Genomic DNA, 57,671 nt, shown 5'->3' with positions numbered 1-57,671 from the left:
TTAAAAATAAAGTGATGGGTTTTGTTGCTACGGGAGGAAACTACCAGCATTATCTTGTGGTTGAAAATCAGTTAAAACCAATTGCAGGTTATTTAAATGCCTATGTTCCTCCAAGCTTCATATTCGCCCATAATGAGCACTTTAATTCGCATAATGGAATTATTAATCCTGATTTATTAAGAAGCATCGAGGTTCTTTCAGAACAAATGATTCATATGCAAGATAAATTAATCTACTCTAATAGAAAGTAGTTGATCAAGATGGGGGTGTTATCATCAGTTAAACTTCCAATTGACCAATTAAAAGATGGTGGATTAACCACTATGAGGTTCATAACTTGGATTTTGATCAGGACTTATATTGGAAAAATATCGAGGTGAAAGTTTGTTTCTACTTAAGAAAGGAAATCGCTTTTTCAAGTATTTCATATTTAGTTTCCCAAATCAAAAAAGATATTGAATTAGTAAAAAAACGTTTTAATTTATATGTTTTAAAATAAGTGAACATGAGGATTTTAGAAAACGCTATCATTTATGTTGGCGTTTTCTAGTATGTTATTAATTTAATAGAAATAGAGTTATTTAATATTTCGGAAAATTATAAAATTGTTATTGAAACCTCCTTTGAAGCTTGTTATAATAAAATCAAACAAACGGTTGATTTTATTATTAGGACATTAAACAACTAAACCTATTTGATCGTTTGACTATATAAAATATCAAAAGGAGTGGAGATAGTAGATGAAAACAGGTCTATTTTATGTAAACGAATGTCATGATGGGAACTATGAAAGGGCTTATTCGGAAATGTTGGAACAAATCCAGTATTCAGAAGAGATTGGCTTTGAAAGTGTATGGCTGGGTGAGCACCATTTTAATGAATATGGAAGTATGCCTTCTCCACAGGTTGCAGCGGCTGCAATCTCACAGATTACGAAAAAAATGGATATTGGTATTGGGATCAGCATTCTAAACTTTGATAATCCAGTGCGAATTGCTGAAGATTATGCAATGGTTGATATTTTAAGTAATGGTCGCTTAAAGTTTGGCGGAGGACGTGGATATCAGCCGCATGAGGCAAAAGGTCTTGGCGTAAGCATGGAAAAAACAAGGGAAAAGTATTGGGAGTATGTTGAGATCATTCAAGGTTTATGGGCGAATGATAGCTTTAGTTATAACGGAGAATTCTATCAAATTGAAAACTTGAGGCTTACTCCAAAACCTCTTCAAAAAAGAATTCCATTCTATCATGCATGTATTAGCCCTGCGTCTTTTGACTTAATGGTAGAAAAAGAGGTTCAAGAGTTTATGGTAACACCAACACTAATGGTGATGGATGATGTTCTAGCTTCTACGAAACGGACGAGGGAACGTTTGATCCAAAAGGGAATTAACCCATCCATCCATCTAAACCTGCAAATGAACATTGCAGATAATACTGATCAAGCCATTAAAAATGTAGAAAAAGAAATGGATGTGTATTTTAACCGAGTATTGGATATTATCCCAGGTGCAAAAGGTCAACAAGCTCCGGAAACATATGAACGATTTGCAGAAGTAGCTAAAGAAATGGAAGGACCGATAAATATTGCTGGCTTAAATCAATCAGGTATTGCTTTATTAGCAGACGCAAAAGAAGCAGTGAATCGTTTAGAGGTAGCGGAAGAAGCTGGGATTAACAGCCTATCTTGTTGGTTCCGTATGGGTGGGATGGAGCACCGTAAAGTAATGAAAGCTATGAAACGTTATGCTGATGAGGTTTTACCTTATTTCAAGGCCGTTCAACGGAGACAAAAGGTAAGTCTATAAAAATCTAAATCAATCACTTGGGGGGCGTTTACGATGCCATATATTGAGGTGGAAAAAGGGGTACAGTATTACTATGAAGACGTGGGACAAGGGAAACCAATTGTTTTTGTTCACGGTTGGGGCATGAATCGCCAGGTTTGGGAAAGACAGGTTGTTGATTTTAGTGACACATTCAGGGTCATCACGATTGATTGCCGTGGCTGCGGAAAATCAGATAAACCTACTCATGGCTATGAAATCTCTAAACTAGCAGATGATTTGAACCAAGTGGTTCAAAATTTAGGTTTAGAGGATACAACCCTTGTTGGCTGGTCGGCTGGCGGATCAATTGTGATGGATTATGTGACTCGTTTTGGCGGGGGAGCGGTTACAAAAGCTGTTTCCGTTGGAGGAGCAGTACCGAGATATACCTCTACAGAAGGTTTTGATTTTGGTGTTCCACAAGAGAATGTGACACAAACTCTAGCAGCAATGCGAGCGAACCGACCAGCTTTAGTCCGTGCCATTGCTGATGGTTGTTTTCATCAGGATGTTGGGCAACCGATGAAAGATTGGTTTTTTAATAACTTCATGGAGCAATCTTGGTTTACGGAAAGGACAATGGAGGACTTAGGTAAAATTGATTTAAGGGATAAGTTAAGTGACATTTCAATTCCAGTTGCTTTCTTCCATGGTCTTCATGATGGAGTTGTACCGCTTTCATTATCTGAGTATTGCGTGAAAGAGGTTCAAGGAGCGAAACTGGTTGTATTTGAAAATAGTTCTCATGCTCCATTCATTGAAGAAATTGACCGTTTCAATGAGGAACTAATGTCATTTATCCAATCTTAAAATCAATTCAGTTCCAAGAGTATAAAAGATGCAGGTATGGAGCAGATGGAATTGTTATTAAAAAAGACCTTTCTTTGATATAAATGGTATACCTTTTACTGCTCCCATGGTCTATTTCTTAAAATGTAATGTTGTTAAAAGAAAAGGAGTGTCCAAAATATGTACGATTTCAGTCCAACAGAAGAGCAAAAAGAGTTGTTAGCTAGAGCAAAGAGAATAATGGAAGAAGATGTTTATCCTGCTGAAAAGCATATTGTTCCAGGAGTAGGTCTTCCAGATGAAATATTGAAGCCGATTCAACAAAAAGTTAAGGATCAAAATTTATGGGCAGCTCATTTACCATTAAAAGTGGGCGGGTTAGGATTAGGAAATGTATTTTTAGGTTTATTAAATGAACTATTGGGCTCTAGTCCAATTGGTCCTAGAGTGTTTGGCACAGCTGCCCCTGACACTGGGAATACTGAAATTCTGATGAAGGCAGGAACACCAGAGCAAATCGCACGTTTTCTGCAGCCTGTTATAAATGATGATATTCGGTCTTGCTTTGCGATGACAGAGCCTGATGTTTCAGGTGCAGATCCTACCGGTTTACAAACAAGAGCAGTAAGAGACGGAGACGAGTGGGTAATCAATGGAAAGAAGTGGTTTATCAGTAATGCTGCTCTTTCATCCTTTGCGATTGTTATGGCTGTTACCGATCCAGATGCCCCTCCGCACGAACGGGCAACGATGTTTCTCGTTGAAAAAGGAACCCCAGGCTTTGATCTTATCAGAGATATTGGCGTAATGGGGGACTACAGTGAAGGTGGACATTGGGAAATCCACTTTAACAATTGTCGGATTCCTGCTGAAAACATATTAGGCAAGGTAGGGGAAGGTTTTAAACTTGCTCAAATGAGATTAGGACCTGGTCGTATTACACATGCGATGCGCTGGTTAGGGGTGATGAATCGCAGCTTCGACTTAATGCTTGATTATGCCATAAAGAGAAAAACTCGTGGGCAAGCATTAGCAGAGTTCCAGACCATTCAAAATTTCATTGCTGATTCAGCAGCTGAAATCTCTGCATCACGTCTTATGACGCTTCATGCTGCTTGGAAAATGGATCAAGGGGAAGATGCGAGAAAAGAAATTGCACTTATTAAGTTCTATGGAGCCAAAATCCTAAATGATGTGATTAGTAGAGCCATTCAAGTCCATGGTTCATTAGGTTACTCAAAGGATACACCATTAGAAGCGTTTTACCGTGAGGCAAGAGCCGCACATATTTATGATGGTCCAGATGAGGTTCATCGAATGGTGGTAGCCAAACGCTTTTTAAAAGAACACAAGAATAAATTGAACAAAGAATTGACAGAAGTGCTTTAAAAATAGATTCCTTTCCGCTGTTAAAATTTAGGGGGTGAAACCATGGGGAAAGTATTAGATGTTACGGACAAGGTAGTATTAATCACTGGAGGAAGCCGCGGGATTGGAGCAGAAATGGCGCGGGAGTTTGCTGCAGCAGGCGCTGACCTAGTGCTCGCGAGCAGGAATAGGGAAAGTTGCGAGATGGTTGCCAATGAAATTCGTGAATTGGGAAGAAGAGTCTTAACGGTTTCATGTGATGTATCGAAACGATCAGATATTCAAAACCTATTTAAAGTGACATTGGAAGAGTTCGGCAGGCTTGATGTCCTTGTCAATAATGCGGGTGCAAATGTTACGAAATACGCAGTAGAGTTTACAGAGGAAGATTGGGATTTTATTTATGACGTAAACATTAAAGGATTATTTTTCTGTTGTCAGGAAGCAGCAAAAATCATGATTCAACAAAATTCGGGGAAGATCATTAATATATCTTCCGTTGGTGGTGCGAAACCGTACAAGCGGATTGCTCCCTATACAGCTTCGAAAGCAGCTGTTATTCATTTAACGAAATCATTGGCTGCAGAATGGGCACGTTACAATATCCGGGTTAATTCCATTGCTCCAGGACTAATTGGTACAGAAATCAATGCAGTGGAAAGAGAAAATGAGGAATGGCTTGAAGGAGCAGTGAAGGCAATCCCATTAAGGCGTCTAGGGGAACCAAAAGACATCTCTCAAATTGCCTTGTTTCTCCTAACAGATGCAGCTGATTATATAACAGGACAAACATTTTATATCGATGGCGGCACACTTGCAGAGTAACAGTAATAGGCAATAATAGATTATGCTGACAATTTATAAAACAGAAAGGAGGTAATGTAGAATGATTTCACCACTTCAATCGATTAGAGTTCTTGATCTTTCTCGCCTGCTGCCAGGTCCATATTGTACAATGTTTTTGGCGGATTTTGGAGCTGAAGTGATTAAAATTGAGGAACCGAATTTAGGGGATTATGCTAGATTGGGAGAGCCAAAACTCGACACAGACAGTGCAATCTTCTCTTCGCTAAATCGAAATAAAAAGAGTATAACCATTGACTTGAAATCAGAAAAAGGAAAAGAGATTTTTTTAGAATTAGTAAAAACAGCTGATGTATTAGTTGAATCCTTTCGACCAGGAGTGATGGAACGACTTGGTTTAGGGTATGAGACGTTAAAGGCTCTTAATCCAAAGTTAATTTATTGTGCCATTACTGGCTATGGCCAAACAGGACCATATGCAAAATTACCAGGTCATGATCTAAATTATATAAGCTACGCTGGTTTACTAGACTTGCAGGGGGAGCGTAATCGAAAACCTGTTGCACCATCCGTTCAGATAGCCGATATTGGCGGAGGATCTTTAATGGCGGTAACAGGGATTCTTTTAGCCATTCAAGCTAGAAATATAAATGGGAATGGACAGTTTGTCGATATTTCCATGTTAGATGGTGCTGTGTCTTGGTTACAAACCACATTACCAAATTATCTAACTGATAACCAACTTCCGACCAGGGGAGAGTTGCCTTTATCAGGTGAAAAAGCATGCTATGAAGTTTATGAAACACAAGATCACCGGTATATAGCCGTTGGTGCTTTAGAATACAAGTTTTGGAAAGAGTTTTGTAAAGCAATTAAGAGGGATGATCTAATTGATTCTTTAGACGCACCACAAAACATACAGGATGAACTTAAAATTGAAATCGGGAACATTATTAAGAAGAAGACTTTAGATGAGTGGACCGAAATATTTAACCATTATGAGGCGTGTGTATCTCCGGTTTTAACTTTTCAGGACATGGTCAATCATCCTCAAATAATAAACCGTGAAATGATACAAGAAATTCCAGGTATGATCGGAAAACAGATCGGAATTCCTATTAAGCTTTCGGATACCCCTGGTTCAATCTATAAAAATGCTCCTAAATTAGGTGAAAACAATCAGGAAATTCTTGAAGAGCTTGGGATTAGGGAGAAGAAAGAAAAGGGTAAAATTGAAGAAGTTATCTAAAAAACTTTCACTTTCATCGATTGTGTTTTTAAAAGAAAAAAAACTCTTGAAAACAACAAAAAAATATTCAGAATATTCTTGCCTAAGTAATGTAAACCAGCTATAATATGAATCAAATGGTTGTTTGTTTTATATTATAGCTTGTATTTAATATTAATAGCTCACAGTATTACGTTAACGAAAAACACCAACATGATACTAGATTTCATCCTCACAATATTCATTTTATGTATTAAGTTGTAAGCGCTTAATAACAAAGTTGATAAGACCTCATAATACCGTTTCACCTCAGCTGCTAAACTTCTAAGAGTAATAATTTGATTTAAATCAATTATCTTAAGTTGAGCAAAAACAGCCTTACCAAGCAAAATGCGAAAATCCTTCTATATTGTTTTCACAAAGTTAAGTTGCGTTCTTTTAAGGACTTAATTAATAAAATTGTTGGTTACTTGAAGGGAGTGATGGATCAAGACTAGCAGAAAAAAATTTTTTAGAGTGTAGTTTTAAAACAAACGTTTGATTTTGTTGGTTGAGTTTCAAACAAACGTTTGTATGTTAAATGGTAGTTCAAAAAATTTATATAAAAACAAAATGAAGGAGTGTTTACAGTATGGGTATTAAAATGGGTCTTTTCTATGTTAACGAGTGTCATGATGGAAACTATGAGCGTGCATATGGGGAAATGCTAGAGCAAATTCAGTACGGAGAAGAACTTGGTTTTGAAAGTGTTTGGTTAGCAGAACACCATTTTAGTGCCTATGGCAGTATGCCTTCTCCTCAGGTTGCAGCCGCAGCTATTTCACAAATTACAGAAAAAATGGATATTGGAATTGGTATTAGTATACTTAACTTTGATAATCCTGTTCGTATCGCTGAAGACTATGCAATGGTTGATGTCTTAAGTAAAGGCCGTTTAAAGTTTGGAGCTGGACGTGGCTACCAGCCGATGGAAGCAAAAGGTCTTGGAATTAGTTTAGAAAAAACAAGGGAACGCTATTGGGAGTATGTAGACATTATCCAAGGTTTATGGAACAATGATACGTTCAGCTATAATGGTGAATTCTATTCCTTTGAAAACCTTATGTTAACTCCAAAACCGGTTCAAAAACGAATTCCATTCTATCATGCATGTATAAGTCCAGAATCTTTTGATTTAATGGTTGAAAAGAATGCGCAAGAGTTTATGGTAACTCCAACTCTTATGGTTTTAGATGACGTATTAGAATATACAAGACGTACAAGGGATCGTTTGCTTGCAAAAGGAATTGATCCAAAGATTCATATGAACTTGCAAATGAATATTGCTGATGACACAGCTCAAGCAATTAAGAATGTTGAACAATCCATGATCACTTATTTTGATAAAGTACTTGAATTAATTCCAGGAGCAAAAGGTACACAAGCTCCTGCAACGTATGAGCGCTTCGCAGAAGTGGCAAAAGAGTTTGATGGCCCGCTAAATATTGGTGCTCTAAACACAGGTGGTGTTGTGATACTAGATAGCCCTCAAGGAGCTGTGAACCGTCTTGAACCTGTAGAAGATGCAGGAATTGACAGCATGTCTTGTTGGTTCCGCATGGGTGATTTAGAACACCGCCAGGTTATGAAAGCAATGAAGCGTTTCGCAGATGAAGTAATGCCTTACTTTAAGTCTCCTGCAAGAAGAGTAAACGTATAAGCAACCCGTATGTTTCGTATACTTATTGTTTAATTGTAGGAATTTAATGCCGTGTAAAGAAGCAATTTTTCGTTTAAAAAGGAGAGGGTCCAATTGGGAAAAATTGAAGAACAAAACAAAGAAGTAGTCACTAATTTTATGAAAACATTCTCGACTGGGAATATTGATGCCTTTATGGAATATATGTCCGATAAAGCCACTTGGTGGGTTGCCGGTACAATTGAAGGTATTTCTGGAGAAAAGGATATGAAGGAATTCAGAGCAATGAATTCTGGAATTGCAGAAGGAACAAAAACTGGTGCTATTACATTAACTCCTCTTGCAATCACAGCGGAGGGAAATCGAGTAGCGGTAGAAACAGAATCATATGCTGAGCTAAACAACGGACGTGTCTATAACAATATCTATCACTTCCTATTTGTAGTGGAAAACGGGAAGATTGAGAAAGTAAAAGAATACTTAGATACTGAGCATACACGAAAAGTATTCCTTGATTAAGGATAATCGTCCTTTCTAACATAGTCAAAGATACTAGTTTAATAGCACAAACTAGACAGGGTGAATGAACAGACATTTACCCTGTCTTCATTGAGTCTTACTCATTTGCATAAAATGTTTTTTTCAATCTTTTACACAAGGGGGTAAAAGTCTTGAGCTCTTTAAGTGGAAAAGTAGCCATTGTCGGTGCGGCAGATACTGAGGTCGGAATTGTCCCTCATATGAGTGCTACACAGCTTTGTGTGGACGCAGGTCTGCGTGCAATAAAAGACGCTGGGATTGGCAAGGATCAGATTGATGGGTTAATCACCTGTAATTCTTTTGCTGAACCTTTCATGTATCATGCTGAGGCCATCGCAGAATACATGCAGATTTTCCCACGTGTTAGTTTAAGTGTAAACACAGGGGGCGGAACAACTTTTTCTGTTATTCATCATGCCGCTTCTGCGATTTTATCAGGAATGTGTGATACGGTTTTGATCACGATGGCAGACAGTTTGAAAAGCGGATTAACCCGTGAACAAGCAATGTCCATGCAAGTCTCTGCAGGTCATGGTCAATTTGAATTACCGTATGGACCATCAGTTCCATCATTATATGCCCTTATTGCCAAAGCGCATATGAATCAATACGGAACAACAGAGGAACAGTTTGCAGAAATCGCCGTTGCCTGCCGTAAACACGCCAGTCTGAATCCCACTGCCCAGATGAGAGAATTAATTACCATCGAGGATGTGGTGAATTCAAGAATGATTGCAGACCCACTGCATCTTTTAGATTGCTCATTAATATCTGATGGAGGTTCGGCGGTTATTCTCACTTCTGCGGAACGAGCTAAGGAATTCCCTAATCAGCCTGTTTACCTATTAGGGATTGGAGAAGGTCATAGTCATGAACATATTAGTCAGGCACGCAGCCTTACCACTTCCGCAGCGGTTGAATCCGGACAACGTGCCTATGAAATGGCAGGCTTAGGTCCAAACGATATGGATTTTGCCCAGTTATATGATTGTTTTACCCCAACTGTCCTGATTGAAATCGAAGACCTCGGGTTTTGTGAAAAAGGAGAAGGCGGAGCCTTTGTTGAAAATGGGGAGATTCAACTAGGCGGAAAATTACCGATAAACACTCATGGCGGATTGTTGTCTCATTGTCATCCTGGTAATCCTGGTTCCATGTTTGCCCTCACGGAAGCCGTTCTTCAACTTCGTCATCAGGCTGGTGATCGTCAAGTTCCGGGGGCACAGTTGGGTCTTGTCCATGGCCAGGGCGGCATAATGTCAAGCCATACTACAATGATTCTAGGAAGAGAGCAAATTTAAGGTTCAATTGTTATTGCTGGAAAAGATATTGTAATTAATGTGAGGTCGATACTTATGAAAGATCATTCTGGAAAATTATTTCCCCGTCCAACCGTTGAAACCACTCCTTATTGGGAAGGCTGCCGGAACCATGAATTGCTAATCCAGCAATGTCAGGATTGTGGGCATCACCAATTTTATCCGCGAATAATGTGTACGGATTGCTCTAGTGCTCATGTTGAATGGGTGCCTGCAACTGGGAGGGGAAAGGTAAAAACCTTTACGATTTTGCACCGAGCGATAACAAAGGCCTATTTAGCGGAAGTACCGTATGTGATCGCCTTAATTGAACTTGAAGAAGGACCAACGATGATGAGCAATGTCGTACAGTGCGATCCTGAAAGTGTTGAAATCGGTATGGCAGTCGAAGTCGTTTTTGAGGATTGGTCTGAGCAAATTTCAGTTCCCAAATTCAGACCATTTTAATATTTTAAAATTTTTTTGGAGGATAGTAGGTATGTATGAGGGGATCCAAACTTTTGGCCAAATAGTTGAATATCGTGCAATGGAAATGCCGGGCTCCAGGTTTGTTCGTTTTCAAAATGCTGACCTAAGCTATCATCAGTTCCATAAAGATGGAAACAAGTTTGCTAATGTCATTCAATTGCTTGGAATGACAAAGGGTCAAACTTGTGCGGTAATGCTTCCGAATAGTCCAGAATTTCTAGCTGCCTGGCTTGGTCTTGCCAGAATAGGTGTGATCGAAGTTCCGATTAATGTCGCGTACCGAGGGGATTTATTAACCTACATTCTTAATAAAGCAGAATGCCAAGCCATAGTCATTTCTTCTAAATGGGTTGAACGAATAGGAGAAATCTCAAAAGACCTGAAACATTTACGTCATGTTATTGTCGTAGGGGAGAATGAACAGTTTCTACCTAAGCCGATTTTGTTCCATTCCTATGAAAATCTAATGGAACATGCAAGCGATGATCCGGTAGAAGTGGATATAAAACCGAATGATCCAGCTTTGATTCTTTTTACTTCTGGTACCACTGGTCCATCAAAAGGCGCGATCTTAAGCCATCGAGCAAACTTTGCCCTCGCATCTACGTGTTGTGACCTGATGAATTATGGTCCAGACAATCGTATATTTACCGTGTTCCCACTTTTTCACGTGAACGCTCGTTATGCGACGATTTTGCCTGCGTTACTGGCCGGAAGTGATGTTGTGATGCACGAAAAATTTTCTGCCTCAAAGTTTTGGGAGATTTGTCGGGAGGAGCAAATTACAACGTTTACTTATATGGGTTCACTTCTGACGATGCTAATGAAGCAGCCTGAACTACCGAATGATGGTGACAATCCAGTACAGATGATTCAAGGAGCACCAGCCCCATTAGAGATTTATGAAGAATTTGAGAGACGTTTTAAGTTGAAAATCACCGAAGCCTATGGATCGACGGAGGTGGGGTTAGCGATGGTCAATCGTGCTAATTCATTCCGAAAAGGATCCTGTGGCAAGGCTGTTCCAATTTATGAAGTGGAAATACATGATGAAAACGATCAACCTTGCCCTGTAGGGGAAGTGGGGGAAATTGTTGTAAGGCCTAAGGAACCAGGCGTTTTATTTTCAGGATACTATGGGATGCCTGAAGCAACCGTTGAAACGTGGCGAAATCTTTGGTTTCACACTGGAGACCGTGGGAAAATGGATGAAGATGGCTACTATTATTTTGTAGACAGAAAAAAGGACGTCATTCGTCGAAGAGGAGAGAATATATCTTCCTACGAAATCGAGCGAGTTATCAATACACACCCAAAAGTACAGGAAGCCGCACTCGTTGGTGTTCCTTCTGAGCTTTCGGAAGAAGAGGTAATGGCTGTTGTAATTTTACGTGAGGGTGAAGAGCTAGAGCCAGAAGAGCTATTAGATTTCTGTCAGCCGCGAATGGCTCATTTTGCTGTTCCTCGATATATCAGGTTTGTGAAGGAGTTTCCAAGAACTCCATCGCAGCGAATTGAAAAATATAAACTCCGTGCAGAAGGGATTACTTCAGATACATGTGATCGTGAAAAAATAGGCTATAAAGTTCTTCGTTAAGGTTTATTTCAGATACAGAAGGGAAGGAACAAATATGTACAAAGGGACCGAAACATTTGGGAAAATCGTTGAGCACCGTGCCGCAATAAAACCATATGATCGGTTTGTTCGCTTTGATGATCAAGATCTTACCTACGACCAACTTAATCGAGGCGGAAATAAAGTGGCGAATATGATTGCGTCACTTGGATTATCTAAGAAGCAAACCTGCGCTGTTATGCTCCCGAATAGTCCTGAGTTTTTAGCAACGTGGCTAGGTCTGTCACGTCTTGGTGTCATCGAAGTTCCGATAAACACAGCATTCAGAGGAGATCTGCTTACATACATTCTCAATAAAGCAGAATGTAAAGCAATCGTTATTTCTTCACAATGGGTGGAGCGAATCAATCAAATTTCCCATGAACTTACTCATCTTCAGCATGTTATCATAGTTGGAGATGATTACGAGGCAATCGATCTTCAATTAGATTATCATTCGTATAGAGGTCTTTTCGCTTCAGCAAATGATGTACCAGTTGATGTAAAAGTAGAACCTAAGGACACAGCGCTTATTCTGTTCACCTCTGGAACAACAGGTCCGTCAAAAGGGGTAATCCTCTCCCATACAGCGACTTTTAGTGTGGCGAAAACAGCCTGTGAACTTATGAAGTATGAACCGGAGGATCGATTGTTTACTGCCTTCCCATTGTTTCATGTGAACGCTCGCTACACCTCAGTTTTGGTAGCGCTATTAGTAGGCTGTGATGTTGTGATGCATAGTCGATTTTCGGCATCAAGGTTCTGGGATATCATGAGAAGGGAACAAGTAACCGCCTTCAATTTTATGGGCTCTCTCTTAACAATGCTGATGAAGCAGCCTGAACGTTCGAATGATGCTGATAACCTGGTGAAAAAAGCATTTGGTGCCCCAACACCGGTGGAAATTTATGAGGATTTTCAAAATCGATTTCAGTTGAAAATATCTGAAGTGTATGGTTCAACGGAATTAGGAACAGCTCTTTACAACCCAGCGGATTCCTTTAAAAAAGGTTCCTGCGGCTTTCCTGTTCCTGTTTATGAAGTTGAAATTCATGATGAAAATGACAATCCATGTCCTCCTGGAGTGGCTGGTGAAATTGTCGTTCGTCCAAAGAAACCTGGTATTCTTTTTACAGGATATTACGGCATGCCTGAGGCAACCGTGGAAGCTTGGAGAAATCTTTGGTTTCATACGGGCGATACCGGTAAAATGGACGAAGACGGGTATTTCTATTTTCTCGACCGAAAGAAAGATGTTGTTCGCAGAAGAGGGGAGAATATATCGTCTTATGAAGTGGAACGTGTCATCAATGATCATCCAAAGGTTTTCGAATCTGCGGTCATCGGCGTGCCTTCTGAACTTTCTGAAGAAGAGGTGATGGCAGTCGTGATTATGCAAGAAGGTGTGGAGCTAAAACCCGAGGAGTTACTGGATTTCTGTCAAGATCGCATGGCACACTTTGCGGTTCCACGCTTTATTCGTTTTGTTAAGGAACTACCGAAAAACACCTCTCAACGAGTGGAAAAATACAAGCTTCGCCAAGAGGGAATTACAGAAGATTCTTGGGATCGTGAATGTGTTGGGTATGAAGTAAGGAGATAAATAGGTAAAATATCCCCTTTTTGAATATTTAGAATTTTTAGAATTGACTTGTGATAATTTCACACTTATAATGTGGTCAAGTACGTAGAATGTAATATATTAACTGAGGGAGGGTTCATCTTTGAATACTAATGTGAAGAACTTAGAAAGAACTGTAATTTGTAAAAAAGATGAGATGCAGCCGGGAGATCGGAAGGTTATTCAGGTTAGGAGATTGTCCATTCTAGTTGTTCGAAAAGAAGATGAGTTTTATGCAGTTCGAAATGCTTGTCCTCACCAAGGCGCAGAATTTGAAAAAGGAGTTTTAAGAGGTGCTGCAAGACCAACAACGGAGTTTAAAGAAATTTTTTATGAAAAACCAGGTGGATTTATCTATTGTCCATGGCACCACTGGAGTTTTGATGTCGAAACAGGGTGCTCAATGCATGACCCAGAAAACACAAAAATTAAAACGTTCGATGTTAAAATAGAAGATGGCGAGGTTGTTGTTTACGCTTAATTTTTTTTGATTTGATAAAATCAAACAACCATTTATTTTATTTTTATAAATAAAACAACCATTCGTTTGAATGAGTGATAAAAATGAGTTTTGAAAGTGCCTAAGTTGAAAGGGGATAAAAAAATGAGTAAAACTCTTGAAAAAAGTAAAATACAATCAGCCGTTAATAGTAAAGTCATTCCTGTTATTGATTGTGATGTTCATCCAAATCCTAAAAGCTATGAAGATCTTAATCCTTATTTAAGTGATTATTGGAGAGATTTCTTAACTGATTGTAAATGGAAAGGTGTATTCCCAGGGATTCCAATTATGGCGATTGTTGCAAATGCTGGTCATCGCATGGATAGTATTCCTCCTGAAGGGGGCCTAGGGTGTTCTTCACTTGATTTCTTTAGAGAACAAGTCGCTGATAAATACAATTATGCAAACGCTATTCTCTTCCCAGACTCAAGCTTTATGTTAGCCGCTTCAGCACAGCATGAAATGGCAACAGCTGTTGCGAGCGCTTATAACGACTGGCAAATTGATACTTGGTTAGCAAAAGATCCTAGTCTTCGCGGTTCTGTTATTATTGCCCCTCAAGATCCGGAAGCTGCTGCGCGTGAAATCGATCGTGTTGGAAGTCATCCGCAAATGGCTCAAGTTGGATTTTCGATTCATTCACCATATGGGGGATGGGGAGATAAACGCTATCATCCAATTTGGGAAGCAGCAATTCGAAATGGACTTGTTTGTACATTTCACGTATCGGTTCCAGGAGGATTATTTAGGCAGGGACCAGTTATAGGAAACTATTATCCTGAGGCGCAAACAAATAATGGATTAACCTACCAAGCACAGATTAATAGCATCGTTTTTGGCGGTGTATTAGAAAAATATCAAGATCTTAAAATGGTCTTCGTTGAAGGCGGATTTGCTTATCTACCGAACTTGATGTACACAATGGATACTCATTGGAGAAATCTGAAACGAGAAGTTCCTTGGGTAAAACGTCCTCCAAGCCAGCAAATTAGAGAACAAATGTGGTTTGGTACACAACCGTTTATTGAACCAGAGCGTCATGAAGATGAAGAACATGTCGTCCAGATTATTAAAATGATTGGGGAAGACAGAATTCTATTTGCGAGTGATTATCCGCATTGGGAATTTGATGCACCGCATGCCGCTTTTAAAAGCATTCCAAGAGACCTGAAAGAAAAAATTCTTTATAAAAATGCAATGAAGGTGTATGGACTTCCAGATCCAACAAAGTAATTTAGACAGCAGCTTATCCTATCCACTTATTATCTTTATAAGTGGATAGGAAAGTGCTAGGTGTAGTAGAAGTATATACTCTACAGAATTTGCTTAGTGACAGCGGTACCCAGGGAATCCAGGATCAATGTTTGCATTAACGGAAGCTGTCATGCAACTTCGCCATCAAGCTAGAGAACGTCAGGTTCCTGGTGCAAGATGATGATAAGTAATGAGGTTCAATGTGATCCTAGGTACGGAGGTTGAAGTCGTTTTGAGAATTGGTCCGAAGAGATTTCGATTCCAAAATTTCGTCCCAAATATAACAAAAATAATAACGAAATAAGTAAAACGGTTGTTTGTTTGATTTACGAAATAGAACGGGTGATCAACACTCATCACAAAAGTCTTGGACTCAGCGGCCATTGGCATTCCCTCAGAAATTCCAGAGAATGAAGTACTGGCAGTTGTGATCTTGCGCGAAGGCGAAAGGCTTAACCCAGAAGAACTACTCGACTTTTGACAGTCCAGAACGGCCTATTTTTCTGTTCCTCGTTTTATACGTTATGTAAAGGAATTTTCAAGAACCCCATCCCAAAGGATTGAAAAATACAAGCTAAGAGTGGAAGGTATAACTGGCGATACGTGGGTCCCTGAACTCGTCGGGTATAAGGTACTCCGTTAACGGTGGTCAATGATAATGAATAATCGTTAAGATTATCTTTTTATTAACTTTACTTGTCTAACAACCTCTCAAGTTCATTTGAAAAATTGTAATAAATATGGAACGCGATTCTACTATTCTAGGAGGAATACTATGCGAAAGATTAACGTAGCGCAAGTAGTTGATGAGAGCAAATTTAACTCTCTACATTTGGGAGTTGTTGCATGGTGCGCCTTTATTATGTTATGTGATGGTTATGACATGATCGTATTCGGTTCTGTCATTCCTAGTATTAGCGTAGAATGGGGAATCACGACAAGTACAGCTGGTGCTATAGGAAGTTTAGCCATGTTTGGAAGTTTAATAGGATCACTGGTTTGTGGAATTCTAGCTGATTTTTTGGGACGAAAGAGGGTAATTATCTTTTGTTTCATTATTTTTAGTTTTTTTACCTTGTTAACTGGATTTGCTCAAGGACCCGTTGATTTTACCATTTACCGCTTTATTGCTGGCTTGGGATTAGGTGGGATGCCACCACTTCTAGTCGCAATTACTTCTGAATATGCACCAAAGCCTAGTAGAAGTATGCTTGTTGGTTTAATATCGTCAGGTTTTGCTATTGGAGGGATTGGGGTAGCGTTATTAGGAATATTCATTATTCCAAGATTTGGTTGGGAATGGATGTTTTTTATCGGTGGACTACCTTTATTAGCCGTTCCATTCATGATTAAGTTTATGCCTGAATCGTTAGCATTTCTTGTTGTAAGAAAAGAAAATGAAAAAGTCAGTTCCATATTAAAACGATTAAATCCATTATATATACCTAAAAAAGATGATAGCTTTGAAGTTTATTTACCTAAAACAGGTATGCCCGTAGCAAAGCTTTTTGACGAACGGCGAGGGTTTTCAACAATCATGTTCTGGACTACATCATTTATGGCTTTATTAGTGATATATGGATTGGGTACGTGGCTTCCTCAATTAATGGTTCAAGCTGGCTATCCTTTAACATCTAGTTTAATGTTCTTGTTCGCTTTAAATATTGGAGTGATGGTAGGTAATATTTCTGGAGGATTGTTAGCTGATCGCAAAGCACCAAAAAAGGTAATTGCCGGTATGTTAATACTGGGTTCTATTAGTTTAAGTTTACTTGGACTGAAGCCAGGGACGATCATTTTGTACTTATTGGTAGCCATTGCAGGAGCATGCTCCAATGGTCCGGGAACTACGAACTACGGTTACGCCTCCAAGTTCTACCCAACTCACATAAGATCTACTGGGGTCGGCTGGACTAGCGGAATGGGCCGTATTGGTGCAATGTTAGGACCGGTTTTTGGAGGATTGTTACTTGAATTAAGCTTACCAACACATATGAATTTTATCAGCTTTGCGATTCCGGCTCTTTTAGGAGCAATAGCCATATCGTTTATTCAAGATAAGTACAGTGACTTTAATATGGTTACGAATAAGCCTGTACAACAATTTGTGAAACAGCAAGTAAACCTTAAATAAATTATATAGAATCATAACCTATATGATTGATCCGGATCAAAAGGGGATGAAAATGTGTACTGTGGAATAGAAACGTTTGGGAAAATAGTTGAACACTGTTGCCGAGTTGAAAGTTCAGAGGAGTGAATGATTCCTGAATTTGTGCCTGCGTTGGCTACGATTTTACGAATGTTAGAGGCAGAGCCTTTAAAATAATATTCATCGTGTAATCTACTAAAAATTTTAAGGGCGGTATGCTTTTGTTTTCTCCAGTTCTTTTGATCGTCTTCTAACCTTTGGCCAATGATTGGGGAAGACACGCCTTGTTTCTGAAGAATATTCTTTTGTTCCATAAACGTTTACCTTAAGACTGTTGTCGGGCTGTATTGTTTTTAAGGTAGTTGCTTACCCTGTTACGGGATATTCCTAGTTTGGTCGCTATTCTTTGTGACAAACCTTCAACCTCTTTTAAGAATTTGATATTATGAAATTGAGCCATTTCGATCACACTTTTCGTCCGCTAATATTGAAGGAAGTTTGGTCACTTCCTATCATAAGAGAGGTTAATAGAATTGGAAATCATGTGGCTCACTTTTTATGTGATCAAACCATAGAAAAACAGCTCAATCTAGATTATCAAAAACAAGCCCCATCGATGCTATAAAATTAGCAACTTTATTTCCACTCCGATCAAATTGCTCATACGTCAAATCCGTTTTTTCGTAGCGAATAAATCTTGCATATGGTTTAGCTTCCGCACCAATTCCAATTTGACTGGGGAGAGGCGAATATTATTCTACAGGGTCGAAAACAACGCATTTTCCTCTTCCGCGTTTAGCTCTCCGCAAGTCGTATGAGGTTTTAAAACCTTGTTTATTATTAGCCATAAATTCACCTCATAAAAAATCATCCTTATAAAATAATATGTTGGTGATTATAGAATTCTAGAATTCTTAGACATTTGTGAAACTTACCAATTTAATTACTTTTTCCAACATCTTAAACAAACCTGCTTCGTTTGTTTAATAAGAAAAATACCTCCTTGCTTTTTGTGTTTTTTATTGGATTTATTCTTTAACCTGCTTCGATAGTTCAATACATATCGTTTTCATTTCTATAATCAAGGCAATAATTCCTCTAAGACAATCGAAAAGGAGGAAATTATTTTGTTATTATCAAAAGCTGGGAATTATATGAATCAGATAAAAGAATTGAAGGATTCTCTCCTCAGACATTAAAAGCGTATAAGCTCCAATCCAGGCTACTTATCCAAAACTTTAACGATGTGAATATTGCATTATTGACGACTGATCAACTTAAAGGATATTTAGCAAAATCAAGCAAACACCTAAAGCCATCAAGTTTGGCTCATCGAATACGATTTATTAAATCGATATTTCGTTGGTCACACGAGGAAGGGCATATTCAAAAAAATCCAGCTGCAAAAATCAAAGAACCTAAACAAGGAAAACGGATTCCTGAATTTTTAATGGAGAGAGAAATTGAACATTTGAGGGAAGCGTGTTTTACTCCAATGGAAAAAGCATTATTTGAATTTATGTTTTCAACAGGTTGTAGAATAGGCGAAATTATTTCTCTTAATAAAAATAGTATTAATTGGTCGAATCGCTCTGCAATTGTGCTTGGGAAGGGTGATAAGGAAAGGGAGGTTTACTTTAATATACGGTGTGAAATCTGGCTCAAGCGATATTTAGACCTTCGCCAGGATATAGACCTAGCTATTTTTGTTACTGAACGGCACCCACATAGAATGAGTATTGGACAGATGAGGTATATCATAAAACGAATATCAAGTCGGGCAGGGATCAACAAAGAAATCCATCCACACCAACTTCGCCACAGCTATGCGACACACCTATAGAACAACCTCTTTCATTCGTAGTAAAATTGGTTCTATGTTATTCATAAATAAGTCTCCTTAAAATTCAATATCTGCAGTATTGCACAGTAAATTTTAAGTTATTCATAAAATAAAGATTAGCTTACATTAAATTGAAGGGTATAGTGGTTTTACCACCGCGATAGCGGTTTTGTCCAATAAAGAAATTTTTGAAGAGCTTGGAGTGAAGGAGAAATTAACAAAAAAAATTTAAAATTAAAATATTCAGAATATTCTTGCGTGATTAAAAAAACCCAGCTATAATATGAATCAAATGGTTGTTTGTTTTATATTATAGGTTGCCTTTGGGCAATCTCATTAAACTTATGTTTGGCAAAAGTAAATTCTAGATTTACGAGTTTTTTCCTCACAATATTTAACAGAAGTATTATTCAGTATGTAAGCGCTTAATCACGAAGAACAAAAAAACATCTCACTATCACTTCATTTGCATAACTTACGTAAAGTAATAATTAAATTAAGATTTATTTAATTTGAATTAATAAGATTACCTAAAGTTGTGCATTAAACCCGCCTTAACTGATAAAAAACACTCTGCTGCAATAAATTACAAGACTTCTATTTTTAATATTTTGCAAAAAGCTGGATTTTTTGTAGGACTTAATTTTATAAGCAACACCTAATTTATTCTTGTTAGTTACTTGAAAGGAGTGATGGATCAAGAATAATACCAAAATGATCGTTTTTCAGAAGACTTGTAAATTGAGTATAAAGCGGAGGGGATTGTTATTAGAATTTAAGTGGGTGGCGGATGGGGTTCTCAATAAATAAAATGAAATCCAGATTTTACTTAATGTAGATTAATAAAGTTTAATTTTGAAACAAACATTTGATTTATTGACTATAATTCCCTGTAATCGTTTGTATTATATCTATGGTAGTTTTATCAACTTATATAAACAATTAAAGGAGTGTTTGCAGAATTCGGTATTGACAGTATGTCTTGTTGGTTCCGTATGGGAGACTTGGAACACCGCCAGGTCATGAGAGCAATGAGGCGTTTTGCAGATGAAGTATTACCTTACTTTAAATCTCCTGTTAATAAGGTAAAAATCTAATATTTGTTTAAAAAGAATTGTCAATACATTGAGAAGACTAAGCTGCGTTGCTAATAAAATTTCTTAAAAAAGGAGCGATTATAAAATGGGTAAAATTGAAGAAGCAAATAAATGAAAAAAGAAGGGGGAAATATATTGAAAATCCTTTCATCATTTCTAAAGTTTGATTCTTTACCTGCTGATCTTCAAGAAATTCTAATTGGAAACGGGCAAGGGTTTGGAAGTATATTCTGAAATATGCAAGGAGGGAAATTAATGGATAAAATCACCAGTATTGAATATTCTGATGTATCAATAGTGGAAATTCAGAATAATAAATCTCCTAATCAGTCATTAGAAAAAATTCATGAAACAGAAGTGTCTACTGGATTACTGGACAAAGGTCTGGAATTCATAGCACTTGGTTGCTTAATAATTAGTGTGTCTCTAGCCATTTTTGGTGTTATAGTCAGGTATTTCTTTGGTGTTTCTTTTGGAATTATCGAAGAAATATGTCGGTATTCAATCATCTATGGTGTTTTTGCGTATATTGGTCCACTAATTAAAAAGAACGAGCATATTAAAATGGATTTGATGGAAAATATACTAAAAGGTAAAGCCTTGCTAGTGAACGACTTAATTATTAGTATAATACTATCTTTTTCATATGCTTTCCTTTGTTGGACTGGAATTCAATGGGTTATATCATTATATCAACTAGGAATAATGACCAGTTCAGGGCTAATGCTGATGGTTATCCCTGCATTTGCTATTCCATTTGGGATGTTTTTTGGGTGGGTATACTCTCTTCAACAAATTTTCATAGATATCAATAAGATACGTAGATTAAAATCGTAGAAAGAGGGGATCAAAATGTTAATAACTGGGGCAATTATTTTTACCATTTTACTAGTAATGGGGGTTCCCGTTTGGTTAGCATTAGGGTTGGGCGGTGCATTTTGGGCTTTGGTACAAATGGGACTGCCGATTGAAAGTATTCCTTCTCAGTTTTTTAGCTCAACTGATAGCTGGATTTTATTAGCGATACCTTATTTTTTATTAGCGGGTAATCTAATGACTTATTTGGGTTCGGCAAACAAAATGTTAAAGGTAATAATTGATTTAGTAGGACATTTACGCGGAGGATTACCAGCAGCAGCTGTAATCACGTGTGCAATATTTGGAGCACTGTCAGGATCATCTATTGCCACAGTTATTGCTGTGGGATCCTTAATAATACCTCAGATGACCGCATTGGGCTATTCTAAACAGAATAGTTTAGGGATTGTAGCTTCTGCAGGTACCCTAGGGTCAATGATTCCACCTAGTGTTGTTTTTATTCTATATGCTTCAATCGTTCAAGAGAATGTTTCGGACCTTTTTATTTCAGGCATCGTACCTGGTATTTTTATAGCTTTAGTATTGGTCATAACTGCTGTAATTGTTAGTTTGCGTGAGACAGCAGTTATTAAAGAGAGAAGTAGTTTTGCCGAAATTAAAACTTCCTTATTGCAAGCGATTCCGTCATTGTTTATGCCGGTTATTGTTTTGGGGGGGATTTATAGCGGTATAGTTACTCCTACAGAATCTGCAGCAGTTGCAGTTTTGTACGTTCTTATTATCAGCTTCTTTTTTAATCGCAAAGAGTTTACTATAAAAAACATAAAGAAAAGTATAAGAGATTCAATGATTACTACCGCTGCGATCTACATTATATTAGGAGGGGCACAATTATTTTCGACTGCACTTACGTTTACCCAATTTCCACAAGCTATTACAGGATATATAGCAAATTTGACATTAGCACCTTGGATCATTATGCTGTTAATTTTATTTCTTTTCTTTGTTCTCGGTACATTCCTAGAACCACTTCCGATTCTTTTTATTACCATGCCAATTCTATATCCCATTGTGCTTCATTTAGGATATGATCCGATACATTTTGGGATTGTAACTTGTGCATTGATGATGATATCACAGATAACCCCTCCAGTAGGAGGCAGCCTATTTGCATTAAGTGGACATTTTAAAGAGAGTATAGTGGTTGTGTCGAGGGGATCTGTGCCTTACTTATATGCCTTAATTATTGCAACTCTTGTACTATTATACGTTCCTTGGCTAAGTACATTATTTATGTAATAAGCGAGTCCGGGTTCGTCAGCCTACATAGTTTCTAAAGGTGCTATGGTGATGTTAACGAAGCAGGCTGCTCTTGAATATATAGACAAAGGAATTCGTGTAAATTCTATTAATATATTAAAGCGTGAATTAAGAGAGATTTATGGGCAATCCAGAGGGAGTACAGTATCAGAAAGTTTTACTATCATGCACCGTGCTATTACAAAGGCATACCTTTCTGAAGCACCTTATGTAATCGCCTTAATAGAGCTGGACGTAGGGCCAACGATGATGAGTAATGTGATTAAATGTGATCCTGGCAGTGTAGAAATAGGTATGCAGGTTGAAGTCGTTTTCGAAGATTGGTCAGTAGAAATTTCGATTCCAAATTTTCGCCCTGTAAATGTTTAGATATTGTAATTAATTTAATTTTTGAGTACTAGTAATCGGTATAAAATCAAACATACGTTAGTTTTAATTATTTTATGAGGAAAACTGGAATGTACCAAGGAATTTAAACATTTAGAAAAATAGTGAATACCGGGCAGAGGAAAAACCACATTCACGATTTGTCCGATTTACACATATTGATCTCACCTATGAGCAGTTCCATCCGATGGGGACAATCCCGTTCGAATGATTCAAGGGGCACCGGTGCCGCTGGAAATTTATGAAGACTTCGAGAAGCGTATTAATATTATAATTACGGAAGCCTACGGGTCAACAGAGGTTGGGTTGGCGACGATAAACCGTTCTGAAACATTCCGAAAAGGTTCATGCGGTAAATAAAGTTTTTGAAACAGCCGTGATTGGTTTACCTTCTGAATTATCAGAAGAAGAGGTGATGGCAATTGTCATCGTAAAAGAGGGAGAGGAAATACAGCCTGAAGAGCTACTTGAATTCTGTCAAGTTCGTATGGCTCACTTCGCAGTTCCTCGGTATGTTCGATTTGTAAAGGAAATTCCGAAAAACACATTACAGCGAGTGGAGAAATACAAGCTTCAAGAGGCGATTACATCAGATACATGGGATCGTGAACTTGTAGGGTATAAGGTTAACCGTTAATTCATATTCCCAGTACCTATTGAAGCATGGTATGGATGGAATTTATGAAAAGTGAAGGTCCTAGAGTTGATAAATAATAGGGGGAATTAGGATGAAAAAGTTTAATAGAATACTATGTCTAATACTTGTTTTATTTTTAGCGGCTTGTGGAAATTCGACTCAATCTACCAATAATGTAACAACGGGTGCTAATGGATCAAATTCTTCTAATCAGGAAAAATATGTTTTGAGGTTGGCTCATGGCTATCCAACAGCATCATTTATGCATACTTTTGTAGAGTGGTACAACGAAGAAATACAAAAACGAAGCGATGGACGATTATCACTTGAAATCTATCCAACTGCTCAGTTAATGCCAGTTGATCAAGAAGTGCCAGCCATATTACAGGGTCAAATTGATATGAGTCAAACGTCTTCCCCTGTTTTAGCAAGTTTTGATCCAATTTGGAATTTTTATGAATTACCGTTTCTCTTTGATTTTGATCCTAAAAATCCTTCTGTATTTTTAGAAAATCGAATGAAATTTAATAGCAGTGAGAACGGCGGACAAAAATTCGCAAAAATGATGGAAGAAAAAGGATTGAAAATATTGTCACTTAGCTTTGTTGATATGTTTGGTTCCGTATATACCGCTGATGCCGATAATTTAATCACTGGACCGGCTAGCGCAAAAGGTTTAAAGCTAAGAACACCAGGTGGTATTATTGGGCCTGAAACTGTAAAAGCAATTGGGGCAAACGGTATGACCATTGCTGCCGCTGAAGTCGTACCTGCCCTGCAGCAAAAAACAGTAGATGGGGTATTAACTACACCAATTTATGCTTCCGATGCAATGATGCCGCTAAAATCGGTTTCGTTAGTCCCATTGTTTAGCAGTGTAACACCACTTATTATTTCTCAAAAAAAGTTTGAGTCTTTGCCAGAGGACCTTCAGGAAATCCTTATACAAACAGGGAAGGATTTAGAAGAACATGCCAAGAAGATGGTAGAGGAAAAAGCTAAAACGGCTTATGCCAATCTAGAAAAAGAAGGGGTAAAAATTTATTATCCGACAGAAAAAGAGATAAAAGAGTGGGAGAATGCCACAAATCCAGTAAAGGAAGTCTTTGTAAATAAAGTTGAGGGAGGAAAAGAGCTTTTAGATGAACTAACTAATTTGAAATAGTAGGTTTAAAACTAGAAGTAAATATTAAGATTCATCTGAGTTCAATAGATAATTCTATTGAACTCAGATATCTTAAAAAGGAGTAAATAATAAGAATTTATCCGAAATACAGAAGGGAGTTAATCATGAAAATAGAAGACAAAATGGCCATACAGGAATTATTAGGCAGAGCTGCCTATGGTTATGATGAACGAAAATTAGATTTGTTAACACAATGCTTTACTGAAGATGCGGTGATGACTGTACGCATTGAAGGGAGAGACCCGATCAGACCTTTTGAAGGCCATCAAGCGATCATGAAGTTAATGACAAGATCTATGGAAAAACAGACAGATCGACGGCTTCATGATATCTCCAATATCTTTTTTGAAACAGAAGGGGAGGAATCTGCTACCGTTGTTTCAAGTTTAACACTTCAAGGGGTAGAAAATGGAAACATTAGGCTTATTTCAAACGGTTATTATCGAGATGAGGTAGTAAAAGTCGGGGACCGTTGGAAAGTGAGAAGAAGGCATTTAGATTTGAGGCTCCCTTCCTAGAATAGATTTTTCCTTTAATACTAATAAAAGACACTTTGATTTTATCTATTAAAGAGAAATGATTTTTTTACACATCTAATTCAAAATGAGGAATTCGAAGCGGTTATCGTTCACTTTGATTTCGAAAAGAAAAAAAGTTATTCGATTCCTATTGAGAGGCGAAATATAATGGAAAAGTTATTGATAAATAAGTTGTTTCTATAAATATAGTATAGCCCCTTAGTTGCTAGGGGCTTTCGATTGTTGTCATAAGAATATATCTATTCTCTAATTTCATAAGTAAGTTATTATGAAGAGTAAAATTCTTTATTTCAGGGAAGACCATTTTTAGTGAAAGGGTCTTTTTTTCATTCCTTCATTCCTACTTTTAAGGTTGGTGCTTTAAATTTTTAATATAAAAGCGTCCGTTTGTTGTAGATTGAAAAATACGAAAGTACCACAAATTGGCTATTTGGTTATTTTACTAATGCTGCTCTTTTAAGAAGTAACTAGCAATTCAAATTGAATTAAAATGTGAAGGCTCACTTAGCCATGATTTCAGATATTCAATGAACTTTTTCGTAGCTGGAGCAAGTGCTTTAAAAGATGTAGCAGGAATACCAATTGTACGATAATTTTCTCCCTCTAACTTAAGAGTTCGAACATTTGTTGGAACCCAATCCTCTTTTGTTATGTTTTTGGTGTAATAATTACGGAATTATGTCACATTTCGAAATAATTGAACAAAATGCGACCATAAAAAAAGCTAGTATCAAGTGACATTTTTTTAATAAAACGGGCAATATGCCTCGGACAAGTGACCAAGTAGCTTTTAAACTAAGGAATAAATTATCAAGCAAGTATAAATAAAGGAGGGAATATCAATGGCAGGAAACGAACGGAACAGAAATAATGTCAATACAAATGTAGATGTTGATACAGATATCGATAATAGAGTAAGAAATAGAAGCGAATCAGAGGCTGAGGCTGATGTTCGAAACGTTGATAAAAATACCAATGTAGCTCGTACAACAATAACAAACTCTGGTAATTCAAGAGTAGATATTACATTAAACAGTAGAAGTAATTCAAGGGTTGCGTCTGATCAAGAACAAGAGAATAATCAGAATCAAAATTTAAACGTTGATGTTGATGTTGAAGAACGACGCAGACGTAGAGTATTTAATGAAGAATCTTAACTTTTATTATGGGTGGGGTTATTAAACCTCATTCTTTTTACACAAAGGAATAATAGCCGTTTTTCACCATATCCGCTATAACGAAAGCATCTTTTTTATCACTCTTCGATTGAGTATTGTCACGATTCTCTTTATTTCTTTTTACTAAGTGGGGATTCACAGTAACTACCTCAATGTTTTGTTTATACAGCCATTTTGATAGGTTAATCCATTAATGTCCTGTAGGTTCCATACCCACTATTGTTGAATCTAAGTTTTTTAGTTTTTGTAAGTTTTGAATCCAACTTAATAATTTTACGAACCCCTCTTCATTATTTTCAAACTTAAGAGGATCTCCAATTACAATTCCACGGAAGTTAACAGCTCAAGAAACGTGTAATTGTTGGGCTATATCCACACCTACAATTAGATGTGTATCGGAAATTCTTTCTATTAGTTGATTTGTTTGTCCTGCATTTTAAAATTCATAGTAGGGCTTCCTACTTAAGATTTCGAGTTAGATTGGACTCTATACTCGTATCTTACTGAGGGGCTCTATTTTTTTCAAACCTGTTATTTAACGATCTACAGGAATGATAACCTCCGACGTTAATGCCCATCGGATCCATTTTGACTATCCCTATACGAAAGAAATGGAAAAATGGTCCTTTACTAGGAGATTGGCTAAATCAATGTGTAAATGAGTTGCTGGGTGAAAAGGGACATATAGCCTCCATTGATTATTCTAATCGAAAGGCTGCCTATGTTGGCGAAACGCTTTATTCTGGAGGGAGAGTTATCTCTTGTAATGAAGAAGAGAGGGAATTTCAAATAGAGGTCTTTATAAAAAATGAAGCGGATGAAATTTTAGCTCCTGGATTTGCGGCTGTTGTGCGAATGTAGGAATTGAATTCATACAAGTTAACAATCACCTCTAATTCAAAAGGTAACCATGGAGAGTTCTAATTAGGAAAAACCAGATGGGAAAGTTCCTATAACAGGGAACGTGTTTAAGGTTTAGAATGCAATGAGTAAGTGTTTTCTGAGGCTAACGCTAGAATATTTGCTATCTATTATTCTATAAAATAGCGGAGAATGGGGAATCCATTCACCGCTTTTTTTCTGCAAATGAATATATGTAGAGGGAAATTTTTCTATACGGATTCTACAGCTATTTACGTACCTCGTACGTAAAGAAAGTATCTACCTTGTCCACTAAATTTTTCTCATCGGCAATGACTGCTTCATCATCTAGATGTCCAGCTTGCCACTGGTTAAATTCTTCAAGACTATTAAACCATATTTCTGCAAATCCGTTGTAACCAAGTGGTGATTCACCAGGTGGATAAGCGTCGTACTGAATATGGTTTTGTACATAACGGTTACAGTGCTTCCACCATGTTCTATTTATGACTAATTTGCTGTGATAGTTTGACCAATGATTGTGAAATTCTTTAACGGGTATATGTTTTGATTTTTTTATAAAAGAGATTCTTTTGATCTTGCTTTTTTGCTCCCAGTTAGGGGTTGAATACTTCTCAACCTCGTTTGTAAATAAGCGGATAAGTTTGTCCTGTTCGACAAGTTTCTTTGTATCAGCAGCTACTACATTGAGTTCTGGCAGTCGTGACCATTCCCGGAAACTTTCTACACTATCAACCCAAAAATGTGCGACACCGTCATAAGCTGGCTTATGATCAGGATGCAACGCATGTAAAGTATGGGATTGAACGTAATTTTTCATATATTTAAACCAAGAGGGAGTACCCATCGCAATATCAGCATGTTCATTGAGCCAATGATCATGAAACTCGGGGATTGATAAATCGTTATTCTTTTTCATAACAGTGGATACCTTTATCAACTGATTTCCTCCTTTTTCATATTAAAGAGGCTGCAAAAGATATGAGTTATCCTAAACAGCCTCTATAAAACGATATTAATATTAGTATGTTATTTTACAGATGCGGAGAATTGCTTTTTGAGTGCGTTTGTAATTCTCTTCATTGCATCCTGTGCATCGGACATAAGTACAGGCATCCAGAAGAACCCATGGATTTGACCATCATAACGAACGACTTCAACTGGAACTCCTGCTTCTTTTAATCTAGCAGCATAGGCCTCACCTTCATCACGCAACACATCGTATTCACACGTAAATACAAGTGCCGGTGGTAGACCAGTAAGGTCTTCTGCAAGAATAGGAGAAGCATACGGGTGTGATTTTTCTTCATCATTATTTAAATATTGATCCGCAAACCAACGCATAGCCGTTGTTTCTAAGTAGCAACCTTTTCCATTTTCTAAATAGGAGTTTGTGCTAAAGGAGAAATCAGTTACTCCATATAAAATAATTTGATAGGAGATATTTGGACCCCCACGGTCTTTTGCCATTAAAGGAATCACGGCCGCTAAGTTTCCTCCTGCACTATCGCCACATGTGGCAATACGGTTAGGTTCCCCATTATAATTGGCGATATTTTCAGCCGCCCATTTCGTAGCAGCATAACAGTCTTCAATTCCAACTGGGAATTTATATTCAGGCGCAAGGCGGTAATCGACAGAAACAACCAAACATTCGGTAGAATTTGCGAGCGATCGACAAATTGGATCTACAATTTCTAGATCACCTAGTACCCAACCGCCTCCATGGAAGAACATAATAACCGGGAATGGACCTTCTCCTTCTGGAGTGTATAAACGAAGCGTAATTTCCGATCCATCCACAGGAATCTGAACATCTTCAACTTTAGCAACTTCTTGTACCTCTCCACGTAAATCTTTGTAAAAAGCCATAAGCCCGTCCCTGTTTTCTTGCACGGACATCTCCTCAATTTTAGGAACACCTGAGGCAAAGGCCTCATTAATTTGATCTACTAGTTTTTTTACTGCCGGTTGTAATGTCATTCTAAATTCCTCCTATATTTTTTTGAAATCGTTTTCATATTTATTATAGAGGCTAGTATAATAGAACGCAATATAATAATTAGAAAATTCTAAAAGTAGTTTCGCCATAACGAACGATCGGTTAGTTGGCAGAAAAATCAGAAAAATAAAAAGTAAATATAGACTTTACCCATGAAGGTTGATAAAATTAAATCAAACAACCGTTAGTTTTAGGTAAGAGTGTTTTTTTATGTTCATGCTTGGTATTCATCATCCAAGTACCTATGATTGTATGTAAACAATATTCTGAATAATTGGAATGCTGTTTATAATAAAACGACATCTTAGATTTTCCTATTTTGATAGTAAATAAAAGGAGGAGAGATTGAGATGACTACATTAATTGCATTGCACCCAAAAGCAGTAGAGTTTACTTCCAAACCATTAAAAATGTTTATTGGTGGCCAGTGGGTAGACGCGATTTCCGGAAAAAGGACGGAAATAAGAAATCCGGCAACTGGAGAGTTAATCACAACTGCAGCCGAAGGTGATAAGGAAGATGTGGACAGAGCAGTAAGAGCTGCTAGAAAAGCATTTGAAGAAGGCCCTTGGCCAAAAATGAAACCCAATGAGCGTGCTAGATTGATTTTAAAACTAGCGGATCTAATTGAAGAAAATGCAGAAGAATTAGCTCACTTAGACACACTTGATTATGGACAGCCGGTTTCATTAACCACCGGTTTTGCAGCTGCAGCTGCAGACAATTTCCGTTACTACGCAGGATGGGCCACAAAAATTACGGGAGAAACCATACCTTCTTCGACACCAGGGAATATCTTTAATTACACAATCCGTGAACCTATTGGCGTGTGTGCAGGGATTGTTCCTTGGAATGCTCCATTAATGAATGCCATCATGAAAGTATCCGCTCCTCTTGCCGTTGGAAATACAGTGATTGTTAAACCATCTGAAGAAACCCCTATCAGTCTATTAAGATTTGCTGAACTGGTACAAGAGGCTGGTTTCCCAGATGGTGTTGTAAATATTGTCACTGGTTATGGTCCAACTGTTGGTTCAGCATTAGCATCTCACACTGATGTTGATAAGATTGCCTTTACCGGATCTACGGTAACTGGAAGACAAATTATCCAAAATAGTGCATCAAATATTAAAAAAGTAACTCTAGAACTAGGCGGAAAATCTGCCCATATTATTTTTGCAGATGCTGACTATGAAACGGCTCTTGCTAATGCTGCCAATTCGATCTTCTTTAATTCCGGTCAAGTGTGCTTTGCTGGTTCAAGATTGTTTATTGAGAGTAAAATTTATGACCGATTCCTAGCAGACCTAGCGGAATATTCCAAGAACTATAAAGTTGGAAACGGTTTCGATAAGGAAACTGTCATCGGACCTCTTATTTCAGCAAAACAGAAAAGTCGGGTCTTAAATTATTTGGATATTGGACAAAGAGAAGGGGCCGAAGTCGTGATTGGTGGAGATGCAACTGAAGCTGATTTGGCAAAAGGTCATTTCGTCAAGCCAACGGTTCTTTCTAATGTCCACAATGAAATGACTATTGCAAGAGAAGAAATCTTTGGTCCAGTCGTTGGGGCTATGCCGTTCAATGACATTGACGAGGTTGTTAAACAGGCGAACGATACAGTCTATGGTTTAGGTGGAGGAATTTGTACAACCGATCTTCGTAAAGCACATAAGGTTGCCCATGCATTAAGAACAGGGAATGTATGGATCAATACTTACAATATTACTGAACCTGGTTCGCCATTTGGAGGATTTAAACAAAGTGGACTTGGAAGAGAGAATGGTGCAGCTTCCATTGATGCGTATACAGAAATCAAAAATGTTTGGGTGAACTTAGATTAAATATACTCTTTTCGCATAGCGAATCGGCATTTAGGTTTTTATATTGTTTTCTAGCGATGTATTGAATTGTAAAAGGGATCAGCCCGATCTCTTTTACGTTTATCAAATAATAGTGAATGAGGGGGAAATGTAAAATGAGAGCACTTGTTTTAGAAGATATCAGAAAAATGGTTTTGAAAGATGTTCCAGATCCAACCATTGATAAAAATGGAGTCATTGTGAAAGTAAAAGCAAATGGTGTTTGCCGAAGTGATTGGCATGTATGGGCTGGAGAACTTGCTTCAGGTTCCAATGTGTTAGGCCATGAGTTATGTGGTGTCATCGAAGAGGTAGGAAGCGAAGTAAAGAACTTTAAAAAAGGTGACCGTGTCATTATACCGATTACTGGAAGTGAGGGCTCATGTCCGCACTGTTTAAAAGGGAACGTTCATTTATGTGACTCTCCTGATATTCCAGGATTTACTTATTCCGGCGGTTTTGGAGAATATGTACCGGTTCCGCATGCGGATCGCAATCTCGTTCATCTTCCAGAGGAAATCGGTTTCCGTGATGGCGCCGCTCTCGGTTGCCGGGTAATGACCTCATACCATGGAGTTGTTGATATCGCGAAGGTTCGCCCTGGAGAAACAGTTGTAGTATACGGCTGCGGCGGAATTGGCTTGTCTGCAATTCATATTGCAAAATCATTAGGGGCGCATGTAATTGGCGTGGATATTAATGAATCGAATCTGAGTTTAGCAAAAGAAATGGGTGCGATTCATACGGTAAACAGCAAAAATAATAACCCGATTGAAGCAGTCCAGGAATTAACAAGAGGTGGAGCAGATGTATCTGTGGATGCTCTAGGGATTGCCCAAACATGTGTAAATGCGATTCATAGCTTAAGAAAAGGTGGAAGACACTTACAAATTGGTGTCACCTCGAAGGCAGAATCTGGTTATATTTCCATTCCAATCGATGAGATGCTGATGAAAGGAATTCATTTGTATACGACGTTAGGACTGCCTGTTCACCGTTTTGATAAGCTTTTGGCTTCTGTGGCTCAAGGTGATTTACAGCCAGGAAAAATGGTTTCGGGTGAGATTGCTCTATCTGATGTAAATCAAATTTTTGAAGATATGGCGAATTTCTCAAATACTGGAACCTATGTCATAACAAAATTTGACTAATGGTTTAACCGTGATTCCTTTTTAAAACAGAGGTACTGCGCGGTTCATCCTTACTAGCTTTCTAGAGTTTAATTTAAACAATGGGTATTAGGCTGAAGGAGGGGAGAGCGATCTTCTCTCCTCATTTTAACTTATAAGGAAGTATAAATTTCGCTATTAGACCATTTATTTCAGTTAGGATAAATTTTACCGAAAATCCTTCTGTTTTATTTCCATTCCTTTTCATTTTAACGCTTTATCCAATCACAATTGGCTAACGTAGATTTGATTTATTTGGAATATTTAAAATTGAGTGATTAATGCCTAATTCTGCCCCATTTTGGGTAGAGCGTGTCAACCATATTTCGCACAGCAAAGGTAACGACTCTTACATCAGTTCACATAAGTTAACAATAGAAAAGCTTTTCCTAGCAATATATAGATATATAGTTTATCTAGTTCTCACATTGTCCTGTCAGCTTCACACCAGAGAATTACTCCCATCGCATGTGACAGTAGGAATACCCCAAGCGGAAGGAGCAGTCATATAATGACAATTTACACAACGACTTCAACTCGCACCTAAATGACCTTTTTCATTGCCACTGGCAGGGTTACAAAATTCAGGTTCAAAACCATAATGGAATACAAAGTTTTGAAATTCTTCTGTCAGTTCTATACCTCCATTAGGTATTACCTTCTTTACAGCTGGGGCAAGATTATCGAATCGAATCGAATTGTCTTTGGCACTCCACCTATGTAATGAAATATTCGCTTTAATCCTTCTAAAAAACACTCTCTATTTTGTGAAAAAAGACCTGAAAATAAAAAGCATTACTATTAGGAAAGGAAAGCGCTAGAAAGGGTAAATCAATAGTCTCTCCATTATGTTTAAACGGTGCTTCCACAAAGTCCACCTGAGCTGTACCTGACTTTGCTTCTAATGGGATGGCAGAATTCGAGGTATCCTCTAATAATTCTACTTTTCTACTAGACACATATTCTCTAACTGTTCGGTCTGCACCCTTAAAACTATAATCACTAACCAATTGGTCAAATATTCTTTTTGCTTACGATACTTTTTCTTTATCTTCAAATCCTCCTGGAGCCACTTATCAATAATTGGGCTTACAGGATCCATTACTTTGCCCTTTCTAACCTGTTTATGCCTTTTTTCGTTTTTAAAGTTGCAGAACTTCAATAGGATAAAATTTACCTTAGTGCACATGATGGGGCATCTTATCGAGCATTCGTTTCAAATTTGGTCCGATGTTTTACTAGATGAAAAGGTAGAAATGTTAGTTTCTAAAAACGATAAAACATTACAACACCTTAATTTGCAATGGGAAAGAGAATCCAATGATTTTTCCTACCATTTTATATGCAAATAGTTTGGTAGATGGAAATTTTAGGAGTACACTTAAAATGTAAGCGTTATCTCTAAGGGGGATGAGCATGGGTAAATTTGATGGGAAAGTCGTATTAGTAACTGGTGCAGCCGGTGGAATCGGAAAAGCACTTGTAAAAAAAGTGTATCAAGAAGGTGCAAACGTAGCTTTGGTTGATTTAAATGAAGACGCTTTACATCTAACCGCTAAAGAACTTGAGCTAGAAGATAGTAGATATCTTACAATTGCTGCTGACGTGACAAAAGAGAATCAAGTTAAAAATTATGTTCATAAAACAGTTGAAGGGTTCGGTAGAATCGATGGATTTTTCAATAATGCTGGGGTAGAAGGAAAAACTTTACCTGTAGAAGACTACGATCTTGAAACATTTGATTTTGTATTCAATGTAAATGTAAAAGGTGTGTTTTTAGGTTTGAAATATGTAGTACCTGTTATGAAAAAACAAGGTTCAGGAAGCATTGTAAATGCTGGTTCTCAAGCTGGACTCGTGGGTACACCAGGCATGTCAGCATATAACTCATCTAAGCACGCTGTTCTTGGCTTGACAAAGGTTGTTGCAGCAGAGGTAGCCGGACACGGTATACGGGTGAATGCTACAGCACCAGGTGGAGTAAACACACAAATGGTTAAACGAATTGAAAAAAATACCGTACCAGGTGCTGCCGAGGAGGCAGAAAAAATGTTTACTTCGGCAATTCCAATGGGACGTTACGGTGAACCAGAAGAAATCGCAAATGTTGCAGCGTTTTTGTTATCGGATGAAGCATCATATGTAACAGCATCAATTTATACAATTGACGGCGGTGTTTTTCCTCAATAACAATATTCCAAATAAGTACATTCTGTAAGGGCGCTGAAAGTCATTCACTAGTTTTAGGCTTTCCTGTTTAATCGGCATAGCACTTGTTATCGGTAATCCAAAAAATTCATTTATGATAAATTGATTTTGATATAAGTTTTGGTATAAAAAATGACGAAAAAAGGGTGGAAAATCACCCTTTTTTAGTTTTCTCAAAAACCATGGTTTTTGAGAAGGGGTTTATTGGTATATTTGTTAAATATCGTGTTTCTGAACATGCATATTCTTGATACGCGAAAGTAAAAAAAGATCGAAGGAATGGAGCAAATGGTTTCTTATGTTGTTTTGCCTCTTCTTTCATGGATGGTTTAAGAGGAGAGGAAAAACAGTGAGTTAAAACTGCTCAACGTGAAGGAGTTGAAATAGCAAAGAGTCAAGGGAAGTTTAAGGGTGGAATGAAAAGATTTCATACCAGGGCAATAGAGAAAGATAAAGTTATTTTATTTGTTCGTAATCAAATTGAGAAATATAATTTATGTCATCCCAACCAAGCTTACCATCCAGTTGCTCGATTTTTTCTTGCTGCTTCTTAATTCTCCAGATCATTATTTTAATCAAACAATTTGCTGATTTCTTATCGGAACATGGATTAAATTATGATAAGCGGAAATTAAAATGTGTATTACAGTCGAGGTAAATTGCCGCAAGCTGAGGGTTGAACTTGCTGGTACCCCCTATTGGAGTAAGTCTATTTTACGAACATGAAGAAGGAACGATTGAAAAAGGAAGAAGGTCAGACCTATTTATGGCAATCTAGCTTGGGAAACTCTTTCCAAGCTATTTTTTATTTAAGATTAATGAAACAACAATATATAGGGGAGCAAAGATTGACACATTCTGGTATAAAAATTATAAATTTCGATGAGCGATGGATAAAGGAATTCAAATCAATAAAACAAGTAATAAGTAAGTCTTTATCTGATTTGATTATTGATATAGAACACGTTGGAAGCACTTCAGTCCTAGGGTTGGGAGCAAAACCAATTTTGGATATAGATATTGTAATAGAAATTTAAATTGCATTTTACTGGATACCCTTTACAACACGACAGTAGGATTAATATACTAATTCTTCACTAAAGAATGAATACTTCTCTTTTATATTCCCGAATTTATCTATATTCTTTATTAAGTTAATCCCAAGATCAAGGCAAGTATAGTGAGTAAGTGCTTTTGTAAAATCTATTTTGATTAGATCATCATCTTTTAATACTTCATAACAAACCCCGCAACAGATTCCCATATCAGATTCCTATTTCATATTTGATAGATCTACGACAATATTTTAACATGGTATTAATTGTAAAATTGTAAAGGTTGGGTAAATAAAGACTACTTTTGGTTGGATTTAAAGATTTCAATTTTGCTTAATAGTGTCATTACATCTTGGTTGATTTACTTAGAACCCGACTAAAAAAGGACAAAAGTAATCAAATACTATTTTAATATTCTGAATTTTTTGTATTGATATTAAATTTAATTGAATGTATAATTCAAACAGATGATTGTTTCATTTTTGAGTACTACCAATCATTTCGAGGGGGGATTGATATGAAATTTAGTTCTTGTACTAAAATGTCGTGAAGGGAATAATGTAATAGCCTTTGAATCTAAGAAATGGTTTTTTCTGGAATGCAGGTAGGATAATGAAGATTTTTAAAGAAGGGATGATGGTTTTGGCTAATTTAAACCCACAAGCAAAAGCGTATTTAGAAATGTTTTATCAAATTCCTCTCCTTCAGACGTTAGAACCTCAGACAGTAAGAGATATGTTCGCACAGGCCCCCCCTGTAGAGGTTGAACTGGCACCGCTCGCAAAAATTGAGGACAGACTGATTCCAGTTGGCGACGATGCTGAAATTAATGTTAGAATTTATACACCAGAAGGCCAGGGTCCTTTTCCTCTCTTTGTCTATTACCATGGTGGTGGCTGGGTCCTTGGTGATCTTGAAATAGCTGATGCAAGCTGCCGAATGATCGCAAACAGGACAGAAAGAGTAGTAGTTTCTGTAGATTATAGACTTGCTCCTGAATATAAGTTCCCAATTCCTGTACAAGACTCCTATGCAGCCTTGCAATGGGTATATGAAAATGCTACGTCCATAAATGGTAATGTTTCCAATATTGTAGTCGGCGGAGATAGTGCCGGTGGAAATTTATCTGCAGTCGTTTCGATGATGGCCAGGGATCGAAAAGGACCAAACATTTCTGCCCAAGTACTAATTTACCCTGTAACAGATTTGGGGTATGATACCGATTCATACCTTGAATTTGCCGAAGGGTTTGGTCTGGACAGAGACCTAATGATTTGGTTTGGCGAGTATTATATCAACAATGAGTTAGATTCAAAAAACATCTATGTAGCTCCATTATTGGCTGAGGATCTCAACAGTCTTCCGCCGGCTTTTGTTGTGACTGCTGAATTTGACGTCCTACGGGATGAAGGTAAAGCGTATGCAAAACGCTTAAAAGAAGCTGGGGGTAAAGTTGAGTCGTATACTGAGCCAGGTTTAGTTCATGGATATTTTACCAATATGGCGGTTTTCCCTGAACAGATAAAAGTAACGATTTCTAAAATTGCCCGATTCTTAAATGGGGTCAAATCAGAGCAAGTCCATTTAACCAATAGACCGTAATAATGAAAGGGTTTCCAAAATTAAATTCATTAGGAGGCAGGATTAAAATGACAGCTACTCAAAAAAACAATCAAGTAACTAACATTGATGCGGTTGTAATAGGTGCAGGATTTTCGGGGTTATATATGCTTTATCGCTTACGTGAGGCTGGTTTCTCTACCCGTGTCTATGAGGCAGCTGATGGTGTCGGCGGTGTTTGGTATTGGAATCGCTATCCTGGAGCGCGCTGTGATTCGGAAAGCATTTATTATAACTACACCTTCTCTGAAGAACTCTATAAGGAATGGACATGGACTTCCAGATACCCTGAGCAGCCAGAAATCCTGCGTTACCTTAATTTCGTAGCAGATAAGTTCGATCTGCGGCGGGATATCCAGTTCAATACACGCATCAAGTCTGCCTATTACGATGATGACTCAAATAGATGGCACATCAGAACGGAGGATGGAGAAAGCGTATCGGCTAAATACTTCATCACAGGAGTAGGCTGTATTTCTACCGCTAATATCCCTAGCATTAAGGGCTTAGATAACTTTGAGGGGGAGTGGTACCATACTGGACATTGGCCGCATGAAAAAGTGGACTTTACGGGTAAGCGGGTTGGAATTATCGGCAATGGCTCAAGCGGTGTACAGGCAATCCCAGTTATTGCCAAAGAGGCAGCCCACCTCACCGTTTTTCAAAGGACGCCACAATACAGTACACCAGCGAAAAACAATCCGTACACAGAGGAGTTTATACGACAAGCAAAAGAAAACTTCCATGAAATGAAGAAGGAAGTACGCGCATCATTGGGCGGCTTACCGATTCCAATTAATAATCAGTCAGCTCTCGAGGATTCACCTGAAGAACGTCGAAAGGCATATGAGAAGGCTTGGGAGGCGGGCGGCGCAAGAATATTGTTTGCTTACAATGATTTACTTGCAAACGAGGAAGCCAACGAAACGGCCTCCGAGTTCATCCGCTCAAAAATACGTGAAACCGTAAAAGACCCTGAGACAGCCGAAAAGTTGTCACCTACGTACTATTACGGTACTAAGCGTGCAATCATTGACACTGATTATTTTGAGACCTATAATCGACCAAACGTTAGTTTGGTAGATATCAAGAAAGCGCCTATTCAGGAGATCACAGCCAAGGGAATACGGACTGCTGATAGTGAATACGAGTTGGATGCAATCGTTTTTGCAACCGGTTACGACGGTATGACAGGTTCCTTGTTTAAGATCGATATCCGTGGTAAGGATGACGTGTCCCTTAAGGATAAATGGGTTAATGGTTCGGAGACGAGAACTTACCTTGGAATCGCTACTGCTGGTTTCCCGAATATGTTTATGATTACCGGACCAGAAAGTCCTTCTGTACTCGGCAACATGCCTGTAGCGATTGAGCAGCATGTTGAATGGGTCATGGATTGTATCAACTATCTTCGCGAAAAGAATATTGAAATTATTGAAGCAAAGGTAGAGGCGGAAGAGGCCTGGAGCAAGCACTGCGGCGAGCTGGCCGACTCAACGCTCTATACCAAGGCTGAATCCTGGTATACGGGTGCGAATATTCCTGGTAAAGCACGTGGATTCCAGATTTATGTTGGGGGTTATGGACCATACCGCGACAAATGCGATGAAGTAGCCAATAAGGGCTATGAGGGATTTTCTTTGATGTCCTCTAGTAAGACTACGGTACGCTGATAAGGGTATACCCCCAGATAAACACTGGGTGCACTTGCTGAACATTAGTATATAGTTAAGACAGATCCAAAAATGATCTTCATAAATAGAATATCTTTGGTATTGAATTGAGGTTATGCTACCTTGCAAATGAGGGATAATCCCTTTTTTTAAAATCTGATTTGAGTTCATGTTTTCTTAAAAGAAAAATTAACGCTACTTTGAAGAATCTCCCCAAAATGGGGAGAGGTAGTAGCATTTTTGGGAAAAGAAAAACGAATCAATCAGTATTAAGGTTATTATGATAACTACTACTATTATTAACAATCTAAATATTAAATTTAAATGTTATGAATAAATAAAACGATAAAGGGGTGTATTATGTCCAAAACACTAGAAGAAAGAATTTTGGAATTAGAAGCTCGTGAAGAAATAAAAGAAGTAATAGCAAGATATAATCATGGCTTCGATAAGAAAGATGAAGAATTGTTTATGGATGTTTGGGAAAATGATGCTGTATGGGATTTTGGTGACCCTGGGGATACTTGTAGTAATAAACAGGAGATTTTAGAAAAGACAAGGACTAATTGGAGGTATTTCCCTGAAACTCACCATTATTCAATGAACACTGTAATCAGTCTTGAAATAGATAATGGTAATGCTACATCAGTCACCGATGTTGATGCAACGGCTACTAATATGGTAGGAGTTCCCCTTGTTATATCTGCTACCTATCGGGATAAGTTAAGTAATCGAACAGGAAAATGGCGGTTTACAGAAAGAAAGATAAAGATACATTACATGACTCCAGTTTTAGAACCATGGTCAAATAATCCTGAAACTCGTATTAACCCTAAAATGGGTTAATGTGATCGTATAATAGTAGATTACTGTACATTTCGCTTTTAACTTAAGAAGCTACTTTACATGTAAGTCAATAAAAGAATAGGACTTCCTTAAGTGGGAGTCCTCTTTTAGAGGTCATCTCTGTGAAGCACCCCCTTTATCTCAAGACCACACTTCGTAAAATTTCCTAAATTGAATTTTCAATTGTTCTTTTATTTCTTTTTTTTCCTTTTTCTTTTCTAAATCCTTGGCGTAAAGTTATGATGACACAACAAATAGGTGCTAGGTGCTTCTAGGTAGTTGAAGAACTTTGCACATTGCTGATATCGAGTATTTGTGTTAGTTATTCCATATCACATATACTTTCGCCCTAGTAACAGCGCAGCTTGTTTTAAAATGTCGTTCTCTATTTGAAGTTGCTTGTTTGCCTTACGGAGTCTATTAAGTTCTGCTTCCTATGGTGAGGTAATGTTGATTATTTCCTCCGACAGCAATTTAAACCAATTATTTTTAATTTAAATAAATTGAATTTTCTTAAAGATTGGGACAACTTTTTGTTGTGTATTTAAAAAGTTAGATTCCTCTTCAAAATAATTTAATATTTCAATAGAAATAAATAGTTCAAACAAGTACATTATTTTCCCCTCCTATCAATAGATTTTTAAATTAAAAATTCATGATAACAATAGACCAACTATCATTCTAGTTAGTGATGATTTATCAGAAGCTAACACTGCAAATAGAATAACAGATATTGATATTTCACAATTGATCATCACTCCTTGACCTACACCGCGATACCATAAACAGCTTCTGGATGATTCATGTTCATTTTTCTGCATATCTGAGATGATCCCTGTTTAAATCACTTTATGATTGAATCGTCCGACTTGTTGTTCCCAAAAATGCTCCAGTCTTGTGGTTAATGCTCGAGGACCGAACTTGACTTTCTTACCTTGATTTTCAGTTAGACGGATATATTTATTAAAAGATAGAATCGTTTTTTGTCTTTCTAAGATTTGACTTAATCCTTGCTTATACAAAGCCAACTATCAATCTTATTGTAAGCTCCTTAATTTATTTCATATTTTTCCTCACAAACTTTGGGGAGCGTAATCGAAAACCAGTTCCACCAGCCGTTCAAATTGCCGATATCGGTGGTGGGTCTTTAAATGCTGAAATTGGGATTTTAATGGCATTGCAGGCGTGGAATCAAACAAGCAAAGGACAGATTGTCGATATTTCGATGCTGGATGGAGCTGTATCATGGTTCAAACCACGCTTCCCAATTACCTAGCAAATAATAACCTTCCGAACAAAGGGGAATTACCTTTATCAGGTGAAAGCATGCTATGAAGTATTTGAAACGCAAGATCAACGTTATTTAGCCGTTGGTGCTTTAGAGTTAAAGTTTTGGAGCGAGTTTTGTAGAGCGATCGAAAGGGAAGATCTAATCGATTCTCTTAACGCACCTCAAAATATACAGGATGAAATGAAAACGGAAATCATTCAAATCATCCAAGGTAAGACTTTAGTAGAATGGGTAGAAATCTTTAAACATTATGATGCTTGCGTTTCCCCTGAGTTAACTTTTGATGAAATGGAAAATAATCCTCAAATAAAAAACCGCCAAATGATTCAAGATCTTCCTGGCATAAATGGAAAGCAGATAGGCATACCTATTAAACTTTCGGAAACACCTGGTTCTATTTATTCACAGCCGCTCAATTAAGTGAACATAATACGGAAATTCTTGAAGAGCGTAGAATGAAAGAGAAAAAAGAAACCTATTAAAGTGAAGGGGTAGTATAGACGATTCAACCGTGGTCGATTATGTATTAAGGAAATACAAAGGCAATAAAATACATTCAGAATATTCTTGCATTGATTAGGAAACCAAACTATAATATGAATCAAATGGTTGTTTGTTTTATATTATAGTTTGCCATGTTTTAAATTTTAGCAATCCCAGTAAACCTTTTTATGGTTACAATATTATTATGGCAAAAATAACTTCCGGATTTTCTCCTCACAAATAATTAACTTATTACCAAATATGTAAGCGCTTATTAACGATGAACGAATATCCACCTCACCAATACTACTCAGTTTGTTTGCCTAACTTCTTAGAGTAATAATTAAATTAAGTTTTATTTGATTTAAAAGATTACCGAAAGTTGTGCAATAAACCCACCTTATCTGCTTAATAAATCTCTGAATTAACAAATTAGAAGACATCACTCTTATTATTTTTGAAAAAATGGATTTTTATAGGACTAAATTTTTTAACAACATCAACACTTTTAAGACTTTCTTATTGGTCCTTGAAAGGAGTGATGGATTAAGACAAATACTAACAGTTTAGTTTTTACTAGTATACTTGTAAATTGTGTTTTATACGGAGGAGATTGTTATTAAAATCAAAGACAAAGTTACGATTGTTACTGGTGCAGGTTCGGGGATGGAAAAAAGACTGCACTCCGATTTGGCCGTGAAGGAGCTAAGGTACTATGCCTAGATATAAATGGCCAAGAAGAAACTGCTAGTCAAATCATATCTAATCGAGGAAATGCAATTTCTATTAGAGGTGACGTTACGCGGAAAAGTAGCCATTGTTGGCGTAGCAGATACAGAACTAGTAGAAGGCGGGAAGGAATTAATAAAGGCACTCGATGATATTCAGTCTGAAAAGGAGTGAACGAAATAATGAAACCAGAAGAAAAATTAGCAATCCACGAAGTATTATACAGAGCAGCACATGGGTATGATTCCCACAATATAGAAATGCTTACAGAATGCTTTGCAGAGGATTCTGTGATGACGATACGTGTTGGCGGCGGAGATTTGATTGGCCCCTATGATGGTCAAGTTGCCGTTTTAAATTTTATGAAACGTGCGAGTGAAAGACAGACTGATAAACGTTTGCATCAGATCTCCAATATTTTTTTTGAAAAGGAAGGGGAAGAGCAAGCATTCGCTCGATCAAGTTTGACTCTTTTTGCTACAGAGAATGGGACTTGTCAACTGCTATCAACCGGCATTTATCGCGATGAAGTAGTCAAGGTAAATGGGAGCTGGAAAATAAGCAAACGGCATCTAGATATTGAGCTTCCAGTTTAAAAAAGGGATTTCGTAAAATGATTTGGGGTTTAACTTTTTAAATACTATAAATATTTTTTTGAAAAGGAGATGGGGTATGAGATTGAAAAACAAAGTTGCCGTAATCACTGGAGGTAGCGGAGGACTAGGCAGAGAAACGGCTTCTAGGTTCATTGAAGAAGGGGCAAAGGTTGTTTTAATCGATATAAATAGAGAAGTGGGAGAAGAAGTGGTTCAAAGATTAAGAGATAAAGGGGGAGAAGTTTCTTTTATAGAAGCAGATGTTACAAACGAAGAAGACGTGAAAAGGTATGTGAATGAAACGGTTGCTCGACATGGAAGAATAGATATTTTCTATAACAATGCTGGGATCGAGGGGTTTGTTGCACCTATTACGGAATACGATACAGATGCCTTTAAGAAGGTCTTAGATATAAATGTAACTGGAGTTTTTCTTGGTCTTAAGTATGTGTTAAAGCAAATGGAGAAACAAGGTTCAGGAAGCGTGATTAACACCTCATCTATGGGTGGATTGATTGCTCACGAAAATTTTTCTGGATATGTTGCTAGTAAACATGCAGTTGCGGGCCTGACAAAAGTAGCAGGGATTGAATATGGGAAAAAAGGAATTCGTGTCAATGCCATTTGTCCAGGACCGATTAAAACTGACATGGTAGTAAACGCGGCTAATAAATTTAACCCAGAAAACCCACAAGAATACTATGACAGAATCACCATGATGGTTCCTGATGGAAGATTAGGAGAACCGATTGAAATCGCAAATCTTTTAGTTTTCCTTGGTTCTGATGAAGCTAAATACATCAACGGTACAACTGTATCAATAGACGGTGGCGTTACTGCCGTATAAGATATGTTTTTCGTATAGCCATACTTATGAAATAGTAGATTATCCATTTTGTATAACCATTTTCTAAATAAAAAGGAGTGGATAAGGATGAAGTCAAACGATAAATTAGCGATTCATGAATTATTAAATAAGGCGGCTTATGGGTATGATTCACGCACTGTGGATATGCTAGCAGACTGTTTTGCAGAGGAAGCGGTAATGTCAATGCGCATTGCTGATGGAGATTTAATTGGGCCTTTCGAAGGCCAAAACGAAATCATGAAGTTGATGACCGGTGCAATGGAAGGTCAGACGGACAAGCGACTCCATAATATATCAAATATATTCTTTGAAAAAGAAGCTGATGAAGCGGCTTCTGTCCTTTCAAGTTTAACATTGACGGCGGTTGAAAATGGATGCATTAGACTTTTAACGACCGGTATTTATCGAGATGAGGTTGTCAAAGTGGGCGGCAGCTGGAAGATATCGAAGCGCCATCTAGATTTGGAGTTACCGTTCTAACGAGTTACTCTCTAAACAGTTTTGATCATATGGAAAATCATAAATTACTAGCTTTGTAAACGATCATTCTATTAATGAATGGGAAGGAAATAGCAGATCATGTTAGGAGGTAACGGATATCGTAAATATCGGACAAATTCCAGCAAAATATGCAAAACTTGATCCTACAAGGCCAGCATTAATTGATATACCAAATGACCGTCGAATGAATTATGGCACCTTAGATGAAAGGGTTCGCCGATTAGCAAATGGGTATATGAATGATTTTAGACTTAAAAAAGGTGATCGTGTTGCGGTTATTTCAAAAAACAGTGTCGAGTATATTGAAAATTACTTTGCGTGTGCACGTGTTGGATTGATTATTCAGCCGCTTAATTGGCGTTTAGGTACTGGTGAATTAAGCCGTATTTTAGCAGATGGGAAACCCTCTGTCCTTGTTAGTTCAAGCGAGTTCCAAAAAGTACGGCAAGAGCTTCAAAATCTTGTAGATATCGATCATTGGTTAGAGTACGGAGAAGATGGGGATGGCTCTTATGAACGGCTCGTTGAGGCTGCTTCTACTGAAGAACCGAAGCAATCGGCAACCATCGGCGACGATGACCCAATGCTCATTCTCTATACAGGTGGGACAACTGGGGAGTCTAAAGGAGCCCTCCATTCCCATAAAGGCTTTTATGCTGGAATGCTAAATCAGACCGTTGGTGAACGAATTGTTCCTACGGATGTCTATATGCTGACAGGACAGATGTTCCACATCCCGATTGTTCTTGCGATTAATTATATGGCTCATGGCTGTCCATTAGTTCTGATCAATTTTGAAGCAAATTTAGCGCTTGAGATCATCCAACAAGAGCGTGTTTCCGCGTTCCTAGGGATTACAACCATGTTGAACTGGATGATGTCAGTTGATAACTTTGAGAGCTATGATCTTAGCAGTCTTCGAAACATCCAATACGGCGGCGGACCAATGGGAATGAAGGTCGTAAAAGCTGCACTTGATGCTTTTCCTTGTACGTTAATACAAGGTTACGGTCAAACAGAAGGAATGGGCATGACGTTTCTTTCCCAGGAGGACCATTTAAATGCAATCAAGGGAATACATCCTCAACGATTATCTTCCTGTGGTCGAGAGGCGTTCACAACTTCAGTTCAAATCGTCGATCCACAAGGGAATCTCGTTCCTAGGGATGGGAAGACAGCTGGAGAAATAATAGTTAAGTCGGACGCAAATATGATTGGGTATTGGCAAAGACCTGATCTTACTGCAAAGACATTAAAGAATGGTTGGTTATATACAGGAGATATCGCTTCATGGGACGAAAATGGGTATGTATTTATTGTCGATCGCGCGAAAGACATGATCATTTCAGGTGGAGAAAATATCTATAGTACACAGGTTGAGAACGCAATCTACCAACATGACGCTGTTCTAGAAGCGGCCGTTTTTGGTGTCCCTGATGATGAATGGGGAGAGCTAGTAAAAGCGGCCGTTGTTCTGAAGCCAGGACGGACAGCGACAGAGCAAGAAATTATTGAAACAGCTAAAAACCATTTAGCTTCCTATCAAAAACCACGTTCTGTTGAATTCGTCGATAGCCTCCCTAAATCACCAACGAGCAAGATTCTTAAGCGTGAGCTAAGAGAAAGATATCAGAATACACGGGGGAATAAAGTATGAGTCAGTTATTAACAGATGAATTACTTGCAAATATTGGCCGGTCGGCACCGCCAAGAAAAGAGATCGTTACCCGGCGCGATATAAGAAAATATGCGATTGCAACCGGACAAAGACTGACGAAATACCTTAAGGGTGATGTGGCACCGCCAATGTTTCATGTGTCTCTATTTTGGGACGTAGTCGAGATGGATCAACTTAGTCCTGACGGTGTTTCCATTGATCCGCTTTTGCCGGAATTTCCGTTAAAAAAAGCCATGGCTGGAGGATTAAAAATTGAATACCACCAGCCTATTGTTCCTGGCGATTGGTTATCGGCAACCCGGACATTAACGGATATTTATGAAAAGCAAGGTTCCAAAGGTCCTCTCATTTTTTACGAGATTACGATGAATGTTGTAAATGAGGGCGGCAAAAAGGTACTAACCGAAACGACAACAAGAATTTTACGCTAGCTAACTAGTTGGTAATTGCACTAAGAGAGGAGCGAGCTATGTCAAAAATAAAACAGATTAAGGTTGGCGATACGTTACCCCAACGCGAATTCAAGCCTGATAGTGTGCAATTATTTCTGTATAACGCGGTTTTGTTTAATGCCCATCGGATCCATTTTGACTATCCTTATACGACAGAAGTGGAAAATTACCCGGATTTGGTTGTACCTGGTCCTATGCTTGGAGATTGGTTGAATCAATCTGTAAATGAGTGGCTGGGTGAAGAGGGACATTTAGCTTCGATTGATTATTCAAATAGAAAGGCTGCTTATGTTGGTGAGACGCTTTATTCTGGTGGAAGAGTCACTTATTATAATGAAAAAGCAGGTGAAGCTACACTAGAACTTTATATCAAAAATGAAGCAGGAGAAGTGATTGCTCCTGGAACAGCAGTTGTCAGACTGTAAGAGGAGAAATTCTTTATTTTTGAATAATCTGTCTCTCTGATAAATCAAAAATAAATGGGGAGGATTTATATGGTGAAAAAGTTAGATGGGAAGGTTGCGATTATAACAGGGGCTGCCTCTGGATTTGGAAGGGCAATGGTGAAAGAGTTTTCGAAAGAAGGAGCTAGAATCTTTGCTATTGATATCAATGATAAAGTTGAAAAGCTCAAAGAAGAAATAGATAGAGAAATTCAGACATTTAAAGCAGACGTATCTGATCCTGAGCAAGTAGCAGACGCCTTCAAACAATGTCGTCAAACATACGGCAGGTTAGATATCCTATGTAACAATGCAGGAATTACCGGGTTAGTAGAGACTCCAATGCACGAATATCCCCTTGATGAATGGAATAGAGTCTTTAGCGTAAACGTTCAAGGTGCATTACTTGTTCTACAAGAATCGATTAAAATGATGCTTAAAAGTGGCGGCGGTTCCATTGTAAACACAGGATCAATAGGAGGCTTTAGAGCTACACCTGGGTCTTCAGCCTATATTGTTTCTAAGGGAGCAATGGTTATGCTAACAAAACAGGCTGCCCTTGAATATATCGACAAAGGCATTCGTGTCAATTCAATAAATCCAGGCACATGTAAAACTCCTTTACTTAACGGCTTTACTGACGAGATGTTAGATTTCCTTGGTGAACAAGTTCCAATTGGCAGGCTTGGGGAGCCTGAGGAAGTAGCAAAACTAGCTCTTTTTCTTGCATCGGATGATTCATCTTATATAACTGGTCAAAATCATATTATTGATGGTGGACGTGCGGTTGTTTAGCACGTAAATCTGATATTCTATAAAAACTTATCTTGTAACTATGAGAAGAGAGAAGTAGAACTAGAAGTTTTTTTAACAATGAAAAAGATGAAATCAACATGCCTGGTGCTACTGTAGATCAATTTATTTAAATAAATTGATGAGAATAATTTGATGAAACTTAAAACTATTAAGAAGGAGATAATTAAGTGGATATTACAAACAATATTCAAAAATAATTCGAATATTGTTTGTAATAAAATGACTTCTAAGATTTTCCTATATGTTATTTAATAAAAAAGGAGGAGAAGATTGATATGACTACATTAATTGCGTTAAATCCAAAGGCGTTAGAATTCACTTCGAAACCATTAAAAATGTTTATCGGTGGCAAATGGGTAGACTCGATTTCGGGTAAACGAACAGAAATAAGAAATCCTGCTACTGGGGAATTAATCACAACGGCGGCAGAAGGCGACAAAGAAGATGTGGATCGCGCTGTAGCAGCTGCTAGAAAAGCATTTGAAGAAGGCCCTTGGCCAAAAATGAAACCCAATGAGCGTGCTAGATTGATTTTAAAACTAGCGGATCTAATTGAAGAAAATGCAGAAGAATTAGCTCACTTAGACACACTTGATTATGGACAGCCGGTTTCATTAACCACCGGTTTTGCAGCTGCAGCTGCAGACAATTTCCGTTACTACGCAGGATGGGCCACAAAAATTACGGGAGAAACCATACCTTCTTCGACACCAGGGAATATCTTTAATTACACAATCCGTGAACCTATTGGCGTGTGTGCAGGGATTGTTCCTTGGAATGCTCCATTAATGAATGCCATCATGAAAGTATCCGCTCCTCTTGCCGTTGGAAATACAGTGATTGTTAAACCATCTGAAGAAACCCCTATCAGTCTATTAAGATTTGCTGAACTGGTACAAGAGGCTGGTTTCCCAGATGGTGTTGTAAATATTGTCACTGGTTATGGTCCAACTGTTGGTTCAGCATTAGCATCTCACACTGATGTTGATAAGATTGCCTTTACCGGATCTACGGTAACTGGAAGACAAATTATCCAAAATAGTGCATCAAATATTAAAAAAGTAACTCTAGAACTAGGCGGAAAATCTGCCCATATTATTTTTGCAGATGCTGACTATGAAACGGCTCTTGCTAATGCTGCCAATTCGATCTTCTTTAATTCCGGTCAAGTGTGCTTTGCTGGTTCAAGATTGTTTATTGAGAGTAAAATTTATGACCGATTCCTAGCAGACCTAGCGGAATATTCCAAGAACTATAAAGTTGGAAACGGTTTCGATAAGGAAACTGTCATCGGACCTCTTATTTCAGCAAAACAGAAAAGTCGGGTCTTAAATTATTTGGATATTGGACAAAGAGAAGGGGCCGAAGTCGTGATTGGTGGAGATGCAACTGAAGCTGATTTGGCAAAAGGCCATTTCGTCAAGCCAACGGTTCTTTCTAATGTCCATAATGAAATGACCATTGCAAAAGAAGAAATTTTTGGTCCAGTCGTTGGAGCAATGCCGTTCACTGACATTGATGAGGTTGTTAAGCAGGCAAATAATACGGTTTATGGTTTAGGTGGCGGAATTTGTACAACCGATCTTCGGAAAGCACATAAAGTCGCACATGCCTTGAGAACGGGGAATGTTTGGGTGAATACGTACAATATTACGGAACCTGGCTCACCATTTGGAGGATATAAGCAAAGTGGACTTGGAAGGGAAAATGGCGCCGCCTCCATTGATATGTATACAGAAATTAAAAATGTTTGGATAAACTTAGATTAAGGATATGGTCCGCTAGTTTAATTGTTTTCTTTTCTTTTGACACATGTATTTTCAAACTTTATCCATTTAAATTTTTTTAAAAAAATAATACAGGTAAATGAGGGGGAAATACAATGAAAGCACTTGTTTTAGAAGATATTAGAAAAATGGTTTTGAAAGATGTTCCAGATCCAATCATTGATAAAAATGGAGTCATTGTGAAAGTAAAAGCAAATGGTGTTTGCCGAAGTGATTGGCATGTATGGGCTGGAGAACTTGCTTCAGGTTCCAATGTGTTAGGCCATGAGTTATGTGGTGTCATCGAAGAGGTAGGAAGCGAAGTAAAGAACTTTAAAAAAGGTGACCGTGTCATTATACCGATTACTGGAAGTGAGGGCTCATGTCCGCACTGTTTAAAAGGGAACGTTCATTTATGTGACTCTCCTGATATTCCAGGATTTACTTATTCCGGCGGTTTTGGAGAATATGTACCGGTTCCGCATGCGGATCGCAATCTCGTTCATCTTCCAGAGGAAATCGGTTTCCGTGATGGCGCCGCTCTCGGTTGCCGGGTAATGACCTCATACCATGGAGTTGTTGATATCGCGAAGGTTCGCCCTGGAGAAACAGTTGTAGTATACGGCTGCGGCGGAATTGGCTTGTCTGCAATTCATATTGCAAAATCATTAGGGGCGCATGTAATTGGCGTGGATATTAATGAATCGAATCTGAGTTTAGCAAAAGAAATGGGTGCGATTCATACGGTAAACAGCAAAAATAATAACCCGATTGAAGCAGTCCAGGAATTAACAAGAGGTGGAGCAGATGTATCTGTGGATGCTCTAGGGATTGCCCAAACATGTGTAAATGCGATTCATAGCTTAAGAAAAGGTGGAAGACACTTACAAATTGGTGTCACCTCGAAGGCAGAATCTGGTTATATTTCCATTCCAATCGATGAGATGCTGATGAAAGGAATTCATTTGTATACGACGTTAGGACTGCCTGTTCACCGTTTTGATAAGCTTTTGGCTTCTGTGGCTCAAGGTGATTTACAGCCAGGAAAAATGGTTTCGGGTGAGATTGCACTATCAGATGTAAATAAAATATTTGAAGATATGGCCAATTTCTCCAATACTGGAACTTATGTTATCACCGACTTTAATTAAAATTAGTGATCTTAAATAAAATACGCTTTTTGAAAAAAAGTTGTTAAATAACTAGAATTCTATTGTAGCGAGGAAGAAGCAAGAAAGGAGTCCTCCCTATAATGAATTCTTTTTTGATTATTCCTGTTAAAGCGTACTCTACAGGAAACCCTATTTATGATTGTTAAAGAGCCACGCTCCATTCAGTTTATTTTTTTCAGAAAATTTGAAATATACACTTGAAAAGGATTCCATTTGCGATTATAATAAAAATCAAACAACCGTTAGTTTTTAATTTTGGAGGTGAATAGCATGGAACAAATAGAAAAGAAAGATACCGTTCCTGTTCGGGATGGTGAAGACTTTGATCGAAATGCATTAAAAACCTATTTAGCCGAACATATAACTGATTTCGGGAATAAAGAGCTTGAAGTAGAACAATTTACAACAGGTTTCTCAAATTTAACCTACTTTATTCGTTGCGGTGATTGGGAAGCCGTTATGCGTCGTCCACCATCAGGTCCGCTTCCGCCAAAAGCACATGATATGAAACGTGAATCAGATTTATTAACTAGACTACATCCTTTTTTCCCATTCATTCCTAAACCATATGTCTTTTGTGAAGATACCGAAGTGTTAGGAGTACCTTTTTATGTTATGGAACGAAAACAAGGGGTAGTATTGAACGATCAGTTTCCGGCGGGATTTAATGCGACGGACGAATTACGTGTAAACATTTCAAACGAGGTGGTCGATGCACTCGCTCAACTGCATACAATCGACTACAATCACGCTGATTTATCCAAATTTGGTAAGCCAAGCGGATTTTTAGAGAGACAAGTAAATGGGTGGATTCAACGCTATCTCAAGTACAAAACAGATGATATCCCGTATTTTGAAAAACTATCTCAATGGTTGGTAGATCACATCCCTAATTCCCAATATTCGAGCTTAATTCATAATGACTATAAATTAAATAATATGTTATTCTTAAAAAATTTTACAAAAATCGAAGCGATATTAGATTGGGAAATGGCAACCGTCGCAGACCCATTTTTTGACTTAGGCGGAGCATTAGGTTATTGGTTAGAACCAGATGATCCTGACTACCTCAAAGAGAGTCTCCCAACCGTAACCACCGAGCCAGGGTTTATTACGAGGAATGAGTTTATTCATAGATATGCAATCCAAACAGGCTATGATATTCCTCCGTTGGGCTTTTATTTGGCTTTTACCTATTTCAAATTAGCTGTAGCCTTACAACAAATTTATTATCGGTGGAAGGTCGGGCAGACGAATGACAGTCGATTCGCAGAGTTTAAAGATAGAGTTAGTAATCTTATGTTGTCTGCCTATGAAATCACTGAAACGGGAAAATTTTAATTAATAGAAAAAAGTTGATAAGTGTACGTTGGTGGTCGTGACAATACTTATTCAACTTTACCCATTCAAGTGCATGAGTGACCTTATTATATCTCTGAAGAGTAATGGAAATGGACTCTAAAAACTCCTCAAACAATCGTCTGTTTTATAAAAAAGATTTATGAGATATAATATTCATTAATATTAAATGAAAACTATTGAATGGGTAAAGGGGGAAAAGATGGTGGCAAAACCAAATATTAAAAGAACAAATAAGTCATTTGAAAAATTTAATAAAATTGTAGATGCTTCCGCCAAGGTTTTTCGGGAAAAAGGGTATAAAGCGGCCACTTTAGAGGATATTGCGAATGAAGTGGGAATGCTTAAGGGAAGCCTCTATTACTATATCGAAAAAAAAGATGATTTATTATATGCTGTTGTTGAGAGACCATTGAATGAAATGACGGAGAATTTAAAAGTGATTGTCAATTCAAGCGATTCTCCTTCTATTAAATTAGAAAAAGCTTTGAAAAATCATATTTCAAGTTTTGAGAAATACCAAAGTGAGTTATTCGTTTGGATTTCAATCGAGTGGTTCAAAACGGAATTCGGCGGGGAAATCGCAACAGTTGGAGACGAATATGACCGTCTTTTTCGTAAAATTGTGATTGATGGGATTGAAAAGGGAGAATTTCGCAGTGATTTAGATCCTAAACTGATGACTTTTGCCATTTTTGGTGTCTATAATTACATGCAGCGATGGTTTTCACCTGATAATAAGTATTCATTTGATGAAATTTCAAAACAATTTAATGCATTTGTACTTCAAGGAGTTTGGCGTAAACCTTAATAGCTTCCTTATTATCTGATTTCATTTTCTATTTGATTGTGTTAGAAACTTTAAAACTTAGGAGGTGAACCCCTTGGATGAGGTAATAAAAGGTTTATTACAAAACTCTCCGGGATTATCTGCCAAAAATATTCTAAACAATTGCCATAAAATGATGAATGAAAATGTTAGAACCGATACGATAAATAGGTATTTAAGAAGGTTAAAAAGCAGGGGAATATTAATAAATAAAAATGGTCGATGGTACTTAAGATAAAGCCATTTGCTATTTTTGGGGAAAAATCGGAATAATAGATAAATCTTATCATAAAGGGGGAGGGTCTTATTAAGCAGTGAGGTTTCACGTTGAAATTTCACTGTTTTTAAATGTCCTTTTTAGTGATTAGTAGACCCTATTGGAGGCATTGTATTTTCCTTTATTTCTAGTATATAATTGTTTTAAGCTAAAAGTTTTTAATATTCATAAAATTATATACAAAACAAACTTTTTTGTTTATAATTAAAAACAAACAGTTGTTTGATTTATGAGTTTACATATTAAGGAAAGGGGTCCAAGAATGATTTACCAGTATCTGCCTGTAGAACGGATTCATTACGGGATTAATATCGTAGCTGAACAGCTTGTAAGCGAAATACAGAAGCTTAATGCTAAGAGATTATTGATCGTCACTACTAATAGTATGTTAAAAACAAAGGCGTATCAAAGGATGATTGAAACTCTCCACGCAAATCAATTAGACACATATGTAACCTGCTCAAAACAACATGTCCCCGGCAACATTTTGATGCAAAATATAAAAGAAATACGTGATTTTAACCCTGATCTTATCCTTAGCTGTGGTGGCGGTAGTCCGATCGATGCAGCAAAGATCCTATCATTGGTTTTATCTGAAGGCATTCAGTCTGAAGACGATTTGTATCCTTATTCGGAGAATTTAAGAGAAAAAGCACCACAGATGCTGGATTATTTACCTCATATTGCGATTCCTACAACACTATCTGCATCAGAATTTACAAGCATAGCAGGTACGACGAAGGCAGAGGATCATGTAAAATATAAGTTTTCCCATTTAAACATGACACCAAAATTCGTTTTTCTAGATCCTGCATTTACGGTCGAGACCCCTGATTGGCTTTGGATATCAACCGGGATTCGTGCTGTCGATCATGCAGTTGAGACACTATATACTCCTGTTCCAAATCCAATTAATACGAGTCTAGCATTACAAGCGTTAAAAAAACTCTATGATCACCTACCTATTTCTAAAAATGATCCTACAAACCTAGAATCTAGATTGGAATGTCAACTAGGAGCCTGGTTATCATTGTTTTCTGTCGTAAATATTAAATTAGGATTATCTCATAGTATTGGCCATCAACTGGGAGCAACCTATGACATACCTCATGGAATGACCTCTGCCATTATGCTTCCCCATGTAATGAAGATTTTACTACCAAGAACGAGTGACCAACAGGCACAAATAACAGAAGCTTTAGGTTTTAGTAAGGGAAATAGAACCGAAAACGCCAGTATGGCTCCTACATTAATTAGAGGTCTGATTCAAGACCTGGAAATTCCACACCACTTAAGAGATTTTGAAGTTAAAAAAGAAAGCATTCCCTCAGTAGTAAAAAATATCCTTATCGATATTCAAGGTGAACAAAATAGTTTTGTTTTGGGAACTGGTGATTTAAATAAAGAAATTACTTCACTATTAGAGGCGGCATGGTAGGAATAATAACAACAGCTAGATTTATGATGGTTTAACATTATTCTGCTGTGAAAATTTAATTACACTTCTTTGAAAGCGCTTAAGTTAAATAGAAATAACGTTTTTCATTTATATTTTACGAGGTGATTGAAATGAAGTATCAAGAACTCCTTGAACGTTTTTCATGGGAAAAGGTAGTGAAAACATTTGACTGGAATGTACAAGAAAAATTTAATATGGGACATGAATGCTGTGATCGTTGGGCAGATGACCCAAATCGGGTTGCAATTTATTGGGAAGATGCTGAGGGAAATACAGATGTATGGACATACCAAAGACTAAAAGAACAATCGAATCGTATGGCAAATGCACTAAGGTACCTTGGAGTAAAGAAAGGGGATCGAGTGGCAGGTCTTCTTGGTAAGGACATGGAATTGATTATCACGGTACTGGCAACATGGAAAGTAGGAGCAGTTTATGTACCAATGTTTACAGCTTTTGCCCAGGAAGCAATCAAGTACAGATTAGAAGATTGTGATTGTAAAATATTAGTAACCAACCAAGAACAAGCTGCAAAAATCGATAAAATATCGATTCCAAGTGAACTTATTTTGACGGATGGATTAACAAGCAACGGATTAACGTTTTGGGAATTTATAGGGTCTTTTTCAGACGAGCATCTAACAGAACCTACAAATATAATGGAGCCAAGTGTGATCCAATATACGTCAGGATCAACTGGTATGCCGAAGGGAGCCGTTTGGGCTCATAAAATCCTACTTAGTTCTTATCCTTATGTTCGACACGGAATTGGTGTAGAGGATGACGATATCATGTTAGGGGGAGCTGATTTAGGCTGGGCTTATGGACTAATCAATTGTACATTCGTCCCTTTAAGCTATGGCATTTCAATTGTTGTTTATAAAGGTTCTTTTAATGTTGAAAAGGTCTATACTCTATTGGAAAAATATAAGGTTACCAACTTTGCATATGCTCCAACCGCCTATCGAATGATGATGACATATGGTCCTGAGCTGGCGAAAAAATATAATATTCAAGTGAAAAAATTTAGCAGTGCGGGTGAGCCATTAAATGCGGAAGTAGTCCGTTTCTTTAAGGAAACCTTCGGAAGAGAGATTTATGATCACTATGGCTGTACAGAGACAGGAATGATTGTGGACAATTTTAATACGACCGATATGGCTGTAAAACCAGGTTCAATGGGGCTGCCATCTCCTGGTTTTAATGTTGCCTTGGTAGATGAAGATGGGGATCCAGTTGAAAAAGGGAAAGTGGGACAAATTGCCGTCGATACGACTGGATTTCCATACTTTTTCTTAGGCTATTGGCAAAACCCTGAAAAAACAGAAGAAAAAATAAAAGGAAAATGGCTATTAACAGGCGATCTCGCCAGTCAGGACGAAGATGGATATCTTTGGTTCCAAGGACGTGCAGATGACATTATTTCCAGTGCAGGATATCGGATTGGTCCATTTGAAGTAGAGAGCAGTCTAATCGAGCACCCAGCTGTGGCGGAAGCGGCGGTTGTCGGGAAACCAGATCCTGCTAAAGGCGAAATCGTAAAAGCATATGTTGTTCTAAATCCATCTTTTGCCCCTTCCGCCGAACTAGCAAACGAATTATCCTTATATGTTAAAAGTAAATTATCTAAACATCAATACCCAAGAGAAGTTGAGTTTACGGATCATCTTCCGAAGACTCCAAGCGGTAAGATTCAACGATATCTTTTGAAAGTGAATGAGCAAACAGCCAAAAGTTAAAGGATGCTAAACTCTAATATTTACTGTTTCAAAATGAGCTGCTCAAATTGGTGGGCAGCAACTTTTTTTTGATTACAGCGGAAATCTCACTACAACGTCGATTTTGTTCTTGATAGATAAAATATTAATATAGAAATACAAAATCCTTGGCCAGTAATTGATGCCATTCCATCTTACTAGTTGATGGTACAATTGGTCCTTACAACAATTGAGATTAATATTGTAGCAATAGTCTGTTGTAAAGAACCGCAGAAATAAAAGATTCCTCCTAAGATTAGTGAGGTTATACAAGTCCCTAAAGATACAAATAAGTATGTTCTACTTTTGTATACCCACAAATAGGGAAGAAAGAGTGAGCCTCCTAATAATCCGATTTGAATGGAATATATTCAGGAATGTACATATAGTCAATGTTAAAAACCGGTATATAAAATGCCTGGAATATTGCAAGTATTCTACCTAATGTGGCTAATGGGTTATTGGGTGCCGTGACATTAACACTCAATGGCTTACTAAGTAAAGTTCCGATTAGAAAAATGATAATCAATCCGAAAATCCGGATGAGGTAGACGGTATCCATGGAGAAAATGAGTGGCAGGTAAGTAAATAATAAAAAAGACAAATGAACTGGATAGTAAAAACGGTTAACCCTTTTTTAGCAAAGGATATTAGATTAGTTTGTAATTGTTCGAGTGACCGTCTATACAAAGTCTCCCTTATAAAATTGTTTGAGGTGGTATGTTAATACAATTAGTTCAGTAAAAATGATAAGATTTGGGGCCATTTAGCATAAATGAGGAGTTGGAAGGAATTTCAAATTGAACCGTTATTGATACGATGTTATTATAAGAAAGTTCCGTCGCAGAGTGATTGACAACATGATGGATTGAAAAAATGTGTTGACTCAAGTGGAGAGAATATGATAAGATATTTCTTGTCGCTAAAAACAAGTGACACGTTGTTCTTTGAAAACTAAACAAACAAGAACGTCAACAAAAAATATTAGTTTCTTCTATAGAAACTAGCCAACGTAACTTTTCGGAGCTATATCAACTTTCTTGGAGAGTTTGATCCTGGCTCAGGACGAACGCTGGCGGCGTGCCTAATACATGCAAGTCGAGCGAATCAAGAGGTGCTTGCACCTCTTGATTAGCGGCGGACGGGTGAGTAACACGTGGGCAACCTGCCTGTAAGACTGGGATAACACCGGGAAACCGGTGCTAATACCGGATAATTCTTTCCCTCTCATGAGGGGAAGCTGAAAGTCGGTTTACGCTGACACTTACAGATGGGCCCGCGGCGCATTAGCTAGTTGGTGAGGTAACGGCTCACCAAGGCGACGATGCGTAGCCGACCTGAGAGGGTGATCGGCCACACTGGGACTGAGACACGGCCCAGACTCCTACGGGAGGCAGCAGTAGGGAATCTTCCGCAATGGACGAAAGTCTGACGGAGCAACGCCGCGTGAGCGATGAAGGCCTTCGGGTCGTAAAGCTCTGTTGTTAGGGAAGAACAAGTACCGGAGTAACTGCCGGTACCTTGACGGTACCTAACCAGAAAGCCACGGCTAACTACGTGCCAGCAGCCGCGGTAATACGTAGGTGGCAAGCGTTGTCCGGAATTATTGGGCGTAAAGCGCGCGCAGGCGGTCCTTTAAGTCTGATGTGAAAGCCCACGGCTCAACCGTGGAGGGTCATTGGAAACTGGGGGACTTGAGTACAGA

At 37.9% G+C, this 57,671-nt stretch carries 51 protein-coding genes, 1 rRNA gene and 7 pseudogenes (2 of these 59 cut by a window edge); 52 read left to right on the top strand and 7 right to left on the bottom strand.

Annotated features, from left to right (window positions below; all coding sequences use genetic code 11):
- The 26 genes and pseudogenes from AC2TFD_RS17415 to AC2TFD_RS17290 all read left to right on the top strand — a co-directional run.
- Positions 1 to 251, top strand: the 3' end of a protein-coding gene (locus AC2TFD_RS17415) for an NADPH-dependent FMN reductase (protein WP_335518547.1). It extends 298 nt beyond the left edge of the window; 251 of the gene's 549 nt are visible here — the last part of the coding sequence; its start codon lies off the left edge, out of view; the stop codon is at positions 249 to 251.
- A 47-nt stretch (positions 252 to 298) separates the two neighbouring features.
- Entirely contained in the window at positions 299 to 499 is a 201-nt protein-coding gene (locus tag AC2TFD_RS17410; RefSeq protein WP_484676335.1) for a riboflavin kinase, read from the top strand.
- Between the two features lie 241 nt (positions 500 to 740).
- A complete protein-coding gene (locus AC2TFD_RS17405) occupies positions 741 to 1,808 on the top strand; it encodes an LLM class flavin-dependent oxidoreductase (protein WP_484673635.1) in 1,068 nt (355 codons plus the stop codon).
- A gap of 33 nt (positions 1,809 to 1,841) precedes the next feature.
- The gene (locus AC2TFD_RS17400) at positions 1,842 to 2,639 is read left to right on the top strand and encodes an alpha/beta fold hydrolase (RefSeq protein ID WP_335513579.1); all 798 of its coding nucleotides are present in this window, start codon (positions 1,842 to 1,844) and stop codon (positions 2,637 to 2,639) included.
- Positions 2,640 to 2,798: 159 nt separating this feature from the next.
- Positions 2,799 to 4,007 carry an acyl-CoA dehydrogenase family protein gene (locus AC2TFD_RS17395; protein WP_335513577.1) on the top strand — a complete coding sequence of 403 codons (1,209 nt, stop codon included), beginning with the start codon at positions 2,799 to 2,801 and terminating at the stop codon, positions 4,005 to 4,007.
- Between the two features lie 42 nt (positions 4,008 to 4,049).
- A complete protein-coding gene (locus AC2TFD_RS17390) occupies positions 4,050 to 4,811 on the top strand; it encodes an SDR family NAD(P)-dependent oxidoreductase (RefSeq protein WP_335513575.1) in 762 nt (253 codons plus the stop codon).
- A 61-nt stretch (positions 4,812 to 4,872) separates the two neighbouring features.
- On the top strand, positions 4,873 to 6,039 hold the full coding sequence (locus AC2TFD_RS17385; protein ID WP_335513573.1) for a CaiB/BaiF CoA transferase family protein: 1,167 nt from the start codon (positions 4,873 to 4,875) through the stop codon (positions 6,037 to 6,039).
- Between the two features lie 610 nt (positions 6,040 to 6,649).
- Positions 6,650 to 7,717: an LLM class flavin-dependent oxidoreductase gene (locus AC2TFD_RS17380; RefSeq protein WP_335513571.1), complete on the top strand. Its 1,068-nt coding sequence runs from the start codon at positions 6,650 to 6,652 to the stop codon at positions 7,715 to 7,717.
- Positions 7,718 to 7,810: 93 nt separating this feature from the next.
- Positions 7,811 to 8,215 (top strand): nuclear transport factor 2 family protein, encoded by a 405-nt coding sequence (locus AC2TFD_RS17375; RefSeq protein WP_132094843.1) that lies wholly within the window; start codon positions 7,811 to 7,813, stop codon positions 8,213 to 8,215.
- A gap of 152 nt (positions 8,216 to 8,367) precedes the next feature.
- Complete coding sequence (locus AC2TFD_RS17370) at positions 8,368 to 9,537, top strand: thiolase C-terminal domain-containing protein (RefSeq protein WP_335513566.1); 1,170 nt, start codon at positions 8,368 to 8,370, stop codon at positions 9,535 to 9,537.
- Between the two features lie 54 nt (positions 9,538 to 9,591).
- The gene (locus AC2TFD_RS17365) at positions 9,592 to 10,002 is read left to right on the top strand and encodes a Zn-ribbon domain-containing OB-fold protein (protein ID WP_335513564.1); all 411 of its coding nucleotides are present in this window, start codon (positions 9,592 to 9,594) and stop codon (positions 10,000 to 10,002) included.
- A 31-nt stretch (positions 10,003 to 10,033) separates the two neighbouring features.
- Positions 10,034 to 11,620 (top strand): AMP-binding protein, encoded by a 1,587-nt coding sequence (locus AC2TFD_RS17360; protein ID WP_484673634.1) that lies wholly within the window; start codon positions 10,034 to 10,036, stop codon positions 11,618 to 11,620.
- A 34-nt stretch (positions 11,621 to 11,654) separates the two neighbouring features.
- Positions 11,655 to 13,241: an AMP-binding protein gene (locus AC2TFD_RS17355; RefSeq protein ID WP_484673633.1), complete on the top strand. Its 1,587-nt coding sequence runs from the start codon at positions 11,655 to 11,657 to the stop codon at positions 13,239 to 13,241.
- Between the two features lie 121 nt (positions 13,242 to 13,362).
- The gene (locus tag AC2TFD_RS17350) at positions 13,363 to 13,740 is read left to right on the top strand and encodes a Rieske (2Fe-2S) protein (protein ID WP_335519165.1); all 378 of its coding nucleotides are present in this window, start codon (positions 13,363 to 13,365) and stop codon (positions 13,738 to 13,740) included.
- A gap of 123 nt (positions 13,741 to 13,863) precedes the next feature.
- Positions 13,864 to 14,994, top strand: coding sequence for an amidohydrolase family protein (locus AC2TFD_RS17345; RefSeq protein WP_335568090.1), 1,131 nt, complete (start codon positions 13,864 to 13,866; stop codon positions 14,992 to 14,994).
- Between the two features lie 118 nt (positions 14,995 to 15,112).
- A pseudogene (locus tag AC2TFD_RS17340) lies at positions 15,113 to 15,196 on the top strand (hypothetical protein); the annotation flags it as partial.
- A 594-nt stretch (positions 15,197 to 15,790) separates the two neighbouring features.
- Positions 15,791 to 17,149 (top strand): MFS transporter, encoded by a 1,359-nt coding sequence (locus AC2TFD_RS17335; protein ID WP_484673632.1) that lies wholly within the window; start codon positions 15,791 to 15,793, stop codon positions 17,147 to 17,149.
- Between the two features lie 1,150 nt (positions 17,150 to 18,299).
- A complete protein-coding gene (locus AC2TFD_RS17330; protein WP_420489121.1) occupies positions 18,300 to 19,010 on the top strand; it encodes a tyrosine-type recombinase/integrase in 711 nt (236 codons plus the stop codon).
- A 1,352-nt stretch (positions 19,011 to 20,362) separates the two neighbouring features.
- Entirely contained in the window at positions 20,363 to 20,944 is a 582-nt protein-coding gene (locus AC2TFD_RS17325) for a TRAP transporter small permease (protein WP_335519472.1), read from the top strand.
- 15 nt (positions 20,945 to 20,959) lie between these two features.
- Positions 20,960 to 22,225, top strand: coding sequence for a TRAP transporter large permease (locus AC2TFD_RS17320; protein ID WP_484673631.1), 1,266 nt, complete (start codon positions 20,960 to 20,962; stop codon positions 22,223 to 22,225).
- An 18-nt stretch (positions 22,226 to 22,243) separates the two neighbouring features.
- Positions 22,244 to 22,327: pseudogene (locus AC2TFD_RS17315) on the top strand (short chain dehydrogenase); the annotation flags it as partial.
- Between the two features lie 84 nt (positions 22,328 to 22,411).
- Positions 22,412 to 22,615 (top strand): Zn-ribbon domain-containing OB-fold protein, encoded by a 204-nt coding sequence (locus AC2TFD_RS17310; protein ID WP_484676334.1) that lies wholly within the window; start codon positions 22,412 to 22,414, stop codon positions 22,613 to 22,615.
- Between the two features lie 343 nt (positions 22,616 to 22,958).
- On the top strand, positions 22,959 to 23,270 hold the full coding sequence (locus AC2TFD_RS17305; protein ID WP_484676333.1) for an AMP-binding enzyme: 312 nt from the start codon (positions 22,959 to 22,961) through the stop codon (positions 23,268 to 23,270).
- Positions 23,271 to 23,361: 91 nt separating this feature from the next.
- Entirely contained in the window at positions 23,362 to 24,435 is a 1,074-nt protein-coding gene (locus tag AC2TFD_RS17300; RefSeq protein WP_335519485.1) for a TRAP transporter substrate-binding protein, read from the top strand.
- A gap of 125 nt (positions 24,436 to 24,560) precedes the next feature.
- Positions 24,561 to 24,974: a nuclear transport factor 2 family protein gene (locus AC2TFD_RS17295; RefSeq protein ID WP_335519488.1), complete on the top strand. Its 414-nt coding sequence runs from the start codon at positions 24,561 to 24,563 to the stop codon at positions 24,972 to 24,974.
- 863 nt (positions 24,975 to 25,837) lie between these two features.
- A complete protein-coding gene (locus AC2TFD_RS17290) occupies positions 25,838 to 26,152 on the top strand; it encodes a hypothetical protein (RefSeq protein ID WP_335519491.1) in 315 nt (104 codons plus the stop codon).
- A 40-nt stretch (positions 26,153 to 26,192) separates the two neighbouring features.
- Here AC2TFD_RS17290 and AC2TFD_RS17285 read toward each other — a convergent pair.
- Positions 26,193 to 26,620, bottom strand: a pseudogene (locus AC2TFD_RS17285) (IS110 family transposase); the annotation flags it as partial.
- Positions 26,621 to 26,761: 141 nt separating this feature from the next.
- Here AC2TFD_RS17285 and AC2TFD_RS17280 point away from each other — a divergent pair.
- The gene (locus tag AC2TFD_RS17280) at positions 26,762 to 27,034 is read left to right on the top strand and encodes a hotdog family protein (RefSeq protein WP_335519494.1); all 273 of its coding nucleotides are present in this window, start codon (positions 26,762 to 26,764) and stop codon (positions 27,032 to 27,034) included.
- Positions 27,035 to 27,302: 268 nt separating this feature from the next.
- Here the strand turns inward: AC2TFD_RS17280 and AC2TFD_RS17275 are convergent, their stop codons facing one another.
- A complete protein-coding gene (locus AC2TFD_RS17275; protein WP_335519497.1) occupies positions 27,303 to 27,995 on the bottom strand; it encodes an EthD domain-containing protein in 693 nt (230 codons plus the stop codon).
- 89 nt (positions 27,996 to 28,084) lie between these two features.
- Positions 28,085 to 29,038 (bottom strand): alpha/beta hydrolase, encoded by a 954-nt coding sequence (locus AC2TFD_RS17270; RefSeq protein ID WP_335519500.1) that lies wholly within the window; start codon positions 29,036 to 29,038, stop codon positions 28,085 to 28,087.
- Positions 29,039 to 29,407: 369 nt separating this feature from the next.
- Between AC2TFD_RS17270 and AC2TFD_RS17265 the strand changes: the two genes are divergently transcribed.
- Positions 29,408 to 30,901 (top strand): aldehyde dehydrogenase family protein, encoded by a 1,494-nt coding sequence (locus tag AC2TFD_RS17265; RefSeq protein WP_484673630.1) that lies wholly within the window; start codon positions 29,408 to 29,410, stop codon positions 30,899 to 30,901.
- A 134-nt stretch (positions 30,902 to 31,035) separates the two neighbouring features.
- Positions 31,036 to 32,070: a zinc-binding dehydrogenase gene (locus AC2TFD_RS17260; RefSeq protein ID WP_484673629.1), complete on the top strand. Its 1,035-nt coding sequence runs from the start codon at positions 31,036 to 31,038 to the stop codon at positions 32,068 to 32,070.
- A gap of 556 nt (positions 32,071 to 32,626) precedes the next feature.
- On the opposite strand, the pseudogene AC2TFD_RS17255 reads toward AC2TFD_RS17260, so the two are convergent.
- A pseudogene (locus AC2TFD_RS17255) lies at positions 32,627 to 33,220 on the bottom strand (transposase); the annotation flags it as partial.
- A 284-nt stretch (positions 33,221 to 33,504) separates the two neighbouring features.
- Here AC2TFD_RS17255 and AC2TFD_RS17250 point away from each other — a divergent pair.
- The 6 genes and pseudogenes from AC2TFD_RS17250 to AC2TFD_RS17225 all read left to right on the top strand — a co-directional run bounded on the left by AC2TFD_RS17250 (position 33,505) and on the right by AC2TFD_RS17225 (position 39,490).
- Complete coding sequence (locus AC2TFD_RS17250; RefSeq protein WP_484673628.1) at positions 33,505 to 34,278, top strand: SDR family NAD(P)-dependent oxidoreductase; 774 nt, start codon at positions 33,505 to 33,507, stop codon at positions 34,276 to 34,278.
- Between the two features lie 434 nt (positions 34,279 to 34,712).
- Positions 34,713 to 34,850, top strand: coding sequence for a hypothetical protein (locus tag AC2TFD_RS17245; protein WP_484673627.1), 138 nt, complete (start codon positions 34,713 to 34,715; stop codon positions 34,848 to 34,850).
- 294 nt (positions 34,851 to 35,144) lie between these two features.
- Positions 35,145 to 35,327, top strand: a pseudogene (locus tag AC2TFD_RS17240) (GrpB family protein); the annotation flags it as partial.
- Positions 35,328 to 35,963: 636 nt separating this feature from the next.
- The gene (locus AC2TFD_RS17235) at positions 35,964 to 36,953 is read left to right on the top strand and encodes an alpha/beta hydrolase (protein ID WP_335516931.1); all 990 of its coding nucleotides are present in this window, start codon (positions 35,964 to 35,966) and stop codon (positions 36,951 to 36,953) included.
- 47 nt (positions 36,954 to 37,000) lie between these two features.
- Entirely contained in the window at positions 37,001 to 38,644 is a 1,644-nt protein-coding gene (locus AC2TFD_RS17230) for a flavin-containing monooxygenase (protein ID WP_335516930.1), read from the top strand.
- Positions 38,645 to 39,004: 360 nt separating this feature from the next.
- Positions 39,005 to 39,490: a nuclear transport factor 2 family protein gene (locus tag AC2TFD_RS17225; protein WP_335516928.1), complete on the top strand. Its 486-nt coding sequence runs from the start codon at positions 39,005 to 39,007 to the stop codon at positions 39,488 to 39,490.
- Between the two features lie 321 nt (positions 39,491 to 39,811).
- Here AC2TFD_RS17225 and AC2TFD_RS17220 read toward each other — a convergent pair.
- Positions 39,812 to 39,924, bottom strand: a pseudogene (locus AC2TFD_RS17220) (IS3 family transposase); the annotation flags it as partial.
- 536 nt (positions 39,925 to 40,460) lie between these two features.
- Here AC2TFD_RS17220 and AC2TFD_RS17215 point away from each other — a divergent pair.
- The 16 genes and pseudogenes from AC2TFD_RS17215 to AC2TFD_RS17140 all read left to right on the top strand — a co-directional run bounded on the left by AC2TFD_RS17215 (position 40,461) and on the right by AC2TFD_RS17140 (position 55,948).
- Positions 40,461 to 41,201, top strand: a pseudogene (locus tag AC2TFD_RS17215) (CoA transferase).
- A gap of 792 nt (positions 41,202 to 41,993) precedes the next feature.
- Positions 41,994 to 42,167 (top strand): hypothetical protein, encoded by a 174-nt coding sequence (locus tag AC2TFD_RS17210; protein ID WP_335512579.1) that lies wholly within the window; start codon positions 41,994 to 41,996, stop codon positions 42,165 to 42,167.
- A gap of 8 nt (positions 42,168 to 42,175) precedes the next feature.
- On the top strand, positions 42,176 to 42,589 hold the full coding sequence (locus AC2TFD_RS17205; protein ID WP_335512581.1) for a nuclear transport factor 2 family protein: 414 nt from the start codon (positions 42,176 to 42,178) through the stop codon (positions 42,587 to 42,589).
- Between the two features lie 76 nt (positions 42,590 to 42,665).
- Entirely contained in the window at positions 42,666 to 43,436 is a 771-nt protein-coding gene (locus tag AC2TFD_RS17200) for an SDR family NAD(P)-dependent oxidoreductase (protein ID WP_335512583.1), read from the top strand.
- Between the two features lie 87 nt (positions 43,437 to 43,523).
- Entirely contained in the window at positions 43,524 to 43,937 is a 414-nt protein-coding gene (locus tag AC2TFD_RS17195) for a nuclear transport factor 2 family protein (protein WP_484673626.1), read from the top strand.
- Positions 43,938 to 44,055: 118 nt separating this feature from the next.
- Positions 44,056 to 45,615 carry an AMP-binding protein gene (locus AC2TFD_RS17190; protein ID WP_335520184.1) on the top strand — a complete coding sequence of 520 codons (1,560 nt, stop codon included), beginning with the start codon at positions 44,056 to 44,058 and terminating at the stop codon, positions 45,613 to 45,615.
- Positions 45,612 to 46,067 carry an FAS1-like dehydratase domain-containing protein gene (locus AC2TFD_RS17185; protein ID WP_335520181.1) on the top strand — a complete coding sequence of 152 codons (456 nt, stop codon included), beginning with the start codon at positions 45,612 to 45,614 and terminating at the stop codon, positions 46,065 to 46,067. The genes AC2TFD_RS17190 and AC2TFD_RS17185 overlap by 4 nt, the downstream gene beginning before the upstream one ends.
- 38 nt (positions 46,068 to 46,105) lie before the next feature.
- Positions 46,106 to 46,513: a hotdog family protein gene (locus tag AC2TFD_RS17180; RefSeq protein WP_335520178.1), complete on the top strand. Its 408-nt coding sequence runs from the start codon at positions 46,106 to 46,108 to the stop codon at positions 46,511 to 46,513.
- Between the two features lie 69 nt (positions 46,514 to 46,582).
- Positions 46,583 to 47,326 (top strand): SDR family NAD(P)-dependent oxidoreductase, encoded by a 744-nt coding sequence (locus AC2TFD_RS17175; RefSeq protein ID WP_484673625.1) that lies wholly within the window; start codon positions 46,583 to 46,585, stop codon positions 47,324 to 47,326.
- Between the two features lie 296 nt (positions 47,327 to 47,622).
- Positions 47,623 to 49,116 (top strand): aldehyde dehydrogenase family protein, encoded by a 1,494-nt coding sequence (locus tag AC2TFD_RS17170; protein ID WP_484673624.1) that lies wholly within the window; start codon positions 47,623 to 47,625, stop codon positions 49,114 to 49,116.
- 113 nt (positions 49,117 to 49,229) lie between these two features.
- Positions 49,230 to 50,264: a zinc-binding dehydrogenase gene (locus AC2TFD_RS17165; RefSeq protein WP_484673623.1), complete on the top strand. Its 1,035-nt coding sequence runs from the start codon at positions 49,230 to 49,232 to the stop codon at positions 50,262 to 50,264.
- A 291-nt stretch (positions 50,265 to 50,555) separates the two neighbouring features.
- A complete protein-coding gene (locus AC2TFD_RS17160) occupies positions 50,556 to 51,626 on the top strand; it encodes a phosphotransferase (RefSeq protein WP_335568120.1) in 1,071 nt (356 codons plus the stop codon).
- A gap of 223 nt (positions 51,627 to 51,849) precedes the next feature.
- Positions 51,850 to 52,455 carry a TetR/AcrR family transcriptional regulator gene (locus tag AC2TFD_RS17155; protein WP_335520208.1) on the top strand — a complete coding sequence of 202 codons (606 nt, stop codon included), beginning with the start codon at positions 51,850 to 51,852 and terminating at the stop codon, positions 52,453 to 52,455.
- Between the two features lie 73 nt (positions 52,456 to 52,528).
- The gene (locus AC2TFD_RS17150) at positions 52,529 to 52,711 is read left to right on the top strand and encodes a hypothetical protein (RefSeq protein WP_335520205.1); all 183 of its coding nucleotides are present in this window, start codon (positions 52,529 to 52,531) and stop codon (positions 52,709 to 52,711) included.
- Between the two features lie 301 nt (positions 52,712 to 53,012).
- Entirely contained in the window at positions 53,013 to 54,188 is a 1,176-nt protein-coding gene (locus tag AC2TFD_RS17145) for an iron-containing alcohol dehydrogenase (protein WP_335517100.1), read from the top strand.
- 131 nt (positions 54,189 to 54,319) lie between these two features.
- Entirely contained in the window at positions 54,320 to 55,948 is a 1,629-nt protein-coding gene (locus AC2TFD_RS17140; protein ID WP_335517103.1) for an acetate--CoA ligase, read from the top strand.
- Between the two features lie 176 nt (positions 55,949 to 56,124).
- On the opposite strand, the gene AC2TFD_RS17135 is transcribed toward AC2TFD_RS17140, so the two are convergent.
- Complete coding sequence (locus tag AC2TFD_RS17135) at positions 56,125 to 56,286, bottom strand: hypothetical protein (RefSeq protein WP_420489093.1); 162 nt, start codon at positions 56,284 to 56,286, stop codon at positions 56,125 to 56,127.
- A 23-nt stretch (positions 56,287 to 56,309) separates the two neighbouring features.
- Positions 56,310 to 56,528, bottom strand: a complete 219-nt coding sequence (locus AC2TFD_RS17130; protein ID WP_420489094.1) for a DUF7010 family protein — start codon at positions 56,526 to 56,528, stop codon at positions 56,310 to 56,312.
- 475 nt (positions 56,529 to 57,003) lie between these two features.
- On the opposite strand from AC2TFD_RS17130, the gene AC2TFD_RS17125 reads away from it, so the two are divergent.
- Positions 57,004 to 57,671 (top strand): 16S ribosomal RNA (locus AC2TFD_RS17125); it runs 930 nt beyond the window's last position.

Source organism: Neobacillus sp. plas4, assembly GCF_057221695.1.
Note: the sequence above shows the minus strand (reverse complement) of the source record. Positions and strands in the feature narration are given on the sequence as shown.

Excerpts from the sequence above, each read along its gene's own strand:
- AC2TFD_RS17405 (WP_484673635.1), top strand. The coding sequence starts at position 741 with ATGAAAACAGGTCTATTTTATGTAAACGAATGTCATGATGGGAACTAT.
- AC2TFD_RS17400 (WP_335513579.1), top strand. The coding sequence starts at position 1,842 with ATGCCATATATTGAGGTGGAAAAAGGGGTACAGTATTACTATGAAGAC.
- AC2TFD_RS17395 (WP_335513577.1), top strand. The coding sequence starts at position 2,799 with ATGTACGATTTCAGTCCAACAGAAGAGCAAAAAGAGTTGTTAGCTAGA.
- AC2TFD_RS17390 (WP_335513575.1), top strand. The coding sequence starts at position 4,050 with ATGGGGAAAGTATTAGATGTTACGGACAAGGTAGTATTAATCACTGGA.
- AC2TFD_RS17385 (WP_335513573.1), top strand. The coding sequence starts at position 4,873 with ATGATTTCACCACTTCAATCGATTAGAGTTCTTGATCTTTCTCGCCTG.
- AC2TFD_RS17380 (WP_335513571.1), top strand. The coding sequence starts at position 6,650 with ATGGGTATTAAAATGGGTCTTTTCTATGTTAACGAGTGTCATGATGGA.
- AC2TFD_RS17365 (WP_335513564.1), top strand. The coding sequence starts at position 9,592 with ATGAAAGATCATTCTGGAAAATTATTTCCCCGTCCAACCGTTGAAACC.
- AC2TFD_RS17360 (WP_484673634.1), top strand. The coding sequence starts at position 10,034 with ATGTATGAGGGGATCCAAACTTTTGGCCAAATAGTTGAATATCGTGCA.
- AC2TFD_RS17355 (WP_484673633.1), top strand. The coding sequence starts at position 11,655 with ATGTACAAAGGGACCGAAACATTTGGGAAAATCGTTGAGCACCGTGCC.
- AC2TFD_RS17345 (WP_335568090.1), top strand. The coding sequence starts at position 13,864 with ATGAGTAAAACTCTTGAAAAAAGTAAAATACAATCAGCCGTTAATAGT.
- AC2TFD_RS17335 (WP_484673632.1), top strand. The coding sequence starts at position 15,791 with ATGCGAAAGATTAACGTAGCGCAAGTAGTTGATGAGAGCAAATTTAAC.
- AC2TFD_RS17325 (WP_335519472.1), top strand. The coding sequence starts at position 20,363 with ATGGATAAAATCACCAGTATTGAATATTCTGATGTATCAATAGTGGAA.
- AC2TFD_RS17320 (WP_484673631.1), top strand. The coding sequence starts at position 20,960 with ATGTTAATAACTGGGGCAATTATTTTTACCATTTTACTAGTAATGGGG.
- AC2TFD_RS17310 (WP_484676334.1), top strand. The coding sequence starts at position 22,412 with ATGCACCGTGCTATTACAAAGGCATACCTTTCTGAAGCACCTTATGTA.
- AC2TFD_RS17300 (WP_335519485.1), top strand. The coding sequence starts at position 23,362 with ATGAAAAAGTTTAATAGAATACTATGTCTAATACTTGTTTTATTTTTA.
- AC2TFD_RS17295 (WP_335519488.1), top strand. The coding sequence starts at position 24,561 with ATGAAAATAGAAGACAAAATGGCCATACAGGAATTATTAGGCAGAGCT.
- AC2TFD_RS17290 (WP_335519491.1), top strand. The coding sequence starts at position 25,838 with ATGGCAGGAAACGAACGGAACAGAAATAATGTCAATACAAATGTAGAT.
- AC2TFD_RS17270 (WP_335519500.1), bottom strand. The coding sequence starts at position 29,038 with ATGACATTACAACCGGCAGTAAAAAAACTAGTAGATCAAATTAATGAG.
- AC2TFD_RS17265 (WP_484673630.1), top strand. The coding sequence starts at position 29,408 with ATGACTACATTAATTGCATTGCACCCAAAAGCAGTAGAGTTTACTTCC.
- AC2TFD_RS17260 (WP_484673629.1), top strand. The coding sequence starts at position 31,036 with ATGAGAGCACTTGTTTTAGAAGATATCAGAAAAATGGTTTTGAAAGAT.
- AC2TFD_RS17250 (WP_484673628.1), top strand. The coding sequence starts at position 33,505 with ATGGGTAAATTTGATGGGAAAGTCGTATTAGTAACTGGTGCAGCCGGT.
- AC2TFD_RS17245 (WP_484673627.1), top strand. The coding sequence starts at position 34,713 with ATGAAAAGATTTCATACCAGGGCAATAGAGAAAGATAAAGTTATTTTA.
- AC2TFD_RS17235 (WP_335516931.1), top strand. The coding sequence starts at position 35,964 with ATGAAGATTTTTAAAGAAGGGATGATGGTTTTGGCTAATTTAAACCCA.
- AC2TFD_RS17230 (WP_335516930.1), top strand. The coding sequence starts at position 37,001 with ATGACAGCTACTCAAAAAAACAATCAAGTAACTAACATTGATGCGGTT.
- AC2TFD_RS17225 (WP_335516928.1), top strand. The coding sequence starts at position 39,005 with ATGTCCAAAACACTAGAAGAAAGAATTTTGGAATTAGAAGCTCGTGAA.
- AC2TFD_RS17210 (WP_335512579.1), top strand. The coding sequence starts at position 41,994 with ATGGCCAAGAAGAAACTGCTAGTCAAATCATATCTAATCGAGGAAATG.
- AC2TFD_RS17205 (WP_335512581.1), top strand. The coding sequence starts at position 42,176 with ATGAAACCAGAAGAAAAATTAGCAATCCACGAAGTATTATACAGAGCA.
- AC2TFD_RS17200 (WP_335512583.1), top strand. The coding sequence starts at position 42,666 with ATGAGATTGAAAAACAAAGTTGCCGTAATCACTGGAGGTAGCGGAGGA.
- AC2TFD_RS17195 (WP_484673626.1), top strand. The coding sequence starts at position 43,524 with ATGAAGTCAAACGATAAATTAGCGATTCATGAATTATTAAATAAGGCG.
- AC2TFD_RS17185 (WP_335520181.1), top strand. The coding sequence starts at position 45,612 with ATGAGTCAGTTATTAACAGATGAATTACTTGCAAATATTGGCCGGTCG.
- AC2TFD_RS17180 (WP_335520178.1), top strand. The coding sequence starts at position 46,106 with ATGTCAAAAATAAAACAGATTAAGGTTGGCGATACGTTACCCCAACGC.
- AC2TFD_RS17175 (WP_484673625.1), top strand. The coding sequence starts at position 46,583 with ATGGTGAAAAAGTTAGATGGGAAGGTTGCGATTATAACAGGGGCTGCC.
- AC2TFD_RS17170 (WP_484673624.1), top strand. The coding sequence starts at position 47,623 with ATGACTACATTAATTGCGTTAAATCCAAAGGCGTTAGAATTCACTTCG.
- AC2TFD_RS17165 (WP_484673623.1), top strand. The coding sequence starts at position 49,230 with ATGAAAGCACTTGTTTTAGAAGATATTAGAAAAATGGTTTTGAAAGAT.
- AC2TFD_RS17160 (WP_335568120.1), top strand. The coding sequence starts at position 50,556 with ATGGAACAAATAGAAAAGAAAGATACCGTTCCTGTTCGGGATGGTGAA.
- AC2TFD_RS17145 (WP_335517100.1), top strand. The coding sequence starts at position 53,013 with ATGATTTACCAGTATCTGCCTGTAGAACGGATTCATTACGGGATTAAT.
- AC2TFD_RS17140 (WP_335517103.1), top strand. The coding sequence starts at position 54,320 with ATGAAGTATCAAGAACTCCTTGAACGTTTTTCATGGGAAAAGGTAGTG.
- AC2TFD_RS17130 (WP_420489094.1), bottom strand. The coding sequence starts at position 56,528 with ATGGATACCGTCTACCTCATCCGGATTTTCGGATTGATTATCATTTTT.